Here is a 51,037-nt window from a genome sequence, read left to right as displayed (position 1 = left end):
TGGCATTTGACAAGTGCACGCTGTTGAGTTCTCAAGGATCGGATGCTCCCACGACCCAGCCATCACAGCCAGGCCCGAAGGGCAACTTCTCTATCTTACCGATCTCGTTTCCGTTGTCAAGTCCGAATTTCTTCGGCCTGACCGTGGGAACGGATCAGCACCTTCGTCCTGTTCACTCAGTGAGTGTCTGGGATTCGGGAGGTGTTAGCTGCTTGACGGGAGCCGGTCCGAGGACCTCCGCTCAACCGTTTGGGGCGAACAAGTAATAAGTTACGCGGATCCCGGGGATCGGGCAAATCAGGGCTGACCGCCGGGCGTGTCGCGCAGCGGCGCCGCAGATCCGCGCGTCGCCCCCGCTGTCTTCGTGAGTCACTCGACGGTCATGAGCGTGGTCGTGACGTCGATGTTCCCGAAGGGGAAGGGACTGAAGACCGTCCAGGAGCCGGAGGTGAATCCCTCCATAGGGATCAGGAAGAACCAGACGAGAGAGACGATGATCGCGAGGCCCACGAGCGCCGAGACTCCGATGGCCGCGCGGTTCAGTGTGGTGAGAGCGGTGTGTTCGTCGCTCGCCTTCATCACTCGTCCGAGGGTGATCAGCACCATCGCGGCGATGCCTATGTAGACCAGGGGGCTGGGGCTGAGCGTCAGATCGATACACACAGGCGCCTGGTCGGTCGGCCGTCCCGATGAGTCGATGAAGCCGCCGCTCCCGTCGACGCCACCGGGGCAGTAGCTCCGGCTGGCGACCATGAGTGAGGAGTACACGAAGACGGCGACCAGGGTCGTGATCAGGACGCGTCGGATCTCCGCGATGATCGCGACGCCGGGGAGACCTGTGGTGGTGGTTGCCGGCGTGGTCGATGCGAGCGACAAGAGGGCCTCCTGGGTGGCTGGTCGTCTCATGATGGCGCAGGCAGTGGAGAGAGGGAAGGGTGCGTCTGCTGGCCCCCGAGACAGGACTCTCCCTTGCTCGCTGGAATATCGGTAGTGTTCGGCCAGAGCCTGAGCAGAAGGACGGCAACGATGCCCGCAGCACCTCAAGGTTGGTACGCCGACCCCGAACACCCCGCACAGCAGCAGCGCTGGTGGGACGGCACCCAGTGGACGATACACACCGCGCCCCTGGGGCAAGCACCGAATGTGGCTGTCGCCGTGACCCCCGTCGATGCCGCTCCCGCCCAGGTGAAGTCCTCTCGGATGAAGGTCGTCCTCATCGGGGGAGCGGTGGTGCTCGCAATCCTCCTGCTCACCCGCAGCCTGGGTGTGATCATGGTGCTCGCCGGGCTGGTCCTCTTCTTCGTCGCCATCTACGGGATCGTGCGTGGCTCGGCGAAGCTCTTTCGCGTGCGCTCGCGCGGGGCGGCTTGGGCTGCTCTGGGGATCGCGTTCGTTCTGATGTTCGCGGGGTCTGGAGCGAACGCCGCCCTCGGCGGACCGGGTTCCGACACCACGAGCTCGGGGTCGTCGTCGGATGCCAAGCCGTTCGCCTCCGCGCAGACAGAGAAGCCGACCCCCTCTCCCAAGCCCACCACCTTCGAGGAGGTCGAAGAGTCGACGGTCGTTCCTTTCGAGCGGACGACGGCCGACGATCCGCAGCTCGACGTCGGACAGACCGCCATCACGACAGCCGGTGTCGACGGAACCAAGGTCACCACGTACCGCGTGACCTACGTCGATGGTGTGGAAGTGTCGCGCGAAGTCGTCGGCGAAGTCGTCACCGTTGCGCCGGTGAACGAGGTGACGTCGAACGGAACGCGACAGCCTGCGCCGGCACCGGTGCCTCTGGTGCAGCCTGCGGCCGAATGCCACTCGAGCTATGCCGGGGTGTGCGTGCCGATCGCCTCGGACGTGGACTGCGCGGGCGGGAGCGGAAACGGACCGGCATATGTCCGCGGGCCGCTGCAGGTCGTCGGGCCGGATGTGTACGACCTCGACCGCGACGGTGACGGGATTGCCTGCGACTGAGACGGGGCCCGCGCAACCACCTCTCGATACGCTAGTCCTCAGCGGGGGCGCGACGCCTCGGGGACCGAGGCTACGGCCTCAGAGGGAGTGCGCAATGACGGGTGAGACCTTCTCTGAAGACGAGTTCCGCAGCCAGTGGAAAGAGCAGGCGGACGAGATCGGCCGCTTCAACCTCGCCATCTTCGGCAAGACGGGCGTCGGGAAGTCGACGCTGATCAACGCGATCTTCGGAGAGGAGGTCGCTCCCACCGGGGTCGGCGAGCCCGTCACGATGGACGAGCATCTCTACATCCACCGTTCCGGCTTCCTCGGCCTGCTCGACACGCGTGGCCTCGAGATCGGCAAGGACACCGATGAGCTGATCCGCGAACTCGGCGACTATCTGAAGAAGATGCGCCAGCGGCCGCTCTCCGAGCAGATCCACGTCGCCTGGTACTGCGTCCGGGCGACGGACCGGCGGTTCGAGGACACCGAGGCGGAGTTCATCCGTCGCCTGCACGAGCTCGGCCTGCCTGTCGTCGCCGTTTTGACACAGGTGCCGTCGCGGAACGGCGAGTATCACGCCGACGCTCTGACCCTGGCGGACCACATCGCGGGACTCGACCTACCGATCGTGGGAGGCCGCCCGATCTTGGTGATGTCGACGGCGGATGAGTTCACGGGTCAGGTTCAGCACGGGCTCACGGAGCTCGTGGATGCCACGTTTCGCGCAGCTCCCGAGGGTGTTGAAGCAGCGTTCGCAGCCGCCCAGAAAGTCGATCTGGCACGAAAGCGCAAGCAAGCTCAAACAGCTGTCCGCGCGGCTGCCACGGCGGCGTTGACGGTCGGGGCGATCCCGATCCCCGTTGCGGACGCCGGAGTGCTCGTCCCCATTCAGCTCGGGATGATGGCGAGGGTCGCGGCGATCTACGGCGTCAGAGTCGAGACCGCCACGATCGCGGCAACTGCAGCGACCGTCGCTGTCTCCGCTGCCGGACGAAGCGCGGTCGCAGGGCTCCTGAAGTTCATCCCTGGAGCGGGAACGGTGGTCGGTGGTGTGATCTCGGGCACCGTCGCCAGCACGTTCACCCTGGCGATCGGATACGCGTGGGCTGTCGTCTGCGGGGAGCTCACGCAGGGCCGACTGCGAGGCGTCGACGGTGCGCTCGACAGCAACCTGGTGCGCGAGCTGTTCCAGACGCAGGTCGGCGTGTGGTTCAAGAAGGTGAGCGGCGGGCGGGACTGAACCGCGGTCCGTTGCGTTGAGCAGATCTACCCGGGTAGATCAGGCGGGGCGCTCGATCGCCCTGCACTGAGGCTTCTGCCTCATCCTCGAGGCGCCTTCCCCTAGAGCTCCATGTCTGCAACGACGGTCGATGATCGTGCCCGCTATCGGGCGAACCCCTCTGTCCTGACGGCGCCGAAGAGTCCGCGGATGCTGATCCGCGAGGTGCTGGCTGGCTCGTCGTAGGACTCGCACTCATCCCCGAGGCGATCTCGTTCTCGGTGATCGCGGGCGTCGACCCGAAGGGGCTGTTCTCATCGTTCATCATGGCGGCGTCGATCGCGTTCCTCGGCCGGCGACCGGTGATGGTGACCGCGGCGACCGGAGCCGTGGCGCTCGTGATCGCCCCGGTCGCGCCGATGTACGGACTGGACTACTTCATCGCGACGGTCATCCTCGCCGGCATCTTCCAGGTGATCCTCGGGGTTGTCGGCGTCGCGAAGCTCATGCGGTTCATCCCCGCAGCGTGATGGTCGGGTTCGTGAACGCGCTGGCGATCTTCGTGTTCAACTCGCAGTTCCCGCAGCTGATCGATGTGCCGTGGCTGGTGTATCCGCTAGTGGCGCTCGGAATCGTCGTGATGCTGGTTATGCCGAAGATCACGAAGATCGTGCTGGCGCCGCTGGTGTCGGTGATCATCGTGACGGGCGTCGTGCTCGCGTTCGGCATCACCGTGCCGACGGTCGGCGATCAGGGCGAGCTGCCGCGGAGCCTGCCCGAGCTGTTCATCCCGAAACGTGCCGCTGACTTGGGAGACGTTCACGATCATCGCGCCGTTCGCGCTCGGGGTCGCAGTGGTGGGGCTGCTGGAGTCGCTGCTCGCCGCGAAGCTGGTCGACGAGATCGGGGATCTTCGGCGCCATCGGCGGCTGCGCCGTGATCGGTCAGACCATGATCAACGTGAAGGCCTCGGGTGCGCGGACCCGCATCTCGACCTTCTGCGCCGGTCTGTTTTGTTCGTGTTGGTGGTCGTGTTCGGCGACTTCGTCGGGACGATCCCGATGGCCGCGATCGTGTCCGTGATGATCATGGTCGCGATCGGGGCGTTCGACTGGCACAGCATCCGTCCGTCGACGTTGAAGCGGATGCCGAAGAGCGAGACGTTCGTGATGGTGTCTACGGTTGTGTTGGTCTTGGTGACGCACAACCTGGCGGTCGGGGTTGTCGGTGGGGTGCTGGTCGCGTCGGTGCTGTTCGTGCGGCGGGTGGCGCACTTCGTGACGGTTACGCGGTCTGTCCCTGGATCCGGGGATGTGGCGACGTATGCCGTGGAGGGGGAGCTTTTCTTCGCGTCGAGCAATGACCTGACGACGGTGTTCTCGTACTCATCGGATCCCGATCGCGTTGTCGTCGATCTGTCGGGGTCACATGTGTGGGATGCGTCGACCGTCGCCGCGTTGGATGCGATTGAGACGAAGTATCAGGCGTTGGGGAAGACGGTGGAGATCGTCGGGATGAATGAGAGCAGTTCGCGGATGCGCGGGCGGTTGACGGGTGGGTTCGAGTAGCGACGAAGAGTGCTAGGCAACGGCCTGAAGACCGTTGCCATCAACATTCTGCCGGGGTGGCCAAGATTAGTTGTCCCAGACTACGGCTAGCCACTCAAGCGCGTGACGGGCGTCACTCCGTGGGGTCAACCCACAGATCAGGCCAGTCGGACGGGGTGCCCGCTTCTTGAACAAACCCGACCTCACGCAGCAGACGCGCGGCGTCAGCTGGGCCGAGGTCGAACATGCCCTCGAAGTCACGCAAGTTGTAGTTGTCGTGCTCATTCACCATCTGAGTCAATTCAAGGCTAGGGCTACCATCACCGCCCACCAGCCACTCTCGAGCTGCACGCCGCTTTCGCCTGTAAAGCGCCGACGCATATACCGCATTCCCTTGCTGAAGCAAGCCAACTATGCCAGCTAACGTGAGACCCGCCTGGACGAACTCCCACATCGATGTAAGCAGACCGCCGCCACGACCCGCGTTATCAATCAACAGGTGAGAGCCTTCGGCGAAACGCTCCATCTGTCGTATCGATACGCGGTCGTCGAGGCCGGCGAAGAGAGCTAGATCTCCATTGGCGTCGTAGACAACAACTGAGAAGAACCTCTGGTCGGGATCTGGCATCTGCTTCAAAAGCCTCAGCAGCGCGGCGAGAAAGGCATCCCCATCTTCTCCTCGTACGACGAAATCTTCTGGGTCGGCGTGACCTGCTTCATTCCAAGAATCCCGAAACCTCACATCAACTCGAGCCATGAGCGAATCGTACCTACTGCGGCGTCCGATGACCGGATCGGGCCTTCGCCGCCGCACGGCCTGTTCCCCCTACCCATCGCTCCAGGGCGAGGGACCCATCCGCGCTGGCCCCGACGAAAGATTCGCAACGGCGGCCTCGGTGCGCGTGCCCGCACCGCCGAGCCCAGTCTCTGATCGCTGCGCGGCACATGGGATCGCAACGAATATGGCAGCCCTCGTGGCCGTAATGATTGTCTTGCTGCCACACTACCTAGCGGTCAGGGATGTGGGTGGAGTACTGGTACTCAGACGATTCGGAGCGGGGTGTCGTCGATCTTTCGGGGTCGCATATCTGGGATGCGTCGACCGTTGCCGCGTTGGATGCGATCGACACGTGTCGGATAGCATCGCTCGGTGAGCACCAGTCAACTCTCCGCTGAGCAGGTACGCCGCGCTTTGCTCGATCAGAACTATGCGCCCCGAGCATCTCGGCGCGGCGACGACCTTCCACCGAGCGTGTGCACTCTCGGGACAAGTCGGGTGTCATCGAAGATCGTGGCGAATCACACCGACGGAAAGCACAGACCACGTCGGACTGAGCGCACATTAATGGGCTATTCGCTCGCGGATGTACGAGTGGCACACTACCGGTGGAATCCTCGTCGCATCGAATTGCCACACCCAGTTGCATATTCGAATTTAGTCGAAACCATCGGACGATTGTGGGAATCTGACATCGCGCCCGCCATAAACACCGATGTGGCGCAGTTCACCGTTCGACAGCACTCAGACGGCCGCATCGCATCAATGGAGCAGTCGCGACCACATCTTCGTCCGGGTGTGGGACGACGCTTTCGAGTACGCGCTGACATCGCGGCGTTTTATGATTCGATCTACTCCCACGCAATTCCGTGGGCTTTGATGGGCAAACCCGAAGCCAAGTTGAATCACAGGCTGAGCGTCCCGGCCAATGAACTCGATGCTGCTGTGAGGATGGCTCGCCGCGGCGAAACAACCGGCATCTCTGTCGGCCCTGGATCTTCCTTGATCATCGCGGAGCTCCTACTAAGCAAAGTTGACGCTGCGCTTGAGCGATATCGATACGAGCGATTTCTTGACGACTACGTCGCCTACACCAGAACGGAAACCGAGGCCGAGGAATTTGTGCGTGATCTCGATACGGCCCTGCGGGGATTCGGACTACAGCTCAATGGGCGAAAGACCTCTGTCGAGTCATTGCCTGCCCCAGAAGACCCGGGCTGGCTCCGCGAACTGCGCCAGACGAGTTCCACCAGACCTCGTGAGCTGATCGATCGCGCGCTGGAGCTATCTCGAACGGATCCCCAGGCGAGCGCGATCCAATGGGCTCTGTCTAGATCCCAAGGCATACTCATGGGTCTTTCCAAGGAAGATCAGCAGCATTTTCTCCAAAGGCTCGCGGAGCTGTCCTTCTCATATCCCCACACCACGCCTGTCCTGGCGCGCTCGCTGCTCGCGACCGGAATCGACCTGCCACAAGAGGACTTGGACACGCTCATTCAAAAGCACGCATCGGACAGCCAATCGAGCGCGGTGTGCTGGCTCCTGCATCTGGCCTGGGAGACTAACGTTGCCATCTCGGAAAAAAGTTGGGAGGCCGTTCGCGTTACTAACGACTCCCTTGGGCTTGCTTACCTCTTGCAGTCACGCTCGGCAACCCTGTCCACGCAGCAGACCGCCCTCCGAGCCGATCTCCGAGCCGCGGGGGGCGACGCCTACACGCGCGACGAGGCATGGCCGGTTCGTTACATCGCTTATCTCGAAGGGGTATCAGAACTCCAGGACCCGGGATTCGAGGAGCTTCGCGAGGGCGGTGTGGCTCTGCTTCGAGACCCCAAGGAGTTCGCGTCCGCCGCCGCCGAGCCAGAGGTTGACGACGAGTTAGGTGACGATAACGATGACGACATGATTTGGGGAGGCGGTTCAGGCTTCAGCGGCTAGCGCAGCTGACCGCGTGTGAAGGACAGCGCTCGAGCCGCGTGTGAAGGACAGCGCTCGATCAGGGGCGTGAGATACCCGTGGTGGTCCGAGTCTTCGCCCGTGGGCTCAGCAACTGCTCAGCCGTGGGAGACCTGGCGGAAACCGGTGTCTCGGTGATCGCGAAAGTAGCCATGGCGGATGACCAATACGTCGGTGAGGTCAATGCCCGCGTCTAGGAGAAGCGGCTTGTGCGTTAAGGCCGTCCTTCGCCGTCCCCGCTGCTACTCATCCAGCCGGGCACGCCTGGCATCGTCAGTCTCCATACCGCCGCACTGCTTCACGAATTCCATCCGCGTGCGAATAGATCTCATCGAGCTCTTCGATCGAGTGCCGCGTCTCGACCTTGTCCTCGTCCAACAGCCCCATGTACTTCTGCTTACCGTTGAAGTGAAGACGCGCTACGGGCTTCCGGTTGTTGTCATCGAGCAGCACTGCGAAGTAACTCTTCGCCTCGCGGTGCGTGACGCGCTGCGGCTTGACCTCGCCACAGGCGATCGCTTCACGATCTGGTAGCCCTCTAGCTCTTCGAGAGTGGTCTCAATCTCGGTATCGCGATCGAGATCTGCTTCCGCGACCTCTGCACTCGTCGCCGGCGACGGGTCCGAAGTGTGCGTGATTCCGCTCACGCCGAGGGCGGTCTTCAGGCGATCATTCACGCGCTCGTTCAAGAAGTGGTGTGCAGCCTTGCCGACCAGCCCTGTGAACTGCTGCCGCACTTTCTGCGTGTACGAACCGTCGTATACACGCGTTGCGAAGAACTTGATCCACTCGTCCGTCGGCTCGCGGAACTGGCTCGCGATCTCTCGCTTAAGGGCACCAATGTACTTGAGCTCCTCGGCCGCGCTGATGATCGAGTCGAGGTCGAAACTCTCCTTGCTCAGCTTCTGAATCTCCGGGATCAGAGTCTCGTCGGTGTCGAGCAGGTCGAGCACGAGGAACGGCTTGGCGTCCATCCGGTTCGGAGCGTCGAGGTCAGTGTAGAAGTGCCAGACGACGCCGTTCGTCAGAACAGCGATGCGCGGGTTCGTGACGGCGAAGAACGGAAGAGCTGCGGAGCGTGCTCGATTTTGAGCGACCCCATCGATGGCTTGCACTCGATGAGGATCTGAACCTCGCTGTCGCGCATGATGGCGTAGTCAATCTTCTCCCCCTTCTTCGTGCCGACATCGGCCGTGAACTCGGGGACGACCTCGAGCGCGTCGAAGACGTCGTAACCAAGAATCGTCGAGATGAACGGCATGACGAACGCATTCTTCGTTGCCTCCTCGGTCCCGATCGCCGTCGCCTGGTTTTTCACCTTCGTTGAGAGGGAATCGAGACGCTCTGAAAACTCCACCGTTACTCCGCTCTTCGTTGAACACGCTTTAGTCCAGGCGATAGCGGACCCGATGAAGTCGCGCCGCTCGCGCGGCGTTCTCGACGGTGCGAAGTCGTTCCGACCTGAGCCCGTCGCGTCATTCGCCAAGTCGGCACCCTCGCCAGCCAGTTCAGAACGACCCACGAGAGATGCGATAGCGTCTCGAGAGTGAAGAGGACCACGCCGGGGCCCGGAGCCACCTGCACCCCAGACGAGCGGAAGAGCCTGACTGCAGAGTCGCACGTGGTGCAAGCGGCGAGCGATGACATTGCGCTTCAAAGCGTCTGGAACTGGCTGAAGGAACGCCCCCTGTCTCAGAACTTCACGCGAGCAGTCGACGACGCTGTGAAGTATGTCCTCGATGGAGCACGTACCGGACGCTTCGACTTGCTCAGCCCTGATGTCGATTCAGACGAGAGGGCATCCGTAGGCACGAAGCTCCAGTACCGGGTTCTGAACGAGCTCGACCTCTACAAGGAGCCGCCGCTGGATACACGCATCCTGGGGATCCCCGTTGAGCTCAAAGCCACCGTAAGAACGAACTGGATGATTCCCACTGAGGGTCAATGTGAGATAAGCATTCTCACTCAGGTCGATATGGCCCGCAGACGTCACCGCACGTTCCTCATGCGCGCCCACCGAGTCTGGCTCAACGATGGAGCGAACAAGGATGGAAAGCGAGGAGTCGCCGCCGACGCGCTCGCCCGCTTCTCGCTACCTTTGCTCGATTGGACTGACCTTCCGGAGGAGCCCCTCGCCCGCCTCACTCCGGAACAGCTTTCAGTTGTCTTTGCCCCGAGAGTTGGGCAAAGCTCTCGTCTTGCGTCGCTCTTCGGGTTCCTTCCCGACACCGTGATCCCTAGGTCTTCCATCGAAACAGTATGTTTCGGCAACAAAGATCCGATGCGACGTGCACGCCAGGCGAAGGAGGCGATTCGAGCCGTGTCGGGCTTGGAGGTGCTCGTTTGGTCTTGGGTGCCCGACCGACTGAGAGCGAAGGAGCTCGGTTTCCAACTCGAAGTCGGCGACTGGGTGGCAGTGAGCTCGACGCGCACGCGAGCGTCGACCCCAGGGCTGGTGCCGCAGCTCGAGATCGAGTTCGAACCTAACGCATCCGGCTAAGCAACACTTAGTTCGCGGTCTTCCGACGCTTCAGATGCGAGAAGACGCGGCTTGATCTGTTGCGCGATGGCTCGCGCCAACCCCGACGGAACTGCGTTTCCGATCTGACGGGCAATCTGGATCTTCGTTCCAACCCAGCGATAGTCGGCGGGGAAGTCCTGGATAAGCGCGGCCTCGAAGTGGCTGATGACACGATCAACCGATCGGACCGGGTCGCTGCGGTGCTTGCCGTACTCCTCTACCCAGTCACCAGCCTCCCATTGCGGATGAAGGTACTGGCCCTTTTCAGGCTTGAAGAACTCAGTTCGGATGGTGACTGAGGGCATATCCCAACGGAGACGCCCCATCACGTCGGTGGTTCCAGTCGGCTTGTTGGCCCAGCAATTCGGCAACAGTGCGACAGGAAGATCGAATCGGCCTCCCCCTGGCGGGACGAAACTGTATCGGTCGAGGCTTTTGCTGGTGGGCGTCCGCCGGATATGCAGGTCCAGGCCACAAAAGGTGCCAGGCATGGACTCACCGAAGAGCTCCGACGTACGAGCAGGAAGCTCGGTTGTCGACGGGTGCGGAGGAACATCGCCTATGACATCGCGAACCGTACGCCACGGGAGCAGTCCCGATCCTGCTTCCGGTTCCTTCGCATGAGTCGCAGCGGGAAGTTCGATCCGCCCGATGCGAGAACCAATGACGATGGTCCTCTTCCGGCGCTGCGCGACGCCGTAGTCGGCGGCGTTCAAGACAGCGTGCTGAAGTTCGTACTCGACCAAAGCCCCGTGATCGGCTTCGGCGAGTAGCATCGCGAATTCGGGCGACTTTGCGAACCGGTCAACGTTCTCGATCACGAAGACCTTCGGACGAGCGTGCTTCACAAACCGCATGAACTCACGCCAAAGCTGGTTCCGAGGATCGTTGATGTCCTTCAACCCCAGGTTTGAGAAGCCTTGACACGGCGGCCCCCCGATTACAATGTCAGCTTCGGGAATCGCGTCGTCAGACACTCCCGCGATGTCTCCCGCGATCACATGGTGCTCGCCAAAGTTTGCCGCGTACGTGGCGGCGGCCGCTCGGTCCCACTCGACTGCGAGCACAGGCCTGAATCCTTCGCTCGCAAACCCTACTGTCATACCCCCGCAACCGGCGAACAGGTCGATCATGCGGAGGTTCTTCGTCATACATCGATCGTAAGCTTGGCATCGGACATCTGGGCCCACCCCCGCCGAAATCGGATGAGCACATCGGCGCGCTGCCCAGCATTGGAGAGGCGTTCCCTCAACTCGCTGGCACTCGCACGAGAGTTGCCACGAGATCCTCGTAGTCGCGGATCCGGCCCTGCTGGAGTAACCGATCAAAGGTGCGCTTCGGCGACCAGTTCGTTCCCTTGGTCGAAGCCACCGCCTCGATCGCACGGGTGAGCGCGGGCAGGTCGAGGTGGTAGACGCAGTCGATGGCGCCCGATCCATCCGCCAAGATTCGAAGCATGGCTGGTCTTGGTTCCATGGTCAGCACGGCGAAATGAGGCATCGGGCCTCTCCTCTGCGTTGCGAGCCTTGCCCCCTGCGAGATGCAGTCCTGCGCGCGATCAGTTCGGAGCGACCACTTCGCAGACACCCCGACATGCATGTGCAGGTCAGCGTCTGCCAAGGGCGCTCCGACCGTGAGATCTACCTTCAGAATCGCTTCCTCCGGCATCTCCACCAGCATGCGCTGCGTGATCGCATCCTGTTTCGCATAGGTCGCCGACTTGCGAGCTAGTGCCGCTCGAAGCCTCTTTGCTTCAGCAGACGGAGGCAGACGCGTCGCGAGCTCGCGTAGCTCGTTCATGGCCTTCGAGACAGGTTCGTAGGTCCTCCTGAAAGTCGGGAAGACGGCCAGGTGTCGATACTGCGAGAAGTCAGCGACTGAGCGGGAACGAGCAATCTCGAGGTCGGGTCTCCGGGAGGCCAGATCCGCCCTAGCGGCTTCCTCCAAGGCGCTGCCCGGGTCGGAGGGCCCGGCTTGCCCAGCGACGACTCCCATCTGTCGAAACAGTTCGATCCCGAGTTCCTTCGACTGAGCGTCATTGTTGTCGGATGTGTTCGGAGCCCCTGAAGCCCGATAGCCACAGAGTGAAGCTGCAAAGTTTGCTGGCACAATGTCACACTGTGCCACGAGCGACCTTCAACTGCTAGCCAGACAATAGCCAGGCGCCGAATCAGTCTGTCGCGTCGCACGACTTCGGAGCCTCCCAGGGAGCTGTACCTGAACTACGGACCATCCGCCTGATGCCCGGCGACGACTCTCCCTCGTCAAGACGTAGGCTGCCACCATGTCATGGGCGAGCACGGAGGGATCACGACGTTCGATGCGCGGAAATCGACGCCGCGACACTCAGCCCGAGCTGGCCGTCAGGAGGCTCCTCCATGCCGCTGGACTCCGCTATCGCGTGGACTTTGCTCCGCTCGGCGACCGGTATCGCGCCGACGTCGTCTTCACCCGTGTGCGTGTCGCCGTCTACATCGACGGATGCTTCTGGCACGGCTGCCCGATTCACGCGACCTACCCAAAACGCAACAGCGACTATTGGCTTCCCAAGCTCCGTCGCAATGTCGAGCGCGATCGCGAGACAACCCTGCGTCTCAATGACGCAGGGTGGAGGGTGCTGAGATTCTGGGAACATCAGCTGCCCGAAGACGTAGCCGCGACGATCGTGGCAGAACTCGGCGCGCTTCCCGCCAGCCGGACGCGGAGGTCAGCAAATCGGGAGAGCGGTGAACGCCCTACTCGTGATCTTCCCCAAACCGTTCTCCCGAGCTCACCTGCTGCGCCACCCGCCGCAACGCCAGCAACAACGGCTCCACCAACACCGACCCCAGCACCACGTACCGCACCGCGGCTTCCGCAGAGTCCTCCGGCACCCCCGAGATCTCCGCATCCGCAATCTGCCGCGCGCTCGCGAGGTACTCCGCCATCGCCGCATCCGGAACGGTGAACCCGACGCGCTCCAACCCTTGCAACGCTCGCGCCACCGAGTGCAGCACTGCCTCGTCGCACATCCCCGGCTTCCACCCGAGCCCCGCGACGAGCGCCTCCGCGTCCGTCAGATCCAACGAATCATCCACCGGCGGAGTGATCGCCGCATGGGCAGCCCCGAGCAGCTCGTGCGCACTCGCCGGCGGATCATCCAGCGCCCCCAGCACCCGCCGCGTCTCGGCGATGCTCACCCCCGCGTCGAGCAGCGCGCGGATCACCCCCAGCCGCTCCACGTGCTTCTCGCCGTATGCGGCCTGAGTCGCAGACGAACGCTCACCCTCGGGCAGCAGTCCCTCGCGCAGGTAGTACTTGATCGTCGGCACGGTCACGCCGGTCTGGGCTGACAGTTCGGAAATTCTCATGGCCACCTCTTGACTTCGATAGTAGCGCTATCCATTATGGATAGTGACGCTATCCAATCAAGGAGACATCATGTCGAAAGTCATCACGGGCCGCATGACCCACCGCCACGAGGGCGAGCTCGTCGTGTTCCACATCGGGATGCAGATCAACCGCTGGTGGCGCCCCGACCTGTGGATGCCGGCCTTCTTCGCCATGCCGGGGATGCTGCGCGAACTCAGCACCGACCCCGACTCGGGCATGCTCGGCTACCACCTGCTCTTCGGCTCGGGCGGACCCTACGTCGTGCAGTACTGGTCATCCGTCGACAAGCTCTACGCCTACGCGTCCAGCCCGAACCAGTTACACCGCCCCGCCTGGACCGCCTTCAACCGCGCAGCCCGCAAGGCTCCGGGAGTGGTCGGCGTCTGGCACGAGACCTTCCGCGTCGACACCGCCGAGAGCGTGTACGTCTCGACGAAGCCGATGGGTCTGCCCAAGGCCACGGAACTCGTGCCCGTCGGCAAGCGTCACGACCGAGCGCAGGCACGGTTCGCGGATGGGCGGACGGGAGCGCCGACCTCCGAGCCTGCGCAGTAACCCTCCCCTAGCGACCGGTCGCACCGCGGAACCCACTACCCTCGCACCATGCCCACCGATCGCCCTCGCGCCTGGATCTTCGACGTCGACGGCACCCTCGCCCTCATCGGCGACCGTTCCCCGTACGACATGCGCAACGTCTCGATCGACACCCCGAACCACCCGGTCGTCATCGCCGCGCAAGCCTTCGCCGCCCACCCCGACGTCGACGCGCTCATCGTCGTCTCGGGCCGCGACGAGACCGCTCGCCGCGCCACCGAGGCCTGGCTGACGTTCAACGAGATCCCGTTCGACCGCCTTCTGCTCCGCCGCACGGGCGACCAGCGCGCCGACAACATCGTCAAGGCCGAGATCTACGACGCCCACATCGAACCGCATTTCACGGTCATCGGCGTCGTCGACGACCGCCGCAGCGTGGTCGAGATGTGGCGGTCTCGCGGGCTCGTCTGCTTCCAGGTGGCCGAAGGGGACTTCTGAGGCGCACCCGTCCGAGTTCAGAGCATTGAGGCACGATCCATTTTCGGATCTGTGTCCTGCAGGCTGGTGGTCGTCCGTCGTCTGGGTAAGTAGATGTAGAAAGACCTGGAGGAGAACACACATGCGCTACGTACTTTTCATCTGCACCGACCCGACCGCCGAGCCCTACGTCGAGGCCGAGGACAACGCCCGGGAGTGGGTGGCGTCGCTGCAGGACAGTGGCTCCTACGTCTTGGGCGACCGCCTGCGGCCTGTCGAAGACGCCACTACTGTGCGCGTCCGAGCCGGCGAGCGGATCGTGGCCGACGGACCGTTCACCGAGAGCCGCGAATGGATCGCCGGGTTCGACGTGATCGACGCCGACGACCTCGATGCCGCGATCGAGATCGCCGCCGCACACCCGATGGCCCGGTTCGGCCTGGTGGAGGTGCGCCCCGTGTGGCCGCTCGGGTCGACGATGTGACCACACCGGAGGAGCCGGCGGGCACGTTACCGGATGCCATGGCCGCCGTGCGGCACGTGGCATCGATCGAGTACGGCCGCGTGGTCGCGAGTGTCATCGGCACTGTCCACGACTGGGCTCTCGCCGAAGATGCCGTGCAGGACGCTCTGGCTCGAGGAGTCGAGCGGTGGCCAGGCGACGGGGTTCCGGCGAACCCCGCCGCCTGGGTCACGACCGTCGCGCGCCGCCGCGCGATCGACCTCGTCCGTCACGCTGACGCCGAGCGCCGTGCGGTGGCTCGCCTGGAGAACGAGCCGCACGAAGGCACCGACATCGCCCCGGGAGCCGACGACCACGACGACGCGTTCCCGCACGGGGACGAGCGGCTGAAGCTGATCTTCACCGCCTGCCATCCCGCGCTGACCTTGGAGGCCCGCGCGGCGTTGACGCTCCGCACCGTCCTGAACGTGTCGATCGAACAGCTCGCCGCGATCTTCGCGGTCGCACCCGCGACGATGGAGAAGAGACTCGTGCGGGCGCGGGCCAAGATCGCGCACGCGAACATCCCGTACCGCGTTCCGGATGCCGCGCAGCTCGACAGTCGAAGCGCGAGCGTCTGCGAGGTCCTGTCCGCCCTGTTCACCATCGGCTACTCCGATCCGACGCTGCAGCCCGATCCCGGCGCCGAGGCCATCCGGCTTGCTCGGCTGTGCCGGCAGCTGCTCCCCTCGGATTCCCCGGCTCGACTCGAGTTCACGGGTCTTCTCGCCCTCCTGCTCCTTCAGCACTCCCGCCGCGCGGCACGCACCACGGCCGACGGCCTGTCCGTGCCGTTCGACGAACAGGATCGCGGACTGTGGGATGTCTCCGAGATCGAGGAAGGGCTGCGGCTGCTCGATGACGCCGTGGAGGAGGCGGCACGGGCGGGCATCCACGGCGGACGGCACCTCATCCGCGCCACCGTCGCGGCCGAATACGTCCGCCCCGCCCCCGGGACGGAGATCGACCACGCCCGCATCGCCGACATGTACGGGGTGCTGGAACAGGTGGATGCATCGCCGTTCGTCCGCCTGAATCGTGCGGTCGCCGTCGCGAACGCGGGACGACAGAACGAAGCTCTCGCGCTGACGGAGGCACTCGAAAGCTCGCTGGGAGGACACCACCTCTACTCGGCGGTTCGGGGAGATCTCCTGCAGCGCCTCAAGCGTGTCGAAGAAGCGAGGTCTGCCTTTCGCGATGCCGCACGCGCCGCCCCGACGGAACGCGAGCAACGGTCATACGCCCAGCACGCTGACGACATCGCCTCGGCATCGACCTGACCTGCGCCCTCCGGCTCCTTGAGGGCTTTGATCGCCACAGCGATGGCTCTCCGTCGCGGCACCGATGACGAGAAGTCGGCAACGAGGTTGCGCGACGCCCTCTCAAAATATTGCTTTTGTCCTCATATGTGTTCTTCCATGGGATAGGCGGGTCAATTCTGACATCCAGGAGGACTCCTCGTGAGACATCATCGAACCACCGCACTAGTCGCTCTCGCTGCTATCAGCGCCATGTCGTTCACGCCAGCCTCCGCTGCCATCGCAGACATAGGCAGCGGTAGTGACCAGGCCGATGACATCGCTGCCGTAGTTACGGAGGCAGCCCCCTTCATGAACGGCGGCATAGAGCTCGAGACGAGCCCAACAGAAGCCACGGCGACTCTCGACGGTGGCGGCGAGGCGATCCTGGCGATGGACCCCGCCCGGGGCGTCCGCATAACCTCCGCCGATGACACGGACTCGATGTCCTTCTCACTGCCCGGCGCATCCGGGCTCGACGACGCTGCTGTCGCCGGTGACGGATCGCTGAACTACGTGGGCGATGCGACGACGCCGTCGATCAATCTGATGACCGGGACTGAATCGATCCGCGTCAGTGTCGTCATCGACAACGCTGCCCAGGCTGATCGGTTCGACTACAACTTCGGACCCGACGCGACTGTCGAGATCCAAGACGACGGCAGTGCAATCGCGTACGTCGTCGAATCCACCACAGACCCGGCGACGGGAGGTGCGGCCGCGACCGAGAAGATCATCGCCAACATCGATGCCCCCTGGGCCAAGGACGCCAACGGTGTCGAGATTCCGACCTACTACGAGGCGTCCGGGTCGCAGCTAACTCAGTTCGTCGACCATCAGGACAGCAACTATGCCTACCCGATCGTCGCCGATCCGACGCTCGATCGGCCAAACGTCTTCCAGTACCGGTTGCGATTTAACCGAGCGGAAACGGCGACCATCGCGTCAGGAGGGGCGGGCATCATCGCCTCAGTAGGCTGCGGCGTGATGGCGCCCGTGTGTGTCGTGGCCGGCGGCTCGGTCTGGTGGAACGCGAGTGTCGCCCAGAATTCGAGCCCGAAGCGCTGTGTGCAGGTCACGGCAACACAGCCTTACATCTACCCCGGTGTTCTGTGGTGGGTCGACACGTACAGCGGAGGACCCTGTAGATGAGAAGCGAACCTCGGACCTGGTTCGGCGTGATCACGGAACCCGGCCGCCAGCTAACGATGACGGTCGCCATGGGCTTGCTGATCGTGGCGTCCACGGTATTGTCTGTCCGCTTCCCCGAGATCGGCTCCTGGCTCTTCATTGCGACAGGACTCCTCGCCGCCACTTGGTACGCCCACATGATGAAGCGGTGGCGAGCTGCGCGTGGTGATGAAGATGTCGTTCCACCGGAGGAGTGATTCACTGAGCGGCAGCCCGACTTGTCGGGCTGCCGCTCACACTCCAGCGACTCGACGCTCGGCGGCCTGACGTAAGGTACAGCGACGTCTTGGCCGCAGGATGCAACCCTTAGGAGCGATTGTGAAGCAACGAGCGAGACGAGCAATGGTCAGCATAGGATTCGTCGGCGCCGGCGTCATCATCCTCGCCATCGTCATAGCGGTTGCTGAAGGCTACATCTCAGACGCAGAGCACACGACGGGGAACCTCGCACCTGCTGCTCTGACCGGTCTGCTTGGCGCATGTCTCATGCTCGTCGGCTTCGGGAGCATTCTCTTCCGAAAAGAGTGACTAGGGGACTACAGCTCAGCTCATTCGGCCCCGCTACCCGTCAGGGTGACGGGGCCATCCCCTGCCCGCACACCGTTCGTGGCGCGGCGATCCGCCCCGAATCGGGCTACGGTACCCAGATGGACGAGTCGCCCCTGACCATCGAATCGCTGCGCGAACTCACGGACGCGGACGCCGAAGCAATCGCATCGCTCCTGGTGCAGCTCTCCTCATCCGCAGCATTCGATCGCGCTCGAACCGAAGCGGTCATCGCACACGAGGCGACGGAGCTCTTGGTTGCACGTGACTCTGGGCGCATCGTCGGCACCGCGACTCTCGTGACCGCACCATCCCTGACCGGACTGCGCGGCCATGTCGAAGACGTCGTGGTCGACGAGGCGGCACGCGGGCGCGGCATCGCGCGGCTCCTCCTGGAGCACATGACGCAGCTCGCGCGACAGCGCGGACTCCGGACGCTCGACCTCACATCCCGCCCATCCCGAAAATCCGCACTGCGGTTGTACGAGTCTGTCGGGTTCCACAGGCGTGAGACGAACGTGCTCCGGTTCACCCCTGCCACGGACTAGTTACGCCGCAACTCCGCAAGAGCTCCACGATTCCAGCCCTCCGCGCATGGCTCAGATCGCGGTCGTCGTTGATCCGTCGGTCAACCGCCAGGGCACCGGGTACTCCGCATACTTGAGCCCATTCGGAACCAGATGCTTGGCCTCTTCGGCGTAGCGTTCCGCGTCGTCAGCGTTGTCGAAGACGCCGTAGATGTCGAGGTCTCGCTCCTCATCGTTGAACACGATCCAGACTCGCATATCCTCATCCTCACTCACCCCCGACCTTGACCGATCATCCGGACCGCAGGAGACGTCCGTTCCGGCGTCTCCTCGCACAGCCACCAGATCGCTACCTTTGCTGAGCACGACGTGAAGGCTCGCGTCGAGTGGTGAAGTTCACTCCAATGAGAAACGCGAACAGCCCGACCAAGAGGTAGGCAGGAAGAGCGTCTCCAGAGGAGGGATCGGAGGCACCCGACCAGGTGAACCACGCGAGAACCCCGACCCACAACAGGACGGGGACGGTGGCGAGAAGAGTGCCCAAATTCCGACCCACTCGCCCGACCAAGGCACCCCAGAGGAGGAGTGCTATCCCGATGGCGGTGTAGACCATGTTGTACGTCCTTCACAGTCGGCAAGCGAGCTCGCGGGATCCTGCGCGTTCGCATTCTCAATGATGCGAATTCGTCGAGGGGAGAACACCAACACGGCTCGTTGTACGAATGATTCCTCACTCAATGCAGGTAAACGAGCCAGCTCCAATGCCCCCGTCACCACCCTCATTACGAGAGCCGCGAACACAAAGATGGGTCCAATCCATGGCGCCTCCGATCCGAACAGGAATCCCCCAGCGACAACGCCGCCCACGATGACCACGTTGACGATCGCTACGACTACTCCCAGACCTCGAGGGAGGGTCATCCCGGAACTGATACCGATGCTGACCCCCAGAGCGCAGACGACAAGGTAGACAGCGAGCTCGCCGCCGATTTCCAAGATCATTGCCATCGCTCCTTCGTCAGCACGTCACTCTCATGATGACCCCTGGCACCGGCGCGGCAGTGAAGAACAAGCAGGTCTTAGGGTTGTCTCCCTGAGCGATATGCGCCTGAGCCACAATGTATGAGCCAAAGACGGCGCACGCCTGGAACACCCTCGGCAGCGCCTTTCCGAAGATTCCGCACATCCCGACCGCAGCCGTGTAGTCCCGGACCCGCGAGGTTTCAGCACGCGTGAGCTTCATTCCCCAGATCGGGCCGTTCCAGATCCAGCTCGGATCAGCCACTACCGGATACGCGGTTGTGGCGCTCGGGGTCACAACCTGGAACAGCTCATCCCCTCGCACCTCATACCGCGTTTCCACCGCGGCACCATTCGCGTCAGTCGCCCACGGAGCCGCAACGGGCACATAATCTCCGGACTCGCCCAAGAAGATCACTTCACCCGTGTCACTCTGGTACGGCTGATAGCCATCCATGCGGTATCCGAATTCGTGTGGGCTCTCGGCACCGCCCAACACGGTCTGGATGCGCGTCGATCCGTCGGCGAGCGTCTGCACAGCAACTGCATCACCCGAACGGTCGTCGGCAGTGAAGACGACAGTGCCATCCTCAGCCACCACGCCATCGCTGATGGGGATTTCGTCGGGCAGCTCGATGGCCCGACTCTCCGCCTGGGTGCCTCCATCGATCGGCACACTCACAACAACGTTCTCTTCAGCCGAAAGGGGTACTGCTGCTGAGATCTCCCCCACCGTCGTGCTCAACTGGCCACCCTGTACCACCCCCGGCTCAGACAGAGTCGTTGTCGGGGTCGCCGCCTCAATGGTGGCCGAAACAGACTCCACGTCATCAACGTCGCTGTCGGATGCATGAGCTGGTGAAGCCATCGTTGCCGTGAGGGCAAGGGTGGCGGCTATCGCGACGATGAGTTCGCGCCTTCTTTGCAACATCTCTGTGGTCCATTCACTCGTAGCGGCCCGCCGATAGTTGGCCTCACTGCCGGGTGAGGCCACATGAGCAATGAAAGCACACAAATGAGGACGCTATTGATATTCTGCGTCCGCCCCAAGCCGCCCGTCACGTGCCCGCGAGCACCTCACACCTCGTCGGGCAGGCCGATGAGCGCGGTGCCTCAGAGACCAGACGCCGCGATCCCCCGCAGCAACCGCACCACGGTCTCCTCCACCCGCTCCGCGCTCAACGGCTGCCCGATCAACGCGGAGTACGACGCCATGGCGATGAACTGATCCGCGATCGCGCCCGCATCCACGTCCGCCCGCACATCCCCCGCGCCTCGTCCGCGCGCCACTCGCTCCGACACCCATTCGCGAATAGGCGCCGCCAGCCTCTCGTTCAGCACCAGCCCCAACTCCGGATCAGCCGCCGTCACCTCGATCAGCGCCCGCGCCAGTGACACCCCCTCGGGTCGAGCCAGCCCCGCGGACACCGCCGTGAACCATGCGCGCAGGTCCGCGCCGAGGTCGTCCGTCATCGGCACGACGACATCCGAACCAGGGACGGTCCCCTCGAGCAGCGCTTCCCCGAGAATCGCGGCCTTCGACGGCCACCACCGGTAGATCGTCTGCTTCGACACCTCCGCCTCAGCCGCGAGGCCCTCGATCGTCACGGCGTCGTATCCGTCTGCGGCGAGCGCGCGCCGCATCGCGTCCAGCACGGACTGGCGGGCTTTCTCACTGCGAGGACGAGGCACCCGTCCACCGTACTCAGGCGTACACTGGAACATAAGTAGACGCACCGTTGCGAAACTACAACGGCACCCGAGCAAGGAGAACGAGCATGGCCCTCACCGCACACTCCACCATCGGCGACTGGATGAACGACCCCACCGGCGGCCCCCTCATCCGCGGACTCTTCGAGCAGACGGGCGCCGACCCCGAGCTCCTCACCCCCGTGCTGGGCCTTCCGCTTCAGCAGCTGGTCGCGATGAGCCAGGGCCAACTTCCCCAGTCGGTCGTCGACGACCTCGTGCGCGCGGCCAACGACGGCGAGATCCCCGAAGACGACGCCTCCGAGGGCTGGACCGAGAAGCCCACCTCCGGCCGCTTCGCCGGCAAGACCGTCATCGTCACGGGCGCCGCCTCCGGCATCGGCAAGGCCACCGCCTCGCGCATCGCCCGCGAAGGCGGACGCGTGATCGCCAGCGACATCGCCGCCGAGAAGCTCGACACCCTCAAGGCCGAGCTCCCGGATGCCGACATCGTCACGGTCGCGGGCGACCTCACCAGGCAGGACGCGATCGACGCCGTGCTCGCCGCCGCGGGCGACCGCATCGACGGCCTCGCGAACGTCGCCGGCATCAACGACGACTTCTCCCCTGCGGGCGAGACCCCGGACGCCGTCTGGGACCGCGTGATCGCGATCAACCTGACCGCTCCGTTCAAGCTCATGCGCGCGGTCATCCCCGTCATGGAAACAGCCGGTCGAGGTGCGATCCTCAACGTCTCGAGCGAAGCGGGCCTGCGCGGCAACGCCTCGGGCAACGCCTACACGGCCAGCAAGCACGGCATCATCGGGGTCACGAAGTCGGCCGCCTTCATGTACGGCCCGAAGGGCATCCGCGTGAACTCCGTCGCCCCTGGCGGCGTCGCCACCGGCATCCCGATGCCCCCGAACATGTCGGAGTACGGCTCCGGCCGCCTCGCCCCGTTCCAGCAGGCGATCCCGACCGTCGCGACCGCCGAGCACCTGGCCGCCTCGATCACGTTCCTGCTGTCGGACGACGCCGTGAACATCAACGGCGCCATCCTCGCCTCCGACGGCGGATGGTCCGTGCAGTAAGCCCGACCGCGAAGCCGACGCCCCCGCCGACCCGAACGGCGGGGGCGTTTCGTATGCCCGAGGGGACGGGGGGCAGCTCGACTATCGAACGTCGAGGTCAGGGCTGGTCGACACATCGGCGCCTTCCTCGACACCCCCTCGGTCCAGCTCGCGCATCTTCGCATCCGTCACCGCCGTCCAGCCCCAGAAGGCGAAGAGCGGAATCACTGACAGCGGCCCGAGCCACGCAGGTTCGCCGCCGTTGCTCATGACAATCCCGTTACTGATCACCCAGAAGATGATTGCGACTATAGAGAGCGTCAAGCGCAAGGGAGAGAAGAGAATCCGGACTCGCTTGCGGAACGAATTGACATACGACTCCGGGTTCAGCGACATGAGTAGGTTCCGTACCAAGGAACGATGAGGCTGACGCCGGGAACGTAAGTGAGAAACCCTTCGAGGCAGCGCTTGGGCTTCGAGTTCTGAGCAACGCCTGCGGTGTAGATGGCGGGCGCGGAAGTCGCAAAGCACCCCGCTGCGAAAGCGGCAGCCCCGGCGGGGCCCGCGACGGCATGTCCCGCGGGTCCGCAGATTGCCGCCATACCGGCACTTCCCCACCCACCGCCTGCAATCGTCGCAGTCTCCGCCCGGTTCCATCGCACGCGGATCTGAATCGCGCTCATGAATCCCCAGGTCGGATCGGCGACGACTGGGAAGGCTGCGTCCGTCGTATCCACTTCCTGCGTCAGCATCCCGTCTGCGATGACGTACGCCGTGGGCACCGCGACTCCGTCCGCATCAACCGCCCATGCAGGTTCCACCTCACCGATCACCTCGGCGACGCGCGCGGAGCCTTCGACCGCGCGAGTGAGCATCACACCGCCGTCTGGTTGCAACTCGGCATCGACGCCCTCCGGCAGCGGGTAGCCGAAGCTCGCCGGGGCAGACTCATCCCAGAGCACGGTCGAGATTCGCACGCCATCTTGCACGGGAGTGACCGTCACATCTGGTCCGCCTTGTTCGCCGCGATACACGGTCGAGCCATCCGCCGCCGTCGCCCCGGCACCGGTCGGCACTCCGACCGGCGTGGACACGGTGAAGGTCGTCCCGTCATCCGCCTGAACAACGACGCCTTCGGATGCCTCCTGCGGGACGTTCACCACGGCAGAGCCCTCAGCCGCGACCGCGGCGGGAGTTCCTGCGGACTGTGCTGCTTCGGCGACCAATGCCGAGACCTCATCCGGCGACGCGTCGCCTGGCGACAACGTGTCATCAGCGGCCGCGGGCACCGCGAACGATGCGATCCCCGATACAGCCAGCGTCACCAAACTCGCCGCCGTCAGACACCTTTTCGCGCGAATCATCGTATTTCTCCGATCGTGACGTCACCCAGCGGCGACATACGGGGAGAATCGCATATTTGACGGCATAAAGCATTCATATGGATCATCGCATGCCGATATTCCGACTATCCGAGACCCTTCAGCGGTCATACACTCGACGTCATGCTGAAGCTCGTGTCGATCGTGATCCGCGTGACGGACCTCCCCGCGCAGTCCACGTTCTGGAAGGCAGCTCTCGACTACGTCGAACGCGACCCCGCGGACGACGACTGGGTCGTGTTGAAACCGCGCGATGCCGACGCTCCCTGCATCGCTCTCGACGCGCACCACTCCGAGCGCATACTGCCTCCGCGCATCCACCTCGACATCTACGCCGAGGATCAGGCCGCCGAGGTGCAGCGGCTCCTCGCTCTGGGTGCGCGCGAGGTGCACTGGGACGGACGCCCGGCCGACGCCGACTACGTGATCATGGAAGACCCTGAGGGCAACCGCTTCTGCATCGTCGACCGTCCCGACTGGTCGGGGTGGGACCGCGCAAGCGGAGAGTGAGGATTAGCCGACGTCGGCCAACATCCGATCCACCCACACCGGATGCGGCAGCGTGGCGATCTCGGCACGCGTGAACCACCCGACCTCGACGACCTCGTCCTGATCGGGCACCGGCGGATCGAGCAGTTCGCACGCGAACGCGGTCGACACGTACGACACACGATCCCCGTTCGGATACGTCACGACGAGCGATTCGCCACCGAAGGCGCCGACGATCCCGGTGATGCGGATGCGCGCGCCGATCTCTTCCTGCACCTCACGGGTGATCGCCTCATCCGGATCCTCCCCCGGCTCGACCCCACCACCGATCAGACCCCATTCCTCCGAGCCCGCCGTGCGGGCGAGCAGGAAACGATCGCCCTCGCGGATCACCGCGGTCATGCCCGGCAGCAGCAGGAGGTCATGACCGATCCGCGCGCGGATCGATCGGACGTATTCAGAGAACGGCATGCCGGGAGTCTAGGTTCCGAGACTGCGCGTAGGCCGTCACTCCGGGCCGGGCCGTCGTTCTCGGGCCGTCGCCTGCCGGTGCGACGCGAGAGCCGCGCGCACGGCCGAGTAGATCACCAGCCACACGACAGCGATCCCGATGAAGACGTACGCGAGATTCGCGAGAAGGACGAGAAGAAAAGAGCCAGAGAACATCGCCCCAGGATGCCGCACCCCGCGCACCCGCCCGGTCAGACTCCCCGCATCCGCGCCACGGCCGCCCGCACCAACGCGGCATTGCCCGGAGCGGTCGCGCCGTCGGGGAGCAGCAGCGTGTCTTCCAGACCGATGCGCGACGCCAGCCCGAACTCGACGGCAAGGTCGAACACCGGCCACGTCGAGCCCTCCTCGCCGTGCAACAGGATCGGGAGGTCGGGCTCCTCGAGCTGCACGTGGGCGATCATCCCTTCAGCGTGATCGCGCAGCACATCGGTCGGTTCGTCGGGGAGCTCGATCAGCACCCGCAGGCACTGCCCGCGAACGGGCGACCGCTTCCACACCTCGAAGCCGGCCGCGTCCCACAACCCGGCCTCGACCGCGACGCCGCGCCTAAGCAGCAGCGCGGCCACCTCATCGGCGCCGGCCTCGTGCCAGTTGACCGACGCGTGATCGGGTAGCTCCGTCCACGCCTCGATGGCGGCAAGGCGGCGCTCGACGTCGGGCTCGGCCCACGCTCCCGTCGTCACGCCGACCGGCACACCGGGGCTCGCGGAGCGCACCGCGGCCACCCATCGGGCGACATCGTCGGCGGCGAGACTGTCGCGACCCGCCTCGTCTTTCGGGTGCACATGCACCTCGTGCGCTCCCGCCACCACAGCACGCGCAGCATCGTCGGCGACGACCGACGCATCCGCACTCAACCACGGGTGCTCGACCGCATCACGAGCGCCGTTCACGCATGCCTGCAACAGCATCCGACGCGGAGGCCGGGCGGGCGGGTCCGAGTCCGGCGCGGTCATCGGCCGATCAGCTCGCGGGGGTGCAGGTCATAGGGAGAGGAGTCGGTCGACGGGCCCTCTTCGGCGCGCACCGTGTGCTCGACCTGACGCGCCACCGCCGCGCTGCGGCCGACCTTGACCGCCTCGGCCTCGCTCATGAAGCTGCTCCCCAACGTCTGCGATTCCCCCTCGATGCGGTTGAACCAGATGCCGTTGCGGTGGAACGTCTCGATGTCGCCTGCAGCCATGGCGGGATCCCTTCTCTCGCATCCCTTTCTACGTCAGACCACCGACACGACGGAGGGGCTTGACAGCCTCCGCCCCATCGCCCGAGCGAGACCGGTTCAGACCAGAAGACCCGCCCGACGCACGGCATCGCCCATCGCCGCGAACGCCTCTTCCAGGATCGGACGGGGTGTCGCGAAGACCACCCGCACGTGACCCTCGGCGCCACGCCCGAGCAGCCGTCCCTCGGTCAGCACGACCCCCGCCTGCTCGCGGAAGAACTCGGCGGGCGGCCCCGGAATCCCGAGCGCCGCCGTGTCGATCCACCCGATGTATGTCGCCTCGGGCACGTGATACACGGCTCCGGGGAGGTGCTCCTCCACCAGCGTCGCCAGCTGCCGCCGGGAACCGTCGAGGTAGTCGGCCACCTCCGTCAGCCAGGGCTTGCCCGACCGGTATGCCGCCGTCGAGGCCACCACCCCGAGCGTGGCCGCACCGTGCTGCACCGCGAAACCGAACCGCTTGTACAGCTGCTGGTCGGCTTCGTTCGAGGTGATCAGCTGCGCCGTCTTCAACCCAGGGATGTTCCAGGCCTTCGAGGCGCTCGTTCCCGTCACCGTATGCGCGGCCGTCACCTCCGACACCGACGCGTACGGCACGAACGACGCACCCTCATAGCGCAGCGGGGCGTGGATCTCATCCGCGAACACCCGCCCGCCGTGCCGCTCGACGATCTCTGCGATCGCCTCCAGCTCATCACGCCCGACGATCGTGCCGGTCGGGTTGTGCGGGTTGCAGAGCACGAGCGTCCTCGCGCCGGCAGCGAACGCCTCATCGATGCGCTGCAGATCGTGCTGCCAGCGCCCGTCGACCTCGATGCCGGGGACCTCGATCACCGGATGTCCGATCGCCGGCAGGTAGGTCAGGAACGGCATGTACGCGGGGGTGGGCACGATCACGGGCGAACCCGCTGGCGCATACTCCTGCACCGCGACGCCGAGGGCCGCCATCACGTCCGAGACCGGATGCACACGCTCGGGATCGACCGCCCAGTCGTACTCGTCGCGCATCCACTCAGATGTCGCCTCACCGAGCTCCGCGGCCTGCGGAGGGGAGAGGTATCCCAGGTTCTCGTCGTCGATCGCGCGATGCAGCGCCTCCGCGATCTCGGACGCGACCCCGAAGTCCATCTCCGCCACCCAGGCGCCGATGTGTCCGGGGTGCAGACTCCACTTGCGGCTCTGCGGCCGGTCGAGGAACAGACGGGTGCGGGCATCGAACGGATGCACGGGGGAGGCGGAGGTCATGGTCTGGGTCCCGCCGAGTCAGTCGGCGGCGTCGATACAGGAAAGACGCAGGACGCGGATCTCGGACACGGGGAACTCCATTCGCAGCGGGACCAGTCCAATCTACGGACGGCCCCGCTCCCTCGCATCTCGGGTTTCCCACCGTGACGGCGGTGGATGCCTCCGCAGAACCGGAGGGGCGCTGGTAACGTTCCCTTGATCGACGGCACCACATTCGGAGGGCAGTGATGAGCGAACCAGCGCGCCGCCCGACCGTCAAGGAAGTCGCGACCAGAGCCGGCGTCAGCCCCATGACCGTCTCCCGCACGCTCTCCGGCGGACTCAACGTCAAACCCGACGTGCAGCAGCGCGTGATGGAGGCCGTGGCCGAGCTCGGCTACCACCGCAACGAGAACGCACGCAGCATCCGTCCAGGACACTCGAGCGGCCTCATCGGCGTCGCGATCACGAACATCGCGAACCCCTACTACTCCACCTTCGCGCTCGGCGTCGAAGAGGAGGCCGCCCTCACCGGTCGCCGCATCCTGCTCGGCAACACCTCGGAGGACCCTGCGCGCGAAGCCGACCTCGTCGGCGACTTCCTCGGCCGCCGCGTCGACGGGCTGATCGTCGTCCCCGCCGGCACGACCTCCGCGCACCTCGCCCATTCGCAGAACCAGGGTGTCCCCGTCGTGCTCGCCTCTCGACGCATCGAAGGACTCGCCGTGGACAGCGTCGTGCTCGCCGACGACGAAGGCGCCCACCGCGGGACGACGGCGCTCATCGATCGCGGACATACCCGGATCGGCTACCTCGGCAATGCGCTGTCGATCTTCACCGGCGAGCGCCGCTACGCGGGCTTCGTCCGCGCCATGCAGGAGCGGGGCCTCACGGTCGACCCGCAGCTCGTCGCCACGAACCAACAGACCGTCGATCAGGCGCGCGAGGCGACGCGAACGCTCCTCGCCGCGTCGCATCCGCCCACCGCGATCTTCTGCGCCAACAACCGCAACGCGATCGGTGCGCTCAAGGAGATCAACGGCCAGCTCAACGCCGGGTCGCGCCCCGCGTCGGAGTTCCCCGAGATCGTGAGCTTCGACGACTTCGAGCTCGCCGAGCTCTCCCCCGTGCCGATCAGCGTGATCGACCACGACCCCCGCGAGCTCGGCCGCACCGCCACGCGCCTGCTGCTGGACCGCCTGGACGGCGGCGAGCGCGACAGGGAGCACCGCGAGCTCGAACTGCCCGTGTCACTGCGCGGCGTCCGCTGACGCGCACGGGCGCGGTTCCCCACCGCACTGCTGCTTCCCGGCTCACATGCATGACCCGCCCCCGAATGCATGAACCATTCCGCGCCGCGGCTCATGCATCCGTCCGCCGATCATGCAAGTGAAGCGGCCTGGGCGGGGCGTACGCAACGTGTTGACACCTCACCTCCGCGTTGATAACGTTACCAATCATCGACGAGGAGGCCGGATGGAGCTGTGCATCGATTTCGGAGGCACCGAGATCAAGATCGCCCTCACCGACGGCAGCCATGTCGTCGGCTCGCGCAGCATCCCGGTCGAAGGCACCCCCACCGACCTCGACAAGGCCGCCGCTCATGCCCGCGCACTCCTCGATCAGACCGGCCGCGCAGCCGACGCCGTGGGCATCGCGGTCCCTGGCGTCGTCGACCCCCGCAGCGACCGGATGCTGCACGCCAACGCCAAGTACGACTTCCTCGAAGACATCGACCTGCACGCCTGGGCGCACACCGAGTTCGACCTGCCGTCCGTGGTCGAGAACGATGCGCGCGCGGCGCTGATCGGCGAGACCTCCTCGGGCAGCGCGGCCGGTGAACGCGACGCTGTGCTCGTCACCCTCGGCACCGGCATCGGGACCGCGGCGATGATCGACGGATCGCCCCTGCGCGGACGCACCGGCCACGCCGGGATCCTGGGCGGACACCTCACCGTCGACATCGACGGCCCCACCTGCCCGTGCGGGAACATCGGCTGCGGCGAAGCACTGGCGAGCACCAGGGCACTCCCCGAGCACGTTTCCATGACGCAGGTCTTCACCACGAACGCGCACCCCGACCTGCGCGACCGCTTCCTGCACGTCTGGGGCGCCGTCGTCACGTCGCTCGTGCACTCCTACGACCCCGCCGTCGTGATCCTCTCCGGCGGCATCCTGCGCGCGGGCGACGCCGTGAGCGCACCGATCGAGGACTTCGTGCGCGAGCACCTATGGCCATCGCTGACCCCGCCGCACTTCGTCGTCCCGCCCGAGCCCGAACTCTCCGTCGTCCGCGGGCTCAGCACCCTGATCCATACCACCCACACCGCCACCACCCACACCGCCATCCCGCAGGAGGAACAGTGACCACGCCGATCAGCGACATGCATGAAGGGCACACCACCCGAGGTCGCTACGACACCCAGCCCACCGTGGCACTGCCCGCCGGGGAGCGCATCCTCCGCGGCGCGCACGGTTGGACGGCGGCGGCCGAGCTCGCCGAAGCCTGCGCCCGGGTGACCGGCACCGCCCCCGTGCTGCTGATCGACACCTACCCCGGAGTGGACGTCGAGGCCCTCACCACCCAGGTGCGCCAGTCGCTGCCGGAGTGGGCGGTCGTCGACGTCGAGGCCGCCGCGCGGCCGGTCGCCGAGGTCGAACAGTTGATCGCCCCGAGCCTCACCGACGACCGCGTCTTCGGTGTCATGAGCCACTTCGCCCTCACCGACTTCTACGACACCGCGAAGCTCGACGCCCTGGCAGACACGGTCGTCGAGAACCCCACCGTGGTGATCGGCTGGGGCGCGGCCCTGCTCTCCCCGCGCCTGACGGGCGACGCCGTGACGGTGCTCTTCGACATGGCCCGCTGGGAGATCCAGCTGCGCCAGCGCAAGGGCGCGACCAACTGGCGCGCCGACAACGCCTCGGAAGACAACCTCCGCAAGTACAAGCGCGGCTTCTTCGTGGAATGGCGCACCGCCGACCGTCACAAGCGCGCCCTGTTCGACACGGTCGACTTCGTGCTCGACGGCAATGCGATCTCGCCGGCCGAGCGGCATCCGGATTCGCCGGAGGCGGGGATGATCACGGGAGCCGCCTTCCGTCAGGCCCTGAAGGACGCCGCGCGTCGCCCGTTCCGCGTCGTCCCGTTCTTCGACCCCGGCGTGTGGGGCGGGCAGTGGATGAAGAACCTCATCGGCCTCGACCCCTCGAAGGACAACTACGCCTGGTGCTTCGACTGCGTCCCCGAGGAGAACTCGCTGCTGCTGGAGGGCGAAGGCGGCGTGATCGAGATCCCCGCCCTGGACCTCGTCTTCAGCCGCCCTGTCGACCTGCTGGGCGCGAAGACGTTCTCGCGATTCGGCGCCGAGTTCCCGATCCGCTTCGACTTCCTCGACACCATGGACGGCGGCAACCTCAGCCTGCAGGTGCACCCGCTCACCGATTACATCCAGAACACGTTCGGCATGCACTACACGCAGGACGAGAGCTACTACATGCTCGATGTCGGCGACGACGCGGTGGTGTACCTCGGGACGAAGGAGGGCATCGATCCCGCCGAGATGCTCCAGGAGCTGGCGACGGCCCAGGACGGCGAGCACCCGTTCCCCGCCGAGAAGTACGTCAACTCGTTCCCGGCCCGCAAGCACGACCACTTCGCCATCCCCGCCGGAACCGTGCACTGCTCCGGCGCGAACTCGATGGTGCTGGAGATCTCGGCGACGCCGTTCATCTTCACCTTCAAGCTCTGGGACTGGGGCCGGGTGGGACTCGACGGGATCCCCCGCCCCGTGCACCTCGACCACGGCGCCAACAACATCCAGTGGGACCGCGACACCACCTGGGTCGGCGACAACCTCATCGACCAGGTCGAGACCATCCGCACCGACGGCGACGTGATCGAGGAGAGCACGGGCCTGCACGAGCTCGAGTTCATCGAGGTGCGTCGACACTGGTTCACCCAGACGGCCGACCATGACACCGAGGGCACCGTGAACGTGCTCAACCTCGTGGAGGGCGATGAGGTCGAGGTGGTCAGCCCCACCGACGCCTTCGCTCCCTTCGTGATCCATTACGCCGAGACGTTCATCGTCCCGGCCGCCGTCGGGGCCTACCTCATCCGGCGCACCGAGAACTCGCGCAGTCCGCGCTTCGCGACCGTCAAGGCCTACGTGCGCGGCTCGCGCTCGAGCGACAGCTGAAGACGCCGCACCCGACGAGGACCGCACCCGAGAAACCGCACACCCGACACACACCGCACACCCGAGAAATACGAACAAGGGAGTTCAGAATGATTTCGCGACGCACGATCGCCGCCGCCGCGGCCGGTCTCCTCCTCGGCACCCTGGCGCTGGCCGGATGCTCCGGCGACTCCGGATCCGGCGGGGAGGGCGAGGTCACCGGCACGCTCGATTTCTACACCGACAAGGCGGCGTGGAAGCCCGATTTCGAGTCGCTCAACGAGGTCAGCGGCGATGCCGTCGACATCACCCTGAAGACCACGGGCTACTCCGACGCCAACCAGTACGACGCCTTCATCAAGCAGTCGTTCCGCACCGACAAGTCGCCGGGACTGTTCACCTGGCACACCGGCGAGTCGCTCAAGCAGCTCGTGGACGAGGGTCTGGTCGCCGAGACCACCGACATCTGGTCCAAGGCGGTCGACGAGGGCTGGGTGAGCGAAGACCTGCGTGACAGCTATACCTTCGACGGTAAGCAGTACTGCGTGCCGATGAACATCGCCTACTGGATCATGTTCTACAACAAGGCCGCCTTCGCCGACAACGGCATCGAGGTGCCGACGACCTGGGACGAGCTGAACACCGCCGCCGAGACGCTGAAGGATGCAGGGGTCACCCCGTACTACCAGACCAGCGTGCTGTTCACCTTCCAGTGGTTCCAGCACCTGGTCGCCGCCACCGACCCCGACCTGTACGCCGGACTCACCACGGGCGACGTGAAGTACACCGACCCCGAGATCGTCGACATCATGAACGTCTGGCTCGACGAGCAGAAGGCGGGCTGGTTCAGCGACGCGGGCAGCACGACCGATCCCGCGGTCGGCCTCAAGCAGGGCGACTACGCCATGATCAACTTCGGCACGTTCTTCGCCGGCAACCTCGAAGGCGCCGGCATGACCACCGATGACTACGGCATGTTCGCGATCCCCGCGGTCAGCGACGACCTCGATGCCACACCGGTGGCCGTGGAGTCGGGCCCGATCTGCACCGCCGAGAACTCGAAGCAGCGCGACCTCGGCCTGGCCTACGCCGAATGGTGGATGTCGCCCGACGCACAGACCGCGTGGAACGACGCACACGGTGACGTCGCGTTCAACCCGAAGGCGAAGGTCTCCGACCCCGCACTGGCTGAGATCGGCGAGCAGATCGCCGGCGACGACTACATGCTCTACGACCGGTTCTTCGAGGCGATGCCCACCGAGATCGTGACCACCGCGATCGAGCAGTTCGGCGCATTCAACGCCAACCCCGGCGACCCGATGCCGTTCCTGGAGAAGATCCAGGCCACGGCTGACAAGTACTGGGCAGAGCAGGAGTAAGCGGGCGGATGACGCATCAGAAGACGCCCTACCAGTGGTCCGCCCGGGGCTTCATCGCCCCGGGCGTGATCCTGGTCGCGGTCCTGCTCTACCTCCCGCTGCTGTGGACGGTGTTCCTCAGCTTCACGAAGTACAACGGCCTCGGCAGCCCGAAGTGGATCGGGCTCGACAACTACGTCGAGATGTTCACCGACGGCGACTTCGTGGGCTCGGCGATGAACACCGTGCTCTGGGTGATCGGCACCCTGATCATCCCGGTCGGCATCGGCCTGGCGATCGCGCTGCTCACCTGGAACCTCGGGGGTGGTATCTGGCTGCGCCTTCCGTTCCTCATCCCCTACGCCCTCTCCGGCATCGGCGTCGGCGTGGTCTGGTCGTTCATCCTCTCCTCGGGCGGAGCGCTCGATCAGGCCCTCGCCGCGTTCGGCATCACCGACCCACCGCGCTGGCTCCTCGACGCTCCGCTCAACACGGTCGTGATGATCATCGCGTCGTCGTGGCAGGGCGTCGGCGTGAACGCACTGCTGTTCACGATCGGCCTGCAGGCCATCCCCAAGGAGCCGCTCGAGGCCGCGCGCATCGACGGCGCCGGCGGGGTGCGTCTGTTCACCAGCATCCTGTGGCCCATGCTGCGGCCGCTCACCGCCGTGGTCGTCGGGCTCTCGATCGTCGCGAGCCTCAAGACCTTCGACATCGTATGGGGCATGACCAAGGGCGGACCGGGCACCGTCTCGGAGACCCTCGCGCTGACCATGTACAAGGAGACGTTCGTGAACAGCGACTACGGGCTCGGCTCCGCGATCGCGGTGTTCCTCACCGTGATCACCCTCGTCGCCTCGGTCCTGTACCTGCGCCAGCAGCTCTCCCCGAAGAAGGAGATGTGATGTCGAAGATCATCCGCACCACCGTGCTCGTCGTCCTCGGGATCGTGTGGCTCCTGCCCGCCTACCTGCTCGTCGTGAACGCGATGAAGGACCCGACCACCTTCACCTCGAAGGAGTCGTGGATCCCCACCGACTTCCACCTGTTCGAGAACTTCGGTCAGGCGCTCGAGCTCTCCGGCATCGGCGACAGCATCGTCAGCACGCTCATCTATTCGATCGTGTCGCCGACCATCGCCGTTCTCGTGGGCGCCGCGGCCGGCTTCGCGATCGTGGCCCTGCGCCTCAAGCGCGGATTCCTATGGTTCGTCGTGATCTTCGGCGGCACGGTCTTCCCGCTGCAGATGGTGCTGCTGCCCCTGTTCGACGCCTACTCGCGCACCGGGCTGTTCGACACCCGCGTCGGCATGATCATGATCTACACGGTGATCTCGATCCCGTTCTCGGCGTTCGTGATGCGAAACTTCTTCACCGGCGTCGCGCACAACGTGTTCGAGGCCGCGGTGCTCGACGGTGCCACGACCTGGCGCATCTTCGTGCGTCTGTACCTGCCGATGGCGTCGAGCGCGCTGGTCGCGATCTTCATCCTGCAGGCCACCTTCGTGTGGAACGACCTGCTGCTCGGACTCACGCTCAGCCAGTCCGACGACATCCGCCCCATCATCACCACCCTGTCGGGCATGCAGAGCACCTATGGCGGCGCGCAGATGTCGGTCGTGCTCGCTGCGGCCGTGCTCGTCTCGCTGCCGACCGTAATCCTGTTCCTGTGCACCCAGCGGTTCTTCGCCAAGGGCCTCGCGCTCGGACAGTACTGACCCCCAACCTGCCTCGAAAGGCATCATGAATCCCCTCATCCCCACCGTCGAGGATCTGGTCGCCGATGCGGTCACCCATCACTACGACGACATGATCGCGCCCACGGGCCTCACGAACATGCTCGGCACCGTGCGCGTGGACCACGACCTGACCGCGCTCAGCGCCGTGCAGTTCCCACCGGTGTCGCAAGGACTCACGCAGACCGCCGTGCTGTTCGTCGACGGCCGCCTGTTCGCGTCATACGGCGTGCCCGTCACGCACGAGTGGCGGCCCGACGGGGTGGTGCGGCGCGCGAGCGTGGGTGAGCTCGAGATCGAGACCACGACCGTGTGCGTGCCGGGGAAGACAGCGGTGGCGATCGACATCGCGGTGCGCAACTCCGGTGCGGGCGAGCGTGAGGTGCGGATCGGCCTGTCGTCTGCGGCCCGCGTGACCCGGTCGACCGAGGCCTGGCTCGACGCGGAATCACCGTCGGAACGCGACACCGCGACCGTCGACGGCGGGTGCCTCGTGTTCGGTTCGACCGATGCCGCGGCGTGGAGCGTGCAGGGCCTGATCGGCGGGACCGCGACCCTCAGCGATGTGGCCGACCTGCCCGATGCATTCGACACCGGGATCGGCGGCAACGGCCGCGGCGGCGAGCTCGCGACCACGCTGACCGTGCCCGCCGGCGGAACCGCGCGCACCGGCTTCGTGCAGGCGATCGGCCTCGACGAGTCCGACGCGAAGGCCACCTGGGCTGACGTCGCCGGTGACATCCCCGGTGCCGTCGCCTCAGCCGAAGAGTTCTGGAACCGACAGCTCCGCGCCGCGTTCGACCCGAGCGACACCGAGTTCTCCGGCGCACTGCCCGTGCTCGACACCGCCTCCGCACCCCTGCGCCGCCTGTACTGGTGGGCGGCGCTGGGCGTGATCTGGTTCCGCCGCGACTTCGCCGGCAATGTGCTCGGGCGGTCGTACGACACGCTCATGCCCAACTACTGGGGCACCACCACGTTCATCTGGGACTACAGCCTCAGCTCGGTGAGCCACGCCCTGCTCGACCCCGACGAGATGCGGACCCAGGTGCGGCACTGGATCTCCCTCGACATCCACTCGCACTTCGGCACGTCGTCCCTCACCGGAGGCCCGGTCGGCCGCTGGTACTCCGTGAACGACTACGCCATGACCCGGCTCGTGCACGACTACGTACGTTTCACGGGTGACGTCGCGTTCCTCGACGAGATCGTCGGCGACCAGACCGTGGCCGCGTCGGTGCGGCAGTGGGCGACCGCCTGGAAGGATCTGCGCCGCGATACACCCCTGGCCGACTACGGCGAGATCGACAATCTGCTGGAGTGCGTGAGCTCGTACACGCACGAGGTGGCGAGCCTCAACGCCGCGAACGTGTGGAGCATGCGCACCGCCGCCGACCTGGCCGACCTGCGGGGCGACGAGACCGCGGCGAGCGCGCTGCGCACCGAGGCCGAGGCGCTGCTCCCGGCCGTGATCGCGCGCTATCGTCCCGGCACCGGTGTCTTCACGGCAGGACAGCCCGACGGCACGCAGCTTCCCGTGCGGCACTGCTACGACTTCAGCGTGGTCGGCACCACGATCGCCGAGGATCTCGCCCCGGGAATCCGCGACGAGATGGTCGGCTTCTTCCAGCGCGAGCTTCAGACCGACAACTGGATGCGCGCACTCTCACCCTGGGATCCCGACGCCAGCTACAGCCCACGGCCCGACCACCAGTGGAACGGCGCCTACCCTGCCTGGCCCGCCGACGCCGGACGTGCGCTCTCCGCACTCGGAGCCCCCGAAGTGCTGACCGGCTGGATCGAAGGGCTCTCCCGTACTGCGAACCAGGGGCCGATGGGGCAGGCGCACTTCGTGGAGGAGGCCGTGCCCGGCATCAACGGCGGAGCCCGCAAAGCGCCCCCGCAGCTGCCGTACATCATCGACTGGTCGTGTTCCTCGTCTGGGGCCTGGATCGAGCTCGTGATCGAAGCCCTGTTCGGTGTCTCGGTCGCCGCCGGCGGCACTGTGCGGGCGGCCGGATGCGTCGCCGCCCTCGACCCGGGCGCGACCCTGCGCGGCCTGCGCGTCGGCACCCGCACCTACGACATCGACGCCTCCGGAGGAATCACCCCCGCCCCAGGCCGCTGACCCGCACCACCCGAGCACCACCGAGCACCACCCGAACACGAAGGAGTGATCGACATGAGAAGACGCACCATCGCGGCGACCCTCGCCGCGGCATCCCTCTGCGCCGGCGCGCTGTTCGCCGCCCCGGCCACCGCAGCCGTCCCGACCGGAGGGAACCATGGCGGCGGAGGACACGGACCCGGCCAGTGCTCGCTGGTCGACAAGACGCTCACCGCCACGGCGAACGTGAAACAGGGCCTGACCGAGCAGTTCACCGCCTACGGGAACACCGGCGGCGCGTGGACCGGCGGCGACAGCACGTACTCCCTGCCGCTCGGGAAGGGGAAGACCGGATGGTTCTTCTCCGACACGTTCCTCGGCACCGTGAACCCCGACGGCTCGCGGCCCACCGACTCCCCGTTCGTGAACAACTCCGTCGTGGTGCAGGACCGCCGCGGCGGGTTGACGACCATCACGGGAGGCACCCCGGAGGAGCCTGCCGCCATCATCCCGCCCGAGCCCGACGGCAAGTGGTACTGGATCGGCGACCCCACGCCCGGACGCGACGGCACGGTGCAGGTGCCGCTGCTGCAGTTCGGGCGCACGGGCAGCGGCCAGTGGGACTTCGCGTGGACCGCGAACCGCCTTGCCACCCTCGACGGCCAGACCCTGCAACTGGAGTCCATCACCGACCTGCCTTCGGCGACCGGGATCAACTGGGGGTCGTGGACGCTGGAGGAACGCGGCACCACGTACATCTACGGCATCGCGGATCCGGGTGGAGTGCGCTCGGCCTACGTCGCCCGCGCGCAGGACCGCGACGGCGTCAAGGGCGCGTGGACGTACTGGAACGGCACCGGATGGTCAGCTGCCGAGACCGATGCCGTCCCTGTCGTGCCGTACGTGGCGAACGAGTTCAGCATCGCCCCCTTCCGCGACGGCTACCTGCTCGTCACGCAGGACACGTCGGAGCTGTTCAGCACCCGCATCGTCGCCCGCACCTCGTGCTCGCCCACCGGCCCGTTCACCGATCCGGTCGAGCTGTACCGCACTCCCGAGACCGGGGCACTGGGCAGCTACGGCGACCCCGATGTGTTCACCTACAACGCGCACGAGCATCCGCAGCTGCGCCAGGGCAACCGCATCCTCGTCTCCTACAACGTCAACACCTTCGACAACGTGGGCGACGTGTATGACGACGCCTCGATCTACCGTCCGCGGTTCATCGACGTGCAGCTCGAGGTCACCGGGTGACCGACGACCGTGCGGCGCTCCGAGGGCTTCTCGCCTCCGGAGCGCCGCTCACCTGGGTGCTCACGGGCGACTCCATCACGCACGGACTCATCCATACCCGCGGTGCCCGCAACTACGTCGACCATCTGCACGAGCTGATCCGCGGCGACCTGGGTCGGGTGCATGACACGGTGATCAACACCGCGATCACGGGGTGGCGCGCCGACCTGATCCTGGCGGACTTCGAGGGGCGCGTGGCATGCTGGCGCCCCGACGTCGTGACGCTGCTGATCGGCACGAACGACTGCACCACCGAGTGGCTCGATCCCGTGATCGAGGTGTCCGAGTTCGCCGACTCGGTCGCGGGGTTCGTGCGACGGGTGCGGGAGCTCGGCGCGGTTCCGGTGCTGCAGACACCGCCGCCCGCCGACCTGTCTCACGCTCCCGACCGCGCGCGCATCGGCGAGTTCGCGCAGGCGATCCGCGACGTGGCCGCCGCCGAAGAAGCGATCCTCGTCGACCAGCACGAGGCGTTCGCCGTGTTCTCCGCGGGCACGGGGCCGGGCAACGAGGGCACACCGTGGGGGTTGCTCGACGACGCATTCCACCCGAGCGCCTCAGGTCATGCCCTGCTCGCGCTCGGCCTGGCCGGGGCGCTCGGGCTGGCCGGGCCGCTCGGACTGGACGCCGAGGACTCCCGGGTGGTCACGGACCTGCGGGCACGGGTGGCCCTGGCACGGCATCCGCACTGGCCGCCGGCCTGACCGGCGTCCTGGGGCGACACGTCTGTCGGAGGATCGGACGGGTGCAGGATCACTCGCAGTGATTCCTCCTGCATCCATCCGATCCTCATGCATCCGGTCGGGAAGAACGGGCCATCGGGCTCAGGCCGCGACGTCGAGCGCCCAGGTCACGCCGAAACGGTCGGTGAGCATGCCGAAACCGGCCGACCACGCCGATGCTGCCAGTGACTCGATCACGGTCGCGCCCTCGACGAGCCCGTTCCAGTAGCGCTGGAGCTCATCGAGCGAATCGGCGCGCAGCGACTGAAAGAACGTGCGGTCGGTGAGGGTCGCTCCGTTCTCCCGGTGCGTGCTGCCCGCGGTCGCCGCCGGGTTCGAGTCGTCCTCACCAGGGATGTCGTACGCCATCAGGCGCACGACACCGTCCAACTGGCCGAACACGATCTTGTCGAAGCCCGGAACGCCCTCGGGCATGCCGAACTGTCCATAGGTCGCCGCGGTCACCTCGCCGCCGAACACGGACTGATAGAAGTCGAGCGCCTGCCGGGCCGTGCCGCGGAAGTTCAGGTGGGTCGTGGTGGTGATGGTCATGCTCTTCTCCTCGTCGCGAGCCCCGCCGTTCGGGACCTCTGACGACAACGATCACAGAGGTAGAGGTCAGTTTCCGTCCTCTACTTCGGGCAGACTGAATCGCATGACCGGGAGTTCTTCACGCATGCTCGCGCTGCTGTCGCTGCTGCAGACCCCGCGCGATTGGCCGGGGTCCGTACTGGCGGAACGGCTGGAGGTCAGCCCCCGCACGGTGCGCCGCGACGTCGACCGGCTGCGCGCGCTGGGCTACCGGATCGGTGCGATCAAGGGACCGGACGGCGGCTATCGTCTCGCCGCAGGATCGGAGCTCCCGCCGCTGCTGTTCGACGATGAGCAGGCGGTCGCGATCGCCGTCGCCCTCCAGAGCGTTTCGGCGACGGGAATCGACATCGATGAAGGTGCCGCCAGAGCCCTGGCCACCGTGCGCCAGGTGATGCCGTCCCGGCTACGACATCGAGTGGACGGCATCCGCTTCACCGGCACCGAGAACGCGACCAGGGTCGATCCGACGGTACTCGAGGCGGCGAGCGCCGCCGTCCGCGACCGGCAGGTGCTCCGCTTCGACTACGCCTCCACCCAGGACCGCCCGGCCCGACGCACCGAACCGCACGCGGTGGTGGCGCGAGAGGGGCGCTGGTACCTGCTGGCGTGGGATCTGGAGGCTGACGACTGGCGCACGTTCCGCCTGGACCGGATGCGACCCCGCATCCCGACCGGACCGTCGTTCGCCACGCGCCCGCTGCCCGCCGTGGATGCGCAGACGTATCTCGCGGCCCGGGCCAAGGGGTCGACGACCGAGGACCGCTGGCCCTGCGTGGGTGAGGTCGTGATCGCGCTCCCCGCCCGCGACATCGCACCCTGGGTCGGCGACGGGGAGCTGGAGGAACTCGCTGACGGGTCGTGCCGTGTGACGATCGGATCGTGGTCGTGGACGGGGGTGCTCGCCTCGGTCGCGCGTTTCGATGCGGCTTTCACCGTCATCGGCCCTCCGGCGCTGCGGGAGGCGGCGGGAATCCTGGCGCAGCGTTTCGCCGCGGCGTGCGACTCGTCCTCCTGAATCGTCGAGTTTCACGCCCTTTCCCCATTTTGTGGAACGAGGCCGGGACGGGGCGAAATCGACGGCGCAGTCACCCACTATCTCGGCGAGGCAGGGCCACATATCGCGATCGCGTTCATCGATGATCTCCAGCACGCGGTGGGTCGGCTCGCTGCGCATCCCTCTCTCGAGTCGGCGCGCTTCGAACCGGTGACCGAGATTCCCGAGATCCGCGCCTTCCCTCTTCGGAGCCACCCGTACCTCATCATCTACACCCACGACCCTGATGCTGTGCGAGTGCACCGCGTGCTCCATACGCGGCGAGACATCGCCGCCGTCCTCCGCGACCGACTCTGAGTCCGCAGCCCGCGGGAGAGCCGCCCCACCCGCGCCGGTAGACTGAACTTGCCCCGCCGGCCCCTTCCTTTGGAGTGCGCGTGACCACCGCCCCTGCACCTTCCCCCCAGCACGTCCCCGACTCCGTCGAGAACGCGATCGCGACCCCCGAGAAGGAGCAGCCGTACGGCGCCCTCGGACTCAAGGACGACGAGTACGCGCGCATCAAGGAGATCCTCGGCCGCCGACCCACCTCGGGCGAGCTGGCGATGTACTCGGTGATGTGGTCGGAGCACTGCTCCTACAAGTCGAGCAAGAACTACCTGCGCCGCTTCGGCCAGAAGGTCTCCGATGAGATGAAGGAACGCCTCATGGTGGGCATGGGCCAGAACGCAGGCGTCGTCGACGTCGGCGAGGGCTGGGCCGTCACCTTCAAGGCCGAGTCCCACAACCACCCCTCCTTCATCGAGCCGTTCCAGGGCGCGGCCACCGGCGTCGGCGGCATCGTCCGCGACATCATCTCGATGGGCGCGCGTCCCGTCGCGGTCATGGACGCCCTGCGCTTCGGTGCGATCGACCACCCCGACACCGCCCGCGTCGTGCACGGTGTGACCAGCGGCATCAGCTTCTACGGCAACTGCCTGGGCCTTCCGAACATCGGTGGCGAGACCGTCTTCGACAGCGTCTACCAGGCCAACCCGCTCGTCAACGCGCTCGCGGTGGGCGTGCTGCGCCACGAAGACCTCAAGCTCGCGAACGCCACCGGTGTCGGCAACAAGGTGGTCCTGTTCGGTGCCCGCACGGGTGGCGACGGCATCGGCGGCGCGAGCATCCTGGCCTCCGACACGTTCGCCGACGGTGGCCCCACCAAGCGCCCCGCGGTGCAGGTGGGCGACCCCTTCGCCGAGAAGGTGCTCATCGAGTGCTGCCTGGAGCTGTACCGCGGCGAGCTCGTCGAGGCGATCCAGGACCTGGGCGCAGCCGGCATCTCGTGCGCGACCAGCGAGCTCGCGGCCAACGGCAACAGCGGCATGAAGGTCTCTCTCGACAACGTGCTGCTGCGCGACCCCACGCTCACGGCAGAGGAGATCCTCATGTCGGAGTCGCAGGAGCGCATGATGGCGATCGTGGCCCCCGAGAAGCTCGACGCCTTCCTGGCCGTCGTGAACAAGTGGGAGGTCGAGACCTCCGTGCTCGGCGAGGTCACCGGCGACGGACGCCTCATCATCGACTGGCAGGGCGAGCGCATCGTCGACGTCGACCCCTCGACCGTCGCGGTCGACGGCCCTGTCTACGACCGTCCGGTCGCGTACCCGACGTGGATCGACGCGCTCCAGGCAGATGCCGCAGAGAAGCTTCCGCGCGCGAACGACCCCGAGACGCTGCGCGAGCAGTTCCTCGCCCTCGTCGCCTCGCCGAACCTGGCCGACACGAGCTGGATCACGAACCAGTACGACTACTACGTGCTCGGCAACACAGCCCTGAGCTTCCCCGACGACGCCGGCATGATCCGCGTGGACGAGGAGTCCGGCCTCGGCTTCTCCGTCGCGACCGACGCCAACGGCCGCTACTGCCAGCTCGACCCGTACGCCGGCGCGCAGCTGGCCCTCGCCGAGGCGTACCGCAACGTCGCCGTGACCGGTGCCGTGCCGACCGCCATCACCGACTGCCTCAACTTCGGCTCTCCTGAGAACCCCGAGGTCATGTGGCAGTTCGGCCAGACCGTCGACGGCCTCGCAGACGGCTGCTACGAACTGGGCACCCCGGTCACCGGCGGCAACGTCTCGTTCTACAACCAGACCGGCGACGTGCCGATCCACCCGACCCCGCTCGTCGGCGTGCTCGGCATCATCGACGACGTCTCCCGCCGCATCCCGTCCGGCTGGCAGGACGAGGGGCAGAACATCTACCTGCTCGGCACCACCTCGACCGAGCTCTCGGGTTCGGCTTGGGCAGATGTCGTGCACCAGCACCTCGGCGGCCTGCCTCCGAAGGTGGATCTCGCGGGCGAGAAGCGCCTCGCCGGCCTGCTCGCCGCGGCCCGCGATGAGTGGCTCATCTCCTCGGCGCACGACCTCTCCGAGGGTGGCCTCGCGCAGGCCCTGGCCGAGGGTGTGATGCGCTTCGGTGTCGGCGCCCGCGTCTGGCTCAACGAGATCATCGAGCGTGACGGCGTGGATGCCGCGACGGCCCTGTTCTCCGAGTCGACCGGCCGCGTGATCGTGACCGTTCCCCGCGAGGACGACGTGAAGTTCCGCGGACTCTGCGAGGGACGCGACTACCCGGTGATGCGCATCGGCGTGACCGACAGTGAGGGCGCGAAGCTCGAGGTGCAGGACGTCTTCACCGTGACGGCCGCCGAACTGCGCGAGCGCTCGCAGGCCACACTGCCGTCGTACTTCGGCCCGACCGTCACCGAGGCGGTCAGCGCATGAGCAACGACGGTCTCAGCGAGGACTACGGCGACCTCGGCGAGAAGCGCAATCGGCGCATGCGCATCGTCGCGTGGACCGTCATCATCGCGCTGATCCTCGGCGGTGGCGGCGCGACGGTGCTGACGCTGCTCCTCGGCTGAGTCGGGACGCGCAGACTCGGGCTCCGATCGAGTTGCACTCCGCCGGCACGGTCAACACTGCGCGCGGAGCGGGCGTGGTTCCGCCACCCCGTCCACGGAGGTCAGCTCCCAGACCTGGTCGCCCACCGGGATGAGCGGCTCGAGCCACTCCGCGACGGTCTCGAACACCGCATCCTCGAGGTCTTCCCAGCTCCACCCCTGCGGACGCGACGGAACATCGGGTTCCCACCCCTCCTCGCCCCAGACGACACCGAAGATCTGCCGCTCGTCGTCGAAACGACGGTCGAGCACGAACGCGTCCTCTCCCGTGAACCGCGCCCACACATCGAACGGCCCCTCGCCGTCCTGCCCCAGGAAGAGGTCGATCGCGACCGCGTCGGTCGCGACGTCCTGGAAACGCCGGAGCTTCCCGGCGACGTGGTCGGATGACGCAGCCAGGACACGCATCAGTCGCGCACGGTAATCGCTGGTGTGCATGCCACCAGAGTAGACAGCTGGTCACGACGGATGAATGCCCAGTACCGTCAGGCGCCGGCCTCAGCGCGTGAAGAGGTACCGCGCCAGGTCGATGATGCCGTCGGGACCGCGGCTCTCCCGCCCGAGCGAGTCCACGATGATCGCGCCCAGGATGGCGCGCCCGATCTGCGCGACCGGGGCATCCTCCGGCAGCTGGCCGTCGCGGATCCCCCCTCGCAGCCGTTCGGACAGATGCTGCTCCACCCCGAGACTGCTCCCGAGATGCGCGCCGACCGCCGCGTCTTCGGCGGCAGCGGCGACGAGCGACTGCAGCAGCGCCTGACCCTGCGCGGAGGCGAGGATCGAGAACACCGACTGCAGCCAGGTCTCGACGTCGGCGAACAGATCACCCGTGTCGGGTACGACGAAGTCGACGGGGATGAGCCGCCCGTCCACGAGACAGTCGGCGATCAGGGCCCCGCGCGACGACCACCAGCGGTAGATGGTCTGCTTGCCCACCCCGGCTTCCTTGGCGATGCCCTCGATCGTGAGCCGGTCATAGCCCTGCGCATGGAACAACCGAGAGGTCGCATCGAGGATCGCCTCGCGTGCCGCCGTGCTGCGCACGGGGCCGCTTCGATGCTCGTTCGCCATGCGTTCAGGATAGCCACAGATCGCTAGACGAGACGTGCCGTATGATCTTCGAGTCTGAAGGAGACCACTGTGGCATCACTGCTCTACCGGCTGGGTTCGTTCGCTGCGCGCAAGGCGTGGACGGTGATCGTGTCGTGGGTGCTGGTCCTCGGCCTCGGAGTCGGTGCCTTCCTCACCCTGGGCGGCACGCTGAGCAACAGCTTCGACATCCCCGGCACTGCATCCGGCGCCGTGACCGATGAGCTCGCCGACAAGCTTCCGGACACCGCCGGCGGCACCGGCACGGTCGTCTACAGCACGAAGGACGGGTCGCCGTTCACCGACGAGCAGAAGCAGGCGATCTCCGACCTCGCCGTCAGCGCAGAAGACCTCGACGGCGTCGCGCGCGTGATCGATCCGTTCGACGCGCAGAAGCAGCAGGAAGAGCAGGCGCAGAAGCTCACCGACGGCCAGACGCAGGTCGCCGACGGTCGCACGCAGCTGGATGCCGCCCAGACGCAGCTCGACGACGGCCGTGCGCAGCTCGAAGCCGGACTCACGCAGCTCACGGCCGCGCGCACGCAGGCGGAGCAGGCCGGTGCCGGATCCGCACAGCTCGCCGCCCTCGATGCCCAGATCGCTGCCGTGAACGCGCAACTGGCTCAGGTCGCGGCCCAGAACGCACAGCTCGACCAGTCCCGCATCACCCTCGACGACAACGCCGACCAGGTGCAGCTGGGCTCGACCCTGCTCGACCTGGCCGACGGCATCGGCGTGGTCTCCGACGACGGCTCGACCGCCATCGTCAACATCTCGTTCGTCGACCCGCGCCTCGAGCTCTCCGAAGAGGTGAAGCAGGGTGCGATCGACCACTTCGAGTCTGCGCCGATCGACGGCGTCGAGGTCGACTTCGGCACCGACATCGCACAGGGCGTCCCGGAGATCTTCGGTGTCGGCGAGGCGGTCGGCCTCGCGTTCGCCGCGATCGTCCTCATCGTGATGCTCGGCTCCCTCATCGCCGCCGCCCTCCCGATCGTCACTGCCATCGTCGGCGTCGGCGTCGGCGTCACGGCCTCCCTCGCCTTCTCGGGCATCGTGAACATGGCGTCGGTCACTCCCGTGCTGGGTGTCATGCTCGGTCTCGCGGTCGGCATCGACTACTCGCTGTTCATCGTCAACCGGCACCGCAAGCAACTGCTCGCCGGGGTACCGGTGCGGGAATCCATCGGCCTCGCGACCGGCACCTCCGGCACGGCCGTGGTGTTCGCCGGCACGACCGTGATCGTCGCCCTCCTCGCCCTCAACGTGACCGGTGTGCCCTTCCTCGGCCTCATGGGCACGGTCGGCGCGGTGTGCGTCGCCGTGGCGGTGCTCGTCGCCATAACCCTCGCCCCCGCCATCCTCGGCCTCGTCGGCACACGCCTGCTCAGCCGCCGCGCGCGCACCACGATCGGCGAGGAGCACGCCGCGGGCAAGCCGGTGAAGCGCATGTCGACGCTCCGCGCCGTCGTCACCGCGCTCGTGAGCGTCGTCGCCCTGCTGATCATCGCGATCCCCGCCATGTCGATGCGACTCGGACTGCCCGACGGATCGAGCGAACCGAGCGACTCGACCAGCTACCGCGCCTTCCAGACCGTCGACGAGCAGTTCGGCGAGGGCGCGAACGGCCCGCTGCTCGTGACCGCGACCCTCGACGAAGCGGTCAGCGACGACGACCTGCTCTCCACGCAGGTGACGATCGCGCAGGCCATCGCCGACCAGGACGACGTGGCTGCGGTCGCCCCGATCGCCACCTCCGACGACAACACGCTGCTCGCGTTCCAGGTCGTGCCGGAGGAAGGCCCGAACAGCGCGTCGACCGAGAGGCTCGTGCAGGACCTCCGCTCCATGCCTCCCGTCGCGGAGGGGATCACCCTCGGCGTCGCGGGTCAGGCCGCGATCAACATCGACATCTCCGAAGCGTTGGCCGGAGTGCTGCCGCTGTACCTCGTGGTCGTGGTCGGCCTGTCGCTGCTCATCATGATCGTGGTGTTCCGGTCGCTGCTCGTGCCGATCATCGCGACAGGTGGCTTCGTGCTGTCGCTGTTCGCGACCTACGGGCTGATCGTGGCGGTGTTCCAGTTCGGCTGGGGTGCCGAGATCATCGGGTTGCACAGCACAGGACCCATCCTGAGCTTCCTGCCCGTGATCCTCGTAGGCATCCTGTTCGGGCTCGCGATGGACTACCAGCTGTTCCTCGCCTCCGGCATGAGGGAGGCGTTCGTGCACGGCGCCTCCGCTCGCGATGCCGTCGCCCAGGGCTTCCGCGCCGGACGCTCGGTCGTGATCGCCGCGGCCCTCATCATGGTGTCGGTCTTCGGCGGGTTCATCTTCTCGGAGTCGACGATCATCCGCTCGATCGGATTCGGGCTCGCGTTCGGCGTGCTGCTCGACGCGTTCGTGGTGCGGATGCTGCTGATGCCCGCGCTCATGCACCTGCTCGGACGCTCGGCCTGGTGGCTGCCGCGCTGGCTCGACCGCATCCTGCCCAACGTCGACATGGAGGGCGCAGCCCTCGAACGCGACCACCCCGGAATGAAGTCCGTGGCCGTGCCGACGACGACCGACTCGGTGCCGACGACCCGTACCTCCGACTGACGACGACCCCGGGATCGGGTGTCGGTGAAGGTGCCTAGAGTGGGCAGATGACCGCCGATGCCCGCGAACGCCTGCTCGCACTGCGCGTGCAGGCCGAAGCCCGCGTGCACGCGACCGCGGCGATGCTCGACGAGCTCACCCACGACCGCGCGGGCTCGAACGACGATGACGAGCACGACCCCGAGGGCGTGACCCTGTCGTCGGAGTGGTCCCGGCTGACAGGTCTCGCCGACGCCGCGGCATCCGAGCTGCAGCAGGTCGATGACGCGCTCGCCCGAGTGGAAGCCGGCACCTACGGCATCTGCGCGAACTGCGGCCGCCCGATCCCCGCCGGACGCCTGGAGGCACGGCCGTTCGCCGAGTACTGCGTCGTCTGCGCCGAGAAGCTCGGCAGATAGCCCTGACGGCGGCGACGGGCACGAGTAGCATTCCCCCATGCCCATCACGCTCGAGAACGTCGGCATCGCGGTGCGCGACCTGGAAGCCACCATCTCGTTCTTCACCGACCTCGGCCTCACCGTGCTCGGCCGCGACGAAGTCAGCGGGGAGTGGGCATCGACCGCGGTCGGCCTCGACGGCAACCACGCGAAGATCGCCGTGCTGCAGACACCAGACGGGCACGGCCAGATCGAGCTGTTCGAGTACATCCATCCGGACGCGATCGAGACCGAGCCCACCCTGCCCAACGAGATCGGCATGCACCGCATCGCGTTCTCCGTCGACGACATCGACGCGTCGCTGGCGATCGCGGCCCGACACGGTTACCACCCGTTGCGCGGAGTCGCGAACTACCAGGACGTGTACAAGCTCACCTATCTGCGCGGCCCGAGCGGCATCCTCGTGATGTTCGCGCAGGACCTCACGAAGAGCTGACCATCCCGCGCCAGATCACCTCGATCGCCGCACGCAGCCGTGCCACGACGGCGGGGTCGCTGATCCTGTCACCGCGCACGACGAGCTGGTAGTAAGCGACACCCGCGACGGCGTCGAAGCACGCCTCGACGTCGAGGTCGGCCCGCAGCTCGCCCCGCGCGATCCCGATGCGGAGCGCATTCTGCAGGGGAACCCGTCGCCGGGACACGTGCGACTCCCAGTACGTCTTCTGCAGGGCGCGATCTGCCATGACGAGGCGGATGCGCTGCCGGAACCGCTCCTCGGAGTAACCGGGCGCCGAGGGTGCGACGCCGTCCGCGCCGAGTCCGAGCCCTGCGAGCAGCACCTCGTGAAGGTCGGCATCCGCGGGATAGTCCGGTGGCACCTCGCGCCCGACGTCGAGCGCGGCGGCGATCAGCAGCGTCAGCGACGGCCAGCGCCGATACAGAGCCGCGCGGCTCACTCCGCTGCACGCGACGACGCGCGACACCGTGACCTCCTCGCCAGCATCGATGATCCCCAGCGTCGCATCGACGATCAGTCCGTCGATCTCCTCATCGCGCGGACGCCCGGGGCGGCGGCGAACCGCGGCCCCGGCATCCGTCATCGGCATCGTCACGCGGCCAGCGCCCGCTCGCGCAGTCGGGCGATCGTGGCGTTCGAGAGCCCCGCAGCGCGCAACGGCGTCAGCGGGTCCCCGTGCTCCGCGCGGAGCGTGTCGAGAAGGCTGCGCATGGACACATCCATCGAGCCCTCCAGAAGCGACGAGCCGTTCTCCAGAGCGGCGGCGTCGAAGCCCAGAGCTCTCCACATCGCTCCCATGACCGGAGCCGTGCGCGCCATGACCGCGACCATGTTGTCGCCGGTGCGGGCGTAGTCGGTGACGATGTCGTCGTCGGTGGCCCCCAATGCGAGCAACAGCATGGCGGCGAGCACACCGGTGCGGTCGCGACCGGCGGCGCAGTGGAAGGCCGCCGTGCCGGGAGTGTGCGCGATCACGTTGAGTGCGATGACGAGCTGCGGCGCCGCGCCCTCGACCATGCGCCGGTACATCAGGCCCATGGCCTCGTGGCTCAGCTCCGGGGTCTTGTCTCCCATCGATGCCCCCACATCCGCGATGAGCGGCAGGTGATGGTAGCCGACCGGGTGCGCGCCGAGAGGCCCACGTCCCGTGACCGAGACCTCGAGCGGCGAGCGCAGATCGATGATGGTACTGAGTCCACCCGCGACGAGTTCATCGGCCACCTCCGAGGTCACATAGGCCAGGTCGTCCGTGCGGATGGCGAGGCCTTCACGCAGCACACCGCCATCGATCATGATGCCGCCGAGGTCGCGCAGGTTTACCGGCGCGCTGAGGACGAGTCCGGTATCGATGATGCTCATGTGATTCTCCTTCGGATGAGGGCGCTGCCCTGGTCGATCACCGTGACGAGCACGATGATGCAGATGATGATGGCGCTGAGGTGGCCGTAGTCGTACATGCGCATCGCGGTGGTCAGCTCGAGGCCGATGCCGCCGGCGCCGACGAGACCGAGGATGGTCGCGCCGCGCACGTTGCCCTCGAACAGCAGCAGCGTGTACGAGGTCAGCAGCGGTGCGGCCTGCGGGAGGATCCCGTACTGGATGATCTGCCGCTTCGAGGCGCCGACCGCCTCCATCGCGACGACGGGCCCTCGGTCGACCTGCTCCATCGCCTCGGCGAAGATCTTGCCGATCGAGCCGATGGAGCCGAGCGTCATGGCCAGGATGCCGGCGAACGGGCCGAGCCCGACAGCCGAGACGAACATGAGCGCGAACACCAGGTCGGGCACGGAGCGGATGATGTTCATGACCCAGCGCGTCGGGTAGTACAGCCACTTCGGCGCGAGGGTGGAGGTGGCTCCGAAGGCGACGATCAGGGAGAGGACGGCGCCGAGGACCGTACCGACGACGGCCATCTGAAACGTCTCCAGCAGCAGTGCCAGGATGGTGCCGATCTTCGAGAAGTCGGGCGGGAACAGGCGCGACAGGAACTCACCCATGTTGATCGCGCCCTCGCCGAGCTTCACGAAGTTGAACTGGGCGCCGTTGAACGACCAGATCAGCACCAGGACCGCGACCGGCAGTCCGATCAGGAAGCGGGCACGCGGCACGCGGAAGGCGCTCTCGAGCCGGGCGCGCTCCGCGGGGTCGAGAGTCGGGCGGGTGGCCCTGTCTGCGCGCGGCTCAGTGGTCGTCGTCATCACCGTGCTCCTCGTCGTCGTAGAGGTTTTCCAGCGCGGCGGCATCCAACTGCGAGGTCACGCCGGAGACGAGCATCTCGCCGTGGCGAAGCCCGACGATGCGGTCGCTGTGCGCGAGAGCGAGCGACAGCACATGCAGGCTCACCAGCACAGGGATGCCGTCCTGCGTGGCGATCTCGCGCAACAGGCCGAGCACGGATCCCGCGAGCTTCGGATCGAGTGATGCGACCGGCTCGTCGGCCAGGATCACCTTCGGCTGCTGCATGAGCGCCCGCGCGATCGCCACACGCTGCTGCTGTCCCCCCGAGAGGGAGCGTGCGGGAGCGGATGCCTTGTGCGCGATCCCGACCCGATCGAGCAGTTCGAGCGCCCGACGGCGGTGCGCGTTCGAGAAGCCTCCCGCGATGTTGATCGGCCCGGCGCCGTGCAGGGCGCCGGTGAGCACATTGGTCATGACGCTGAGGCGTGGGATCAGGTTGAACTGCTGGAACACCTGTCCGACCCCGGAGCGGAGGGTTCGCAGCTCGCCGCGGCCGAGGTTCGTGACGTCGTGCCCGGCCACGCGGACCGTGCCTGAGCTGATCGGCGCGAACCCGGTCAGGCTGCGCATCAGCGTGGATTTCCCCGAGCCCGAGGCTCCGAGCAGGGCGACCATCTCGCCGGGGAAGAGGTCGAGGTCGACCCCGTCGAGCACCGTGTTCTCCCCGTACGCGACCTGCAGTCCGCGGACCGTGACGAGGGGAAGCGCCTGGCGGAGCTCGGCCGTGGGGGTGCGCACTGCACCCTCGGCGGGGCCGAAACCCAGAGCATCGGTTGGCGCTCCGGCGTGTCGGTCTGCGACGCGCCCTGACGACGACGAATCATCTCCGTTTCGGCCGGGTGCGGAAACAGCGGCCGCCGGCGCGAGACGCAGAGCGGGAAGAGTCACTTGAGGTCCTCGAGCTTGACCCCGGCCACGGCCGCGATCTCGGCGAAGGACTGGAAGTCGGCGCTCTTCGGGTCGACCGTCTGCGGGGCCGCTGCGAACGCACCGTAAGCGCCGAGACGCTCAGCGTTCGCGGGCGAGAACACCTCGGCGATGCCGTCCTGGATCACCTTGCGGGTCTCGGCGTCCAGCGACTGACGGCCGAGGACCGCGCCCTGGATGTCCATCGCGGGGCTCTCCCCCACCGCGCGCCACTCTCCATCCGCAAAGGGGAACATCGGGGCGCCGAGCTCCGTGAGCATGACGGCCGTGCAGGCTGCGTCCACCTGTCCCTGCTGCAGCGCGGCGAAGCTGCCCTCGTGTCCA

53 protein-coding genes and 3 pseudogenes (1 of these 56 cut by a window edge) are annotated in these 51,037 nt (G+C 66.4%); 32 read left to right on the top strand and 24 right to left on the bottom strand.

What is annotated here, in order from left to right:
- Positions 1–369: 369 nt before the first annotated feature.
- Positions 370–876 (bottom strand): hypothetical protein, encoded by a 507-nt coding sequence (locus tag ILP86_RS13725; RefSeq protein ID WP_193762224.1) that lies wholly within the window; start codon positions 874–876, stop codon positions 370–372.
- Between the two features lie 150 nt (positions 877–1,026).
- Here ILP86_RS13725 and ILP86_RS13720 point away from each other — a divergent pair, with 150 nt between their 5' ends.
- From ILP86_RS13720 to ILP86_RS13710, 3 genes and pseudogenes are all read left to right on the top strand, one after another.
- Positions 1,027–1,968, top strand: coding sequence for a G5 domain-containing protein (locus ILP86_RS13720; RefSeq protein ID WP_193762223.1), 942 nt, complete (start codon positions 1,027–1,029; stop codon positions 1,966–1,968).
- Between the two features lie 94 nt (positions 1,969–2,062).
- A complete protein-coding gene (locus ILP86_RS13715) occupies positions 2,063–3,193 on the top strand; it encodes a GTPase family protein (RefSeq protein WP_193762222.1) in 1,131 nt (376 codons plus the stop codon).
- Positions 3,194–3,304: 111 nt separating this feature from the next.
- Positions 3,305–4,740, top strand: a pseudogene (locus ILP86_RS13710) (SulP family inorganic anion transporter).
- 112 nt (positions 4,741–4,852) lie between these two features.
- Here the strand turns inward: ILP86_RS13710 and ILP86_RS13705 are convergent.
- Positions 4,853–5,476, bottom strand: coding sequence for a hypothetical protein (locus ILP86_RS13705; RefSeq protein WP_193762221.1), 624 nt, complete (start codon positions 5,474–5,476; stop codon positions 4,853–4,855).
- A 393-nt stretch (positions 5,477–5,869) separates the two neighbouring features.
- Here ILP86_RS13705 and ILP86_RS13700 point away from each other — a divergent pair, with 393 nt between their 5' ends.
- Entirely contained in the window at positions 5,870–7,435 is a 1,566-nt protein-coding gene (locus ILP86_RS13700; RefSeq protein WP_193762220.1) for an RNA-directed DNA polymerase, read from the top strand.
- A 291-nt stretch (positions 7,436–7,726) separates the two neighbouring features.
- On the opposite strand, the pseudogene ILP86_RS13695 reads toward ILP86_RS13700, so the two are convergent.
- Positions 7,727–8,810 (bottom strand): annotated as a pseudogene (locus tag ILP86_RS13695) (restriction endonuclease).
- 189 nt (positions 8,811–8,999) lie between these two features.
- On the opposite strand from ILP86_RS13695, the gene ILP86_RS13690 reads away from it, so the two are divergent.
- On the top strand, positions 9,000–9,953 hold the full coding sequence (locus tag ILP86_RS13690; protein WP_193762219.1) for a NaeI family type II restriction endonuclease: 954 nt from the start codon (positions 9,000–9,002) through the stop codon (positions 9,951–9,953).
- Here ILP86_RS13690 and ILP86_RS13685 read toward each other — a convergent pair.
- Together ILP86_RS13685 and ILP86_RS13680 are read right to left on the bottom strand one after the other, a co-directional pair.
- Positions 9,950–11,125, bottom strand: a complete 1,176-nt coding sequence (locus ILP86_RS13685) for a DNA cytosine methyltransferase (protein WP_193762218.1) — start codon at positions 11,123–11,125, stop codon at positions 9,950–9,952. The two genes, ILP86_RS13690 and ILP86_RS13685, sit on opposite strands and share 4 nt — an antisense overlap.
- A 97-nt stretch (positions 11,126–11,222) precedes the next feature.
- Positions 11,223–11,774, bottom strand: a complete 552-nt coding sequence (locus tag ILP86_RS13680; RefSeq protein ID WP_193762217.1) for an NgoMIV family type II restriction endonuclease — start codon at positions 11,772–11,774, stop codon at positions 11,223–11,225.
- 484 nt (positions 11,775–12,258) lie between these two features.
- On the opposite strand from ILP86_RS13680, the pseudogene ILP86_RS13675 reads away from it, so the two are divergent.
- Positions 12,259–12,597: pseudogene (locus tag ILP86_RS13675) on the top strand (very short patch repair endonuclease); the annotation flags it as partial.
- Positions 12,598–12,709: 112 nt separating this feature from the next.
- Here the strand turns inward: ILP86_RS13675 and ILP86_RS13670 are convergent.
- On the bottom strand, positions 12,710–13,324 hold the full coding sequence (locus tag ILP86_RS13670) for a MerR family transcriptional regulator (RefSeq protein WP_193762216.1): 615 nt from the start codon (positions 13,322–13,324) through the stop codon (positions 12,710–12,712).
- 70 nt (positions 13,325–13,394) lie between these two features.
- On the opposite strand from ILP86_RS13670, the gene ILP86_RS13665 reads away from it, so the two are divergent.
- From ILP86_RS13665 to ILP86_RS13630, 8 genes are all read left to right on the top strand, one after another.
- Complete coding sequence (locus tag ILP86_RS13665) at positions 13,395–13,901, top strand: DUF4188 domain-containing protein (RefSeq protein ID WP_193762215.1); 507 nt, start codon at positions 13,395–13,397, stop codon at positions 13,899–13,901.
- Between the two features lie 48 nt (positions 13,902–13,949).
- Positions 13,950–14,378 carry a hypothetical protein gene (locus ILP86_RS13660; protein ID WP_017202933.1) on the top strand — a complete coding sequence of 143 codons (429 nt, stop codon included), beginning with the start codon at positions 13,950–13,952 and terminating at the stop codon, positions 14,376–14,378.
- A gap of 121 nt (positions 14,379–14,499) precedes the next feature.
- Positions 14,500–14,841 carry a YciI family protein gene (locus ILP86_RS13655; protein ID WP_193762214.1) on the top strand — a complete coding sequence of 114 codons (342 nt, stop codon included), beginning with the start codon at positions 14,500–14,502 and terminating at the stop codon, positions 14,839–14,841.
- Positions 14,817–16,139 (top strand): RNA polymerase sigma factor, encoded by a 1,323-nt coding sequence (locus ILP86_RS13650; protein WP_193762213.1) that lies wholly within the window; start codon positions 14,817–14,819, stop codon positions 16,137–16,139. Before ILP86_RS13655 ends, ILP86_RS13650 begins: the two co-directional genes overlap by 25 nt.
- Positions 16,140–16,370: 231 nt before the next feature.
- Entirely contained in the window at positions 16,371–17,309 is a 939-nt protein-coding gene (locus ILP86_RS13645) for a hypothetical protein (RefSeq protein WP_193762212.1), read from the top strand.
- On the top strand, positions 17,306–17,545 hold the full coding sequence (locus ILP86_RS13640; protein ID WP_141368006.1) for a hypothetical protein: 240 nt from the start codon (positions 17,306–17,308) through the stop codon (positions 17,543–17,545). Before ILP86_RS13645 ends, ILP86_RS13640 begins: the two co-directional genes overlap by 4 nt.
- 121 nt (positions 17,546–17,666) lie before the next feature.
- Entirely contained in the window at positions 17,667–17,876 is a 210-nt protein-coding gene (locus tag ILP86_RS13635; protein ID WP_227751236.1) for a hypothetical protein, read from the top strand.
- A 119-nt stretch (positions 17,877–17,995) separates the two neighbouring features.
- On the top strand, positions 17,996–18,442 hold the full coding sequence (locus ILP86_RS13630) for a GNAT family N-acetyltransferase (RefSeq protein ID WP_193762210.1): 447 nt from the start codon (positions 17,996–17,998) through the stop codon (positions 18,440–18,442).
- Positions 18,443–18,493: 51 nt separating this feature from the next.
- On the opposite strand, the gene ILP86_RS13625 is transcribed toward ILP86_RS13630, so the two are convergent.
- The 3 genes from ILP86_RS13625 to ILP86_RS13615 form a co-directional block, all read right to left on the bottom strand.
- On the bottom strand, positions 18,494–18,679 hold the full coding sequence (locus ILP86_RS13625; protein WP_061015620.1) for a hypothetical protein: 186 nt from the start codon (positions 18,677–18,679) through the stop codon (positions 18,494–18,496).
- 760 nt (positions 18,680–19,439) lie between these two features.
- Positions 19,440–20,435, bottom strand: coding sequence for a hypothetical protein (locus ILP86_RS13620; RefSeq protein WP_141368009.1), 996 nt, complete (start codon positions 20,433–20,435; stop codon positions 19,440–19,442).
- 119 nt (positions 20,436–20,554) lie between these two features.
- On the bottom strand, positions 20,555–21,133 hold the full coding sequence (locus tag ILP86_RS13615) for a TetR/AcrR family transcriptional regulator (protein ID WP_308431941.1): 579 nt from the start codon (positions 21,131–21,133) through the stop codon (positions 20,555–20,557).
- 86 nt (positions 21,134–21,219) lie between these two features.
- On the opposite strand from ILP86_RS13615, the gene ILP86_RS13610 reads away from it, so the two are divergent.
- On the top strand, positions 21,220–22,221 hold the full coding sequence (locus tag ILP86_RS13610; RefSeq protein ID WP_193762209.1) for an SDR family NAD(P)-dependent oxidoreductase: 1,002 nt from the start codon (positions 21,220–21,222) through the stop codon (positions 22,219–22,221).
- 81 nt (positions 22,222–22,302) lie between these two features.
- Here ILP86_RS13610 and ILP86_RS13605 read toward each other — a convergent pair whose 3' ends face one another.
- Both ILP86_RS13605 and ILP86_RS13600 read right to left on the bottom strand, forming a co-directional pair.
- A complete protein-coding gene (locus ILP86_RS13605; protein ID WP_141368011.1) occupies positions 22,303–22,596 on the bottom strand; it encodes a hypothetical protein in 294 nt (97 codons plus the stop codon).
- Complete coding sequence (locus ILP86_RS13600; protein ID WP_193762208.1) at positions 22,587–23,564, bottom strand: hypothetical protein; 978 nt, start codon at positions 23,562–23,564, stop codon at positions 22,587–22,589. Before ILP86_RS13600 ends, ILP86_RS13605 begins: the two co-directional genes overlap by 10 nt.
- Before the next feature lie 141 nt (positions 23,565–23,705).
- Here ILP86_RS13600 and ILP86_RS13595 point away from each other — a divergent pair, with 141 nt between their 5' ends.
- Entirely contained in the window at positions 23,706–24,092 is a 387-nt protein-coding gene (locus ILP86_RS13595) for a VOC family protein (RefSeq protein ID WP_193762207.1), read from the top strand.
- 3 nt (positions 24,093–24,095) lie between these two features.
- Here the strand turns inward: ILP86_RS13595 and ILP86_RS13590 are convergent, their stop codons facing one another.
- From ILP86_RS13590 to ILP86_RS13570, 5 genes are all read right to left on the bottom strand, one after another.
- Positions 24,096–24,542, bottom strand: a complete 447-nt coding sequence (locus ILP86_RS13590; RefSeq protein WP_193762206.1) for an NUDIX domain-containing protein — start codon at positions 24,540–24,542, stop codon at positions 24,096–24,098.
- A gap of 36 nt (positions 24,543–24,578) precedes the next feature.
- Positions 24,579–24,737: a hypothetical protein gene (locus ILP86_RS13585; RefSeq protein ID WP_157543518.1), complete on the bottom strand. Its 159-nt coding sequence runs from the start codon at positions 24,735–24,737 to the stop codon at positions 24,579–24,581.
- Between the two features lie 35 nt (positions 24,738–24,772).
- Entirely contained in the window at positions 24,773–25,495 is a 723-nt protein-coding gene (locus ILP86_RS13580) for a 3-keto-5-aminohexanoate cleavage protein (protein WP_193762239.1), read from the bottom strand.
- Positions 25,496–25,536: 41 nt separating this feature from the next.
- Positions 25,537–25,767, bottom strand: a complete 231-nt coding sequence (locus tag ILP86_RS13575) for a hypothetical protein (protein ID WP_058631043.1) — start codon at positions 25,765–25,767, stop codon at positions 25,537–25,539.
- Positions 25,768–25,863: 96 nt separating this feature from the next.
- Positions 25,864–27,051: a MalY/PatB family protein gene (locus tag ILP86_RS13570; protein ID WP_193762205.1), complete on the bottom strand. Its 1,188-nt coding sequence runs from the start codon at positions 27,049–27,051 to the stop codon at positions 25,864–25,866.
- A gap of 227 nt (positions 27,052–27,278) precedes the next feature.
- On the opposite strand from ILP86_RS13570, the gene ILP86_RS13565 reads away from it, so the two are divergent.
- The 9 genes from ILP86_RS13565 (at position 27,279) to ILP86_RS13525 (ending at position 38,408) form a co-directional block, all read left to right on the top strand.
- Positions 27,279–28,301 (top strand): LacI family DNA-binding transcriptional regulator, encoded by a 1,023-nt coding sequence (locus ILP86_RS13565; protein ID WP_061015120.1) that lies wholly within the window; start codon positions 27,279–27,281, stop codon positions 28,299–28,301.
- 205 nt (positions 28,302–28,506) lie between these two features.
- Positions 28,507–29,397 (top strand): ROK family protein, encoded by an 891-nt coding sequence (locus tag ILP86_RS13560; RefSeq protein ID WP_193762204.1) that lies wholly within the window; start codon positions 28,507–28,509, stop codon positions 29,395–29,397.
- Positions 29,394–31,232 (top strand): class I mannose-6-phosphate isomerase, encoded by a 1,839-nt coding sequence (locus ILP86_RS13555; protein WP_193762203.1) that lies wholly within the window; start codon positions 29,394–29,396, stop codon positions 31,230–31,232. Before ILP86_RS13560 ends, ILP86_RS13555 begins: the two co-directional genes overlap by 4 nt.
- Before the next feature lie 89 nt (positions 31,233–31,321).
- Positions 31,322–32,590 (top strand): ABC transporter substrate-binding protein, encoded by a 1,269-nt coding sequence (locus ILP86_RS13550; RefSeq protein WP_193762202.1) that lies wholly within the window; start codon positions 31,322–31,324, stop codon positions 32,588–32,590.
- 8 nt (positions 32,591–32,598) lie between these two features.
- The gene (locus tag ILP86_RS13545; protein ID WP_141368016.1) at positions 32,599–33,474 is read left to right on the top strand and encodes a carbohydrate ABC transporter permease; all 876 of its coding nucleotides are present in this window, start codon (positions 32,599–32,601) and stop codon (positions 33,472–33,474) included.
- Positions 33,474–34,286 carry a carbohydrate ABC transporter permease gene (locus ILP86_RS13540; RefSeq protein ID WP_193762201.1) on the top strand — a complete coding sequence of 271 codons (813 nt, stop codon included), beginning with the start codon at positions 33,474–33,476 and terminating at the stop codon, positions 34,284–34,286. Before ILP86_RS13545 ends, ILP86_RS13540 begins: the two co-directional genes overlap by 1 nt.
- Before the next feature lie 25 nt (positions 34,287–34,311).
- Positions 34,312–36,432 carry a hypothetical protein gene (locus tag ILP86_RS13535; RefSeq protein ID WP_193762200.1) on the top strand — a complete coding sequence of 707 codons (2,121 nt, stop codon included), beginning with the start codon at positions 34,312–34,314 and terminating at the stop codon, positions 36,430–36,432.
- Between the two features lie 54 nt (positions 36,433–36,486).
- Positions 36,487–37,665: a DUF4185 domain-containing protein gene (locus ILP86_RS13530; protein WP_193762199.1), complete on the top strand. Its 1,179-nt coding sequence runs from the start codon at positions 36,487–36,489 to the stop codon at positions 37,663–37,665.
- Complete coding sequence (locus tag ILP86_RS13525; protein ID WP_193762198.1) at positions 37,662–38,408, top strand: SGNH/GDSL hydrolase family protein; 747 nt, start codon at positions 37,662–37,664, stop codon at positions 38,406–38,408. Before ILP86_RS13530 ends, ILP86_RS13525 begins: the two co-directional genes overlap by 4 nt.
- A 120-nt stretch (positions 38,409–38,528) precedes the next feature.
- On the opposite strand, the gene ILP86_RS13520 is transcribed toward ILP86_RS13525, so the two are convergent.
- Entirely contained in the window at positions 38,529–38,978 is a 450-nt protein-coding gene (locus ILP86_RS13520; RefSeq protein WP_193762197.1) for a VOC family protein, read from the bottom strand.
- A 103-nt stretch (positions 38,979–39,081) separates the two neighbouring features.
- On the opposite strand from ILP86_RS13520, the gene ILP86_RS13515 reads away from it, so the two are divergent.
- The 4 genes from ILP86_RS13515 (at position 39,082) to ILP86_RS13500 (ending at position 42,925) form a co-directional block, all read left to right on the top strand.
- Positions 39,082–40,035: a YafY family protein gene (locus tag ILP86_RS13515; protein WP_193762196.1), complete on the top strand. Its 954-nt coding sequence runs from the start codon at positions 39,082–39,084 to the stop codon at positions 40,033–40,035.
- Positions 40,036–40,371, top strand: coding sequence for a type II toxin-antitoxin system RelE/ParE family toxin (locus ILP86_RS13510; protein WP_193762238.1), 336 nt, complete (start codon positions 40,036–40,038; stop codon positions 40,369–40,371). It begins immediately after the preceding gene.
- Positions 40,372–40,451: 80 nt separating this feature from the next.
- On the top strand, positions 40,452–42,785 hold the full coding sequence (purL, locus tag ILP86_RS13505) for a phosphoribosylformylglycinamidine synthase subunit PurL (RefSeq protein ID WP_046748164.1): 2,334 nt from the start codon (positions 40,452–40,454) through the stop codon (positions 42,783–42,785).
- On the top strand, positions 42,782–42,925 hold the full coding sequence (locus ILP86_RS13500; RefSeq protein WP_164734066.1) for a hypothetical protein: 144 nt from the start codon (positions 42,782–42,784) through the stop codon (positions 42,923–42,925). The genes purL and ILP86_RS13500 overlap by 4 nt, the downstream gene beginning before the upstream one ends.
- A 51-nt stretch (positions 42,926–42,976) precedes the next feature.
- On the opposite strand, the gene ILP86_RS13495 is transcribed toward ILP86_RS13500, so the two are convergent.
- Both ILP86_RS13495 and ILP86_RS13490 read right to left on the bottom strand, forming a co-directional pair.
- Positions 42,977–43,402, bottom strand: coding sequence for a DUF6389 family protein (locus ILP86_RS13495; protein WP_193762195.1), 426 nt, complete (start codon positions 43,400–43,402; stop codon positions 42,977–42,979).
- Between the two features lie 60 nt (positions 43,403–43,462).
- On the bottom strand, positions 43,463–44,035 hold the full coding sequence (locus tag ILP86_RS13490) for a TetR/AcrR family transcriptional regulator (RefSeq protein ID WP_113682024.1): 573 nt from the start codon (positions 44,033–44,035) through the stop codon (positions 43,463–43,465).
- A gap of 69 nt (positions 44,036–44,104) precedes the next feature.
- On the opposite strand from ILP86_RS13490, the gene ILP86_RS13485 reads away from it, so the two are divergent.
- The 3 genes from ILP86_RS13485 to ILP86_RS13475 are packed head-to-tail and all read left to right on the top strand — an operon-like array spanning position 44,105 to position 47,524.
- Entirely contained in the window at positions 44,105–46,651 is a 2,547-nt protein-coding gene (locus ILP86_RS13485) for an MMPL family transporter (RefSeq protein WP_193762194.1), read from the top strand.
- A gap of 47 nt (positions 46,652–46,698) precedes the next feature.
- Positions 46,699–47,049, top strand: coding sequence for a TraR/DksA C4-type zinc finger protein (locus ILP86_RS13480; RefSeq protein WP_061017428.1), 351 nt, complete (start codon positions 46,699–46,701; stop codon positions 47,047–47,049).
- Between the two features lie 37 nt (positions 47,050–47,086).
- Positions 47,087–47,524: a VOC family protein gene (locus ILP86_RS13475; protein WP_058631057.1), complete on the top strand. Its 438-nt coding sequence runs from the start codon at positions 47,087–47,089 to the stop codon at positions 47,522–47,524.
- Here the strand turns inward: ILP86_RS13475 and ILP86_RS13470 are convergent.
- The 5 genes from ILP86_RS13470 to phnD form a co-directional block, all read right to left on the bottom strand.
- Complete coding sequence (locus tag ILP86_RS13470) at positions 47,511–48,131, bottom strand: TetR-like C-terminal domain-containing protein (RefSeq protein ID WP_227751235.1); 621 nt, start codon at positions 48,129–48,131, stop codon at positions 47,511–47,513. The genes ILP86_RS13475 and ILP86_RS13470 overlap by 14 nt on opposite strands.
- Positions 48,132–48,139: 8 nt before the next feature.
- Positions 48,140–48,907, bottom strand: coding sequence for a tyrosine-protein phosphatase (locus tag ILP86_RS13465; RefSeq protein WP_193762193.1), 768 nt, complete (start codon positions 48,905–48,907; stop codon positions 48,140–48,142).
- Entirely contained in the window at positions 48,904–49,746 is an 843-nt protein-coding gene (gene phnE / locus ILP86_RS13460) for a phosphonate ABC transporter, permease protein PhnE (protein WP_193762192.1), read from the bottom strand. The genes ILP86_RS13465 and phnE overlap by 4 nt, the downstream gene beginning before the upstream one ends.
- Positions 49,730–50,524 (bottom strand): phosphonate ABC transporter ATP-binding protein, encoded by a 795-nt coding sequence (phnC, locus tag ILP86_RS13455; protein ID WP_193762191.1) that lies wholly within the window; start codon positions 50,522–50,524, stop codon positions 49,730–49,732. The genes phnE and phnC overlap by 17 nt, the downstream gene beginning before the upstream one ends.
- A gap of 146 nt (positions 50,525–50,670) precedes the next feature.
- Positions 50,671–51,037: the final stretch of a phosphate/phosphite/phosphonate ABC transporter substrate-binding protein gene (phnD, locus tag ILP86_RS13450; protein ID WP_227751234.1), read on the bottom strand. Its footprint extends 578 nt past the window's final position; only the last 367 of its 945 coding nucleotides appear in the window; the start codon falls outside the window, past its right edge — the gene reads right to left on this strand; the stop codon is at positions 50,671–50,673.

It is taken from the genome of Microbacterium sp. R1 (genome assembly GCF_015159725.1).
Classification (GTDB): domain Bacteria; phylum Actinomycetota; class Actinomycetes; order Actinomycetales; family Microbacteriaceae; genus Microbacterium; species Microbacterium oxydans.
The sequence above is the reverse complement of the archived record's forward strand: the minus strand, read 5'-3'. Positions and strand labels throughout refer to the sequence as shown.

What these genes read in the sequence shown, in the direction of transcription:
- ILP86_RS13720 (WP_193762223.1), top strand. Translation starts at nt 1,027, where the DNA reads ATGCCCGCAGCACCTCAAGGTTGGTACGCCGACCCCGAACACCCCGCA.
- ILP86_RS13715 (WP_193762222.1), top strand. Translation starts at nt 2,063, where the DNA reads ATGACGGGTGAGACCTTCTCTGAAGACGAGTTCCGCAGCCAGTGGAAA.
- ILP86_RS13705 (WP_193762221.1), bottom strand. Translation starts at nt 5,476, where the DNA reads ATGGCTCGAGTTGATGTGAGGTTTCGGGATTCTTGGAATGAAGCAGGT.
- ILP86_RS13685 (WP_193762218.1), bottom strand. Translation starts at nt 11,125, where the DNA reads ATGACGAAGAACCTCCGCATGATCGACCTGTTCGCCGGTTGCGGGGGT.
- ILP86_RS13680 (WP_193762217.1), bottom strand. Translation starts at nt 11,774, where the DNA reads ATGAACGAGCTACGCGAGCTCGCGACGCGTCTGCCTCCGTCTGCTGAA.
- ILP86_RS13670 (WP_193762216.1), bottom strand. Translation starts at nt 13,324, where the DNA reads ATGAGAATTTCCGAACTGTCAGCCCAGACCGGCGTGACCGTGCCGACG.
- ILP86_RS13665 (WP_193762215.1), top strand. Translation starts at nt 13,395, where the DNA reads ATGTCGAAAGTCATCACGGGCCGCATGACCCACCGCCACGAGGGCGAG.
- ILP86_RS13660 (WP_017202933.1), top strand. Translation starts at nt 13,950, where the DNA reads ATGCCCACCGATCGCCCTCGCGCCTGGATCTTCGACGTCGACGGCACC.
- ILP86_RS13655 (WP_193762214.1), top strand. Translation starts at nt 14,500, where the DNA reads ATGCGCTACGTACTTTTCATCTGCACCGACCCGACCGCCGAGCCCTAC.
- ILP86_RS13645 (WP_193762212.1), top strand. Translation starts at nt 16,371, where the DNA reads ATGTCGTTCACGCCAGCCTCCGCTGCCATCGCAGACATAGGCAGCGGT.
- ILP86_RS13640 (WP_141368006.1), top strand. Translation starts at nt 17,306, where the DNA reads ATGAGAAGCGAACCTCGGACCTGGTTCGGCGTGATCACGGAACCCGGC.
- ILP86_RS13630 (WP_193762210.1), top strand. Translation starts at nt 17,996, where the DNA reads ATGGACGAGTCGCCCCTGACCATCGAATCGCTGCGCGAACTCACGGAC.
- ILP86_RS13625 (WP_061015620.1), bottom strand. Translation starts at nt 18,679, where the DNA reads ATGCGAGTCTGGATCGTGTTCAACGATGAGGAGCGAGACCTCGACATC.
- ILP86_RS13610 (WP_193762209.1), top strand. Translation starts at nt 21,220, where the DNA reads ATGGCCCTCACCGCACACTCCACCATCGGCGACTGGATGAACGACCCC.
- ILP86_RS13605 (WP_141368011.1), bottom strand. Translation starts at nt 22,596, where the DNA reads ATGTCGCTGAACCCGGAGTCGTATGTCAATTCGTTCCGCAAGCGAGTC.
- ILP86_RS13600 (WP_193762208.1), bottom strand. Translation starts at nt 23,564, where the DNA reads ATGATTCGCGCGAAAAGGTGTCTGACGGCGGCGAGTTTGGTGACGCTG.
- ILP86_RS13595 (WP_193762207.1), top strand. Translation starts at nt 23,706, where the DNA reads ATGCTGAAGCTCGTGTCGATCGTGATCCGCGTGACGGACCTCCCCGCG.
- ILP86_RS13590 (WP_193762206.1), bottom strand. Translation starts at nt 24,542, where the DNA reads ATGCCGTTCTCTGAATACGTCCGATCGATCCGCGCGCGGATCGGTCAT.
- ILP86_RS13585 (WP_157543518.1), bottom strand. Translation starts at nt 24,737, where the DNA reads ATGTTCTCTGGCTCTTTTCTTCTCGTCCTTCTCGCGAATCTCGCGTAC.
- ILP86_RS13580 (WP_193762239.1), bottom strand. Translation starts at nt 25,495, where the DNA reads ATGCTGTTGCAGGCATGCGTGAACGGCGCTCGTGATGCGGTCGAGCAC.
- ILP86_RS13575 (WP_058631043.1), bottom strand. Translation starts at nt 25,767, where the DNA reads ATGGCTGCAGGCGACATCGAGACGTTCCACCGCAACGGCATCTGGTTC.
- ILP86_RS13570 (WP_193762205.1), bottom strand. Translation starts at nt 27,051, where the DNA reads ATGACCTCCGCCTCCCCCGTGCATCCGTTCGATGCCCGCACCCGTCTG.
- ILP86_RS13565 (WP_061015120.1), top strand. Translation starts at nt 27,279, where the DNA reads ATGAGCGAACCAGCGCGCCGCCCGACCGTCAAGGAAGTCGCGACCAGA.
- ILP86_RS13560 (WP_193762204.1), top strand. Translation starts at nt 28,507, where the DNA reads ATGGAGCTGTGCATCGATTTCGGAGGCACCGAGATCAAGATCGCCCTC.
- ILP86_RS13550 (WP_193762202.1), top strand. Translation starts at nt 31,322, where the DNA reads ATGATTTCGCGACGCACGATCGCCGCCGCCGCGGCCGGTCTCCTCCTC.
- ILP86_RS13545 (WP_141368016.1), top strand. Translation starts at nt 32,599, where the DNA reads ATGACGCATCAGAAGACGCCCTACCAGTGGTCCGCCCGGGGCTTCATC.
- ILP86_RS13540 (WP_193762201.1), top strand. Translation starts at nt 33,474, where the DNA reads ATGTCGAAGATCATCCGCACCACCGTGCTCGTCGTCCTCGGGATCGTG.
- ILP86_RS13535 (WP_193762200.1), top strand. Translation starts at nt 34,312, where the DNA reads ATGAATCCCCTCATCCCCACCGTCGAGGATCTGGTCGCCGATGCGGTC.
- ILP86_RS13530 (WP_193762199.1), top strand. Translation starts at nt 36,487, where the DNA reads ATGAGAAGACGCACCATCGCGGCGACCCTCGCCGCGGCATCCCTCTGC.
- ILP86_RS13520 (WP_193762197.1), bottom strand. Translation starts at nt 38,978, where the DNA reads ATGACCATCACCACCACGACCCACCTGAACTTCCGCGGCACGGCCCGG.
- ILP86_RS13515 (WP_193762196.1), top strand. Translation starts at nt 39,082, where the DNA reads ATGACCGGGAGTTCTTCACGCATGCTCGCGCTGCTGTCGCTGCTGCAG.
- ILP86_RS13500 (WP_164734066.1), top strand. Translation starts at nt 42,782, where the DNA reads ATGAGCAACGACGGTCTCAGCGAGGACTACGGCGACCTCGGCGAGAAG.
- ILP86_RS13495 (WP_193762195.1), bottom strand. Translation starts at nt 43,402, where the DNA reads ATGCACACCAGCGATTACCGTGCGCGACTGATGCGTGTCCTGGCTGCG.
- ILP86_RS13490 (WP_113682024.1), bottom strand. Translation starts at nt 44,035, where the DNA reads ATGGCGAACGAGCATCGAAGCGGCCCCGTGCGCAGCACGGCGGCACGC.
- ILP86_RS13480 (WP_061017428.1), top strand. Translation starts at nt 46,699, where the DNA reads ATGACCGCCGATGCCCGCGAACGCCTGCTCGCACTGCGCGTGCAGGCC.
- ILP86_RS13475 (WP_058631057.1), top strand. Translation starts at nt 47,087, where the DNA reads ATGCCCATCACGCTCGAGAACGTCGGCATCGCGGTGCGCGACCTGGAA.
- ILP86_RS13470 (WP_227751235.1), bottom strand. Translation starts at nt 48,131, where the DNA reads ATGACGGATGCCGGGGCCGCGGTTCGCCGCCGCCCCGGGCGTCCGCGC.
- ILP86_RS13465 (WP_193762193.1), bottom strand. Translation starts at nt 48,907, where the DNA reads ATGAGCATCATCGATACCGGACTCGTCCTCAGCGCGCCGGTAAACCTG.
- phnE (WP_193762192.1), bottom strand. Translation starts at nt 49,746, where the DNA reads ATGACGACGACCACTGAGCCGCGCGCAGACAGGGCCACCCGCCCGACT.